Genomic DNA, 57,310 nt, shown 5'->3' on the forward strand with positions numbered 1-57,310 from the left:
TACCGATATCACCACGAGTCATGGTTAATCTGAATTCTCTTGGTGAAAAACCACGTTCAGCAAAACGATGAGAGAGATTAAGAATAAATGCAGCTAAACGCTCTTCCGCATTTTTCTTGGATAATAAAAGGATCATTTCTTGATCGCCTTTAATCTCACCACTCATTAAGCGCATTATTTGTTGACGTAGATTCGGCATTTTGCCTGATAAATCGTCTAACGTTTCAAATGGAATTTCACAAACCATAGATGTTTCAAGTGCTTGTGCAAAACTTGGGTGCTGTGTATGAATAATAGCATCAAAACCGACGAGGTCGCCTGCTAAATGGAAACCTGTGATTTGCTCATCACCTTCTTCAGTTATGGTGTAGCTTTTTATCGTGCCTGAGCGGATGGCATATAAAGAACGTAATTCATCCCCAGCCTTAAATAATGCTTGGCCTTTTTGAATCGGTTTTTTACGCTCAATGATATTATCAAGTTGATCCAGTTCATGTTCATTCAGAGTAAAAGGAATGCAAAGTTGACTAATACTGCAGTCCTGACAATGAATTGCACAACCACCAGACTGGATGCGACGAACAACTCTTTTTTCTGGGATCATATTAAATGCTCAATCAAGTTAAAATTATTGATATGAGTCAATTTTAACATAAGATAAGGCGGCTGGTAAGTAGTAATATAGGACAGAATTGACTAATTAGACAAAATAGCCAGACAAGTAGGGGCCATCAAATTAGTTAATTTAGACGTTAATGCTAAATTAACGCAGATTATTAAATATTATGTTTGATATAGATTAAATATTAGCACCTAAACAATAAAAAGCTGACTTACGTCATTATTAGAATTAATACTTAAAAATGCAATTTTAAAGCACGATTCATTAAACTAATTAGCATTAATTTAACACAAAAATAAATTTAAAAATATCAATTTTTCAAATTAACCTCTAAAAGGAGACCATGATGACACATGTTCAACAGCCTTTACCCACTACAATGACGGTTGTGAATATTATTGAACCAGGTGGCCCTGAAAAGTTGCAATTAATTGAAAAACCGCTGCCCAGAATTTCTGCAGGATATTTACTTGTTAAGGTTGAAGCCGCAGGGGTTAATCGCCCCGATATTTTTCAGCGAAAGGGTTCTTACCCACCTCCTGCCGATGCATCTCCAATTATGGGGTTAGAAATAGCAGGTACAGTTGTTGCAAAAGCAGACGATGTTGATAATTGGCAATTAGGTGACACACTTTGTGCATTAGTAGCAGGTGGAGGTTATGCAGAATATTGCTTAGTACATAAGGATATTGCATTACCGCTAGGCAATTTGTCATTTATTGAAGGTGCCGCTATTCCTGAAAACTTTTTTACTGTTTGGGCAAATATGTGCCAGATTGGCCAACTTAAAAAAAATGAAACGGTGCTCATCCACGGGGGAACATCGGGTATTGGTAGTGTGGCCATTATGATAGCAAAAGCAATGGGGGCAACAGTGATCACCACCGTCGGTTCGGAAGAAAAAGCGAATGCTGCAAAAATATTAGGGGCAGATTGCATTATTAACTATCGAACTGATGATTTTGTCGAAGCCACGCAGAATTTCACGTTATCACGTGGTGTTAATATGGTAGTTGATATTATTGGTGGCGATTATGTGGAAAAAAACTATTTAGTTGCTGCAAAAGGTGGGCGAATAATTCAAATTGGCATGATGAAGGGAAATCCAGAACGACTTAATATGATGCCTCTTATGGTTAAACGGTTAACTCACACAGGTTCAACCATGCGTTCACGCTCTATTGATGAAAAAATACAGATAGCGACAGAACTAAAAGAACATATTTTGCCAATGTTGCAAAATGGTAAAATAAAACCAATTATTAACAAATTGTATCTGTTATCACAAATAAAAGAGGCTCATCAATATATGGAGTCGGGTGACCTGATTGGAAAAATAGTTTTAAAAAATAGCTAGTTGTGCATTTTCATTATAAGGCTGACGGCTTTCTATCTGCGAATAGAAAGTCGTTGGAGTTCACTTTCTCTATAACAAATAATTTACATTATCAAGCTTTTTTAGCGTAAATATCTCTTTACAGCTAAATAAATTTTGATTTTTTGTGCCTGCCCACAATTCCAAACAAAATCCTGATTAGTTTGTTAATAATTAAATAAAAATGAATTATATCTATAAATAAGTTGGCCATTAACGGTTTGTTTATCAATAATTAATGCTTAAATGATATTTTTAAATGCATATCATTAATATATTGATATCTTTTATATGCATACAGCCCGTTATGCACTTTCCAATGATATTAAGTGAATTAACTTAAGTGCAATTAAGCGTTACCTAATTGTAATTTGAAGGTGTAGTTAAATGAATAATTTTAATAATTCGAAAATGAATGTGGATGCACTTTTCTTAGGCCCAAAATCTGAAAATGCAGTCTTTTTTAAAGAGATGATGGAGTATTCTGTTACGGAACACATGCATTGGCGTTCAAGTTACCATCCTGAAGATCCTGACCATATTACGACTGTTGACCGCTATGCCCCTGAGTATAGAGATACATTGTATCGAACGGAGGGGATCCTTAATCAATTATCCTCAAAGTTAAAAAGTACATCTGTTCCTTGGTTTTCACCACGTTATATGGGGCATATGAATGCGGATACACTCATGGTTTCAAATCTCGCTTATGTGATGGCGATGATGTACAACCCCAATAATTGTGCTCAAGAGTCCTCTCCTACGACCACCGCACTGGAAATCGAAGCAGGATTAGACTTGTGCAACATGTTTGGTTATAACGTGAATCAATCCTGGGGGCATATTACATCAGGCGGAACTGTTGCGAATTATGAAGGTCTGTGGGTTGCACGAAATCTTAAAAGTTTACCTATAGCCATTGCCCAACATGAAAAATCTCAGCATTTGTTAATTGGAAAATCAGAAAAAGAACTGCTCAATTTACCAGTCGCTGCCGTTTTAGAACTCATTGATGAATTAAAAAAGTTAAATACTTTTGAAGAGGTGAGAGAGCTAACAGCACGCGGTACAGGTGTATCATTACATAACTTGGGGAAATTGTTAGTCCCTCAATCTAAGCACTATTCATGGATGAAAGCGATGGATATTTTGGGGCTTGGTCAACAAAATATCGTGCAATTGCCCGTTGATACATGCTATCGAACCGATGTGCAGAAAATGCGTGAAACCGTGTTCTCATTAATAGAGCAAGGAGAGCCAATTCTTGCCGTTGTTGCTGTTGTCGGTACAACAGAAACAGGTGCTATAGATGATGTAAAAGCCGTTATTGATTTGCGTCGTGAATGTGAAGAGCAATACGGAGTGTCTTTTTATGTGCATGTTGATGCAGCGTATGCAGGTTATGCGTGTGCGATGTTCCGTGATGAAGATAACCAGTTTATAGAATATGACGCACTTATTCATCGTTATCATCAGGAAGGTATTTTCCCCCAAGATGTTATTTGGCCAAAATTGGATGTGTATGAAAGCTTTAAAGCACTAAATCAAGCGGATTCAATTACAGTAGACCCTCATAAAGTAGGCTTTATTCCATATGGTGCAGGGGCTATTTGTATGAAGGATAAGCGTATTGTTGATTTGATTTCTTATCATGCAGCTTATGTATTTGAAGACGTTCAGGAAAAACATCATAAATTAGACAAGCAGCACAATGTTATTTTAGGCTCATCGATAATGGAAGGTTCAAAAGCAGGGGCGACAGCAGCCGCTGTTTGGGCTGCACACAGGTTAGTTCCGTTAAATCTTTTGGGGTATGGCAAAGTGCTTGCTGCGGGTATTACAACGGCCAACTGGATGATTGAAAAAATCAATCAGTGCAAGGCATTTAATATTGATGGGCGTAAGTTTACAATTTTTGCAATGCCAGATCCTGATTTTCACATGATTAACTTTATGTTCCGTGAATTAGGAAATCCCTCTTTAGAAAAGCAAAACCGCTTAAACAAACGGCTTTATGAACTGTGTTCTTATGCAGCAGGTCGCACCTATTCAAACGACTTTTTAACCTCGTCAACATCATTAACCTACGAAGAATATGGTGATAATCCATTGAATTTATGTCGAGATGCTAACTTTACTGACAGTGAATGGCATAACGTTCAGTCTGTGTATGTATTACGAGCAGCAGTAATGACTCATTGCTTACGTGATAAGCAGCATTTTGAAAATTACTGGGGTGCATTAATCGCAACGTTTGAAGAAAAATTACAACAACTCGTTGATGAAGAAAATAAAATAAATCACTCCAATTATAAATTAGCCTCTAATTAATTTGTTAGGATCTCAATATGAAAAATCGCACATTGGGTAGTATTTTTATTGTTGCAGGTACGACGATTGGTGCAGGGATGTTGGCAATGCCAATAGCGGCAGCGGGTAACGGATTTTTAGTTAGTTTAGGCATGTTATTAGCCTTATGGGCCTTGATGTGCTACACCGCACTTCTTTTGGTTGAAGTTTACCAGCATGAATCCTATGAAACAGGCATTGGTAGTGTCGCTCAGCGCTATTTAGGATCTGGGGGCAAATTTATTACTGGTTTTAGCATGATGTTTCTTATGTACGCCTTAACCGCGGCTTATGTGAGTGGGGCGGGTGAAATCATCACGTCAAATCTTAAAAGCAGTTTTGCGGTTGACATGGCGGATTGGATGGGAATACTCCTGTTTACGGTGATTGGTGGTGGGGTCGTCTGTTTTGGGACTTCGTCAGTAGACTTTATTAATCGTATATTATTCACTGCAAAAATTATTTTCTTAGTCATTATTTTGGCGTTAATGATGCCGCATGTAGAGCAACAAAATTTATTGGCTGCACCAACGGAGAAAGTCCTGATTTTATCTGCGATCCCTGTCTTCTTTACATCGTTTGGTTTTCACGGCAGTGTCCCAAGTATTGTGAAATATATGGGGGGAGACGTTAAAAAACTGCGAGTTATCTTTATTATTGGTAGCGCCATTCCCCTTATTGCTTATATTTTATGGCAAATTGCGACGCTGGGGAGTATCGGAACAACGACGTTTGTGGGTATTTTGGCAGAAAATGTAGGGCTTAATGGCTTATTAGATGCGATTAAAGATGTGGCACAATCAGGTCGCACAGAGTTAGTGGCACAGATGTTTATGAGTTTGGCGCTAGCAACATCATTTTTAGGCGTCGCGTTAGGGCTATTTGATTTCTTAGCGGACTTATTTAAGCGACAAGATAACGCGGTAGGGCGTATACAAACAGGTTTGTTGACGTTTGGACCACCTTTAGTGTTTGCGTTGTTTTATCCGAAGGGGTTTGTGATGGCACTGGGTTATGCCGCAATCGCCTTATCAATTCTTGCGTTATTATTACCAAGCGCAATGGCATTTAAGTCTCGCACATTAAATCAGCGTCGATACCAAGTATTAGGTGGCCCGATTGGATTGCTGGTCGTATTTTTATGTGGAATAGTCGTGATTGGTGTTCAGCTGGGTATTGTATTTAACGTATTACCCAATATTGGTTAATAAATTGGATAATACCGATCTAACCTGCAGTCAAACCTAATCGGTTTGTCAGCAGTCTTAAGCCAGTCTACGGACTGGCTTTTTTATGCTCAAAAGCGAGCAATTCAGATAATTTACAGCACAATAATGACTGCTTTAGGTTATATCAATGCGTATAATCTAACTAAGAATGATTATCATTAGCACGTTATGCAAAAAAACAGATATATCTAAAGCTAGCATTTTTTATAGAAGTGACTATTATATCCGATATATCGGTTTTGGCATCAAAACAAACACTGAGAATTTGAATGGCAAACGAACAACAACTTGATCCTTGCTTATGTAATGGTAAGAGTGTGAGTCGAATGTTTAACCCTAAACAGTTAAGAATATATATTCTACACTTACTGACTGAGGGAATAAATTACGGCTATGACCTGATCAAAAAAATTTCAGAGGAAACGGCAGGGTTTTATTGCCCAAGCCCTGGGGTTATTTATCCAACACTAACATTATTAGAAGAATTAGGTTTTATTACTGCGGGAACGGGTAAAGAGAATGACAAAGGTCGTAAGTGTTTTGTCATCACTCCAGAAGGGCGGTGCTTTTTATTATTAAAAGCTGAACTTTTGGCAGAAGTTCAACTAAAGTTAAATTATGCACAAGAGCTTAAAGCGGGAAACCAATTTGCTAATGAGATTGAATGTGCAGTGGATAAATTTAAATCACTTTTGAGGCACAAAATCGTTTTACAGCAATTAAGTAAAGACGAGTCAGCAAAAGTTGTTGAAATCATTAACCAAGCAGTTGAACGAATAGAAGAGGTCAACGCGGTATTAGTGACGGAAGGAAAATCAAATGGCTAAAACTAATGATATAATTCAAGCAAAAGAGCACTCATATATGACAGATAATCGTAAAGCGGCACAGGATAATACTTCTACATCTAACGAAGCCGAAAAAAGCACAAAGAAAGATGATAAATTTAAAGAAGTTGTCTGCCCAAATGTGCCTACATCTTATTTTAAGCGCGCAAAAAAACAAAAAATTAAATACTAAGATGAATGGTTTACAAAATCTTTATTCAACAGTGGACTGAACTGGTGGTTAACTACCACTAGATGAATGCATGCCATATTTTAAATAAATCTATTTTGATGTTTAAGAAAAGCCAAATGGCTTTAACTAAAAATATAATTATTTTGTAAACTCTGCATATCCTTTGATTGATATCTGCTCTATATTTTATTTGGATTAAAAAACCCCTGACTACATCAGTAATCAGGGGGTAAGCTTACAACCCTAATTGGGCATGTATTTGTGCTATTTCATTAACCCATTGTTGTTGTAACAATGGTTTTTGGTGGCTTAATTTACGCTGCTTATCAGCTTCTAATTTTTCCTCTAACACCAATAGTTTTTCTAACAACTCATCTTCATGGGAGATGACCTTTGGGGGAGTATTTACAGTATGGCTGTGTTTAACAGGATCTGTATTACTGTGAGATAATAATTGCGCTTGTTGTTCAATTTTGTGATAAATATCATCGATATTAAGGTATTCCTCTAATCGATTCTCATCAATAAACCAAAAACGTTGGCAGCTATTTTCAATTAGCCACCTGTCGTGACTAACGACTAGTAATGCCCCTGAAAACTGGCTAATTTCTTCACTCAATGACTCTTTTCCTTCTAAATCAAGGTGGTTAGTTGGTTCATCCAATAAAATAAGCTCATATTGTGCCAAGCTTAGACCAATAAAAAGCAGTCGTGCACGTTCGCCACCACTGAGCGTTCCCACGGTTTGTTGGTGACGTGCATAAGCAAATCCAGCGCCAATAAGTGCCATTTTACGCTGTTCATCGGTAATGGAGGCAAAAGGGCGTAGCGCATCCACGAGGCTATCATTATCATTTAGCTGCTCTAGCTGTTGGTCATAATATCCCGCACGAATTGTGGGATGAAACTTTAAGTGTTTGCTATAGCGTAAGTCCTGCTGATAATGTTGCCAAAGAAGACGCAATAAGGTTGATTTACCGCAACCATTTGCTCCCATAATGGCGATACGATCCCCACTTTTCACCTGATGAAACGCAGTTTTAAACAAATTTTCTCCCGCAGGCGTTGAAACTTCAGTTCCTTCGAGCTCGAGAACTCGGTCTGCAGGGATTGGTTTACCATTTAATGCCAATTTCCATTGATAACCTTCAGTGAGCTCTGTTTGAGTTTCTTTAAGTCTATCAATGTGTTTTTCCATTTGTTTTGCTTTGCGAGAAAGACCCTCGTTATCATAAACATGCCCCCAAATAGCCAAGCGTTTTGCGCTAGAGGCGATTCGGTCAATCTCTTTTTGCTCCGCCTGATTTCGTCTTTCATCGGTAATGTCTTTTTCAGCCATGGCACGGCGTGCCTCGCTACAAGGTAACCGATAAAAATGTAACGATTTATCACGTAAAACCCACGTACAGTTAGTGACTTTATCAAGTAAAGCTTGGTCGTGGGAAACCAGTACAAAACTGCCCCTCCAAGACTGTAGAAAATTACCTAACCAAATTAAGGTGGGCAAGTCCAAATGGTTACTGGGTTCATCTAGCAATAATAAGTCAGGCTGTTCAATTAAGGCTCGGCCTAACAAGAGACGAGTATGTTGGCCGCCACTCATTTCATTGGCTTTTTGTTCCCATTGCTGGGTAGTAAAACCTAATTCTGACAGTAATACTTCAGCCCGCCAGCGTTCAGTGACCTTGTCTTGTTCTGACATTTTTTGAACCAGTGCTTCAATTAGTGTCAGATGGGCAACATCTTCGGGTAAATGTTGTTCGATATACGCCGTGACACAGTGACTTGCGTAGGTAATGCTACCGCTGTTGGGGGATAGCTGGTGGGTAAGTAACTTTAATAGCGTACTTTTTCCACTGCCATTATGGCCAATTAAGCCGATGCGGTCGCCTTGTTGCAAGGTGAATGAAACATCATTTAATAGCGTGTGGGTAGAAATGTCGTAATTTAATGATTTTACAGATAATAAAGTGCTCATAGCTTACTCAAATTTTAGGCATGACAATGCCTTGGATAGTCATAACGACAACCCAGTAAGCTGAGGGAAGATCTCTTTGTGGCTTCGCTCAGGCAGGGTTATCGCAGTATAAAACTGTGAAAGCCTGAGCTCTGGCGATTACCAAAGAAGTGTGAGTATTCAATGAGATCACACAACAGCATAAATTAGCCTCCTTATTTTTCGTTAGGTTGAACAATGTACGAATCATAACAAACAGAGGGGAAGGATCAAAATCCAGAAATGCGTTTTTTCATAACGGTTGTAGTAATAGGTAGGATTACAGGTATAAATATCGCTTATATCGTGTGAGTTCATATGAATTAAATTGCTAAGTGTTGGGCGTTCAAGATGTAAGGCATAAAATTGCCGTTCAAATAACAAGAGAGCCGCAAATGAACGTAGAAATAAAGCCAGCAACAATGCAAGATGCTACATTGATTTTAACGATGATAATTGAATTAGCAGAGTATGAAAAAGCTCGTCATGAAGTTAAGGCCAGTGTTGCTGATATCGAGAATTCACTATTTGGCGCAGATTCTAAAACAGAAGCCCTTATTTGTTATGTGGATGATAAACCTGCAGGGTATGCGGTTTTCTTTACTAGCTATTCAACTTGGTTAGGTAATAACGGTATTTACTTGGAAGATCTCTATGTATCTCCCGATTTTCGTGGCGCAGGTGCAGGAAAAAAACTGCTAAAACATATCGCTGTATTAGCCGTAGAAAGGAAGTGCCAACGTCTTGAATGGAGTGTTTTAGACTGGAATCAACCAGCAATTGATTTTTATAAAAGCATCGGCGCACAACCACAAGATGAATGGGTTCGTTACCGTATGGATGAAAAAACAATTGCAGAGTTTGCACGTTAATCGCTAATAATTAAACGAATATAAAGTTTGTCTGAAAAAGCCAGTAAAATAAATTTACTGGCTTTGTTTTTATATTCTTTCATCTAAAGTTGTACAATTAATGCCTTCTGATGAATTTTGTTAATTTATTCTGATTTTTTGTGATGCAAGGCAACTATACTTAATCCAAATTTTGATAAACTTCCGTTAAATTAGATAGATAGCTGATGGTTGAATAGCAATGACACTGATTTAACCTATTTTAAAAATATAATTTTGTTTTTTCGTATTTGGCCGTATTTATTTCGCATATTAACAATTATATGGCTTTATTAATTTCACCAGGTTAATAAAAATAATTGTTGTTCATTGTTTTCTCATTTAATGGAAAAGGGATGGTATGAAAATAAATAAGCAAAAAATATCTTTTTACATCATTTTAATACTCATTATTGCAGCTGGTGGTTTTTACTACTGGAGCATAAATTCAGGTGGGTTACCCTCTGGTTTTGCGCAAAGTAATGGGCGCATAGAAGCGACAGAGATTGATATTGCGACTAAAACTGCAGGTCGAATTGAAACCATCAATGTAAGAGAAGGGGATTTTGTCAAAGAAGGGCAAGAATTAGCCCGTATGGATACTCGTGCGCTTCAAGAACAACTCCATGAAGTCCAAGCACAATTACGCCAAGCGATTAGTGCTGTCACCACCGCAGAGTCTGCGCTTGCTCAACGCAAAAGTGAAAAAGTAGCCGCTCAGGCAGTGGTACGCCAACGCGAAGCTGAACTTGATGCCGCACAAAAGCGTCTTAATCGTTCAAGAGCATTGGTGAGAACTAAAGCGGTTTCTCAGCAACAGGTTGATGATGATACCGCGCAAATGCAGGGCTCACGTGCAGCTTTAGAAGCATCAAAAGCCCAAGTTGCTGCAGCAACATCTGCGATTGACTCTGCAAGTGCTGGCATTGTTCAAGCTAAAAACCGAGTCGATGCAGCAACCGCTACAGAGCGCCGCATTATGGCTGATTTAGACGACAGTATTTTAAAAGCCCCTCGTAATGGGCGTATTCAATACCGTGTTGCAGAGCCTGGAGAAGTCCTTGGCGCTGGGGGGCGAGTATTGAATATGGTGGATTTAAGTGATGTATACATGACGTTCTTCTTGCCAACAGAAGATGCAGGAAAAGTGGCTCTGGGAAGCGATGTGCACATTATTCTTGATGCTGCACCTAATATTGTTATTCCTGCTAAAACGACCTTTGTTGCCAGTGTTGCCCAGTTCACACCCAAAACCGTTGAAACACAAAATGAACGCTTAAAACTGATGTTCCGCGTTCGTGCGCGTATCTCCCCTGAATTACTCGAACAACACCTTGAATATGTGAAAACAGGTCTACCAGGTAAAGCTTATGTCCGTTTGGACTCAAATGAATCTTGGCCTACTGAACTTGAGGTGAGATTACCACAATGACCAATAAACTGATGGATGATGTGATCATTGATATACAGCATGTCAGCCAGCATTATGGTGAAAATTGTGCATTGGATGACATTGTGCTGTCGATTCCAGCTCGCAAGATGGTTGGGTTGATAGGGCCTGATGGTGTGGGGAAATCCAGCTTGATTTCGTTGATAGCAGGGGCGCGGGCTATTCAACAAGGTAATGTGTTTGTACTTGATGGCGATATGAATGATGCTGAACACCGTCGCGCAGTATGCCCTCGAATTGCCTACATGCCGCAAGGGCTTGGTAAAAACCTCTACCATACCTTATCAGTGTATGAAAACGTCGACTTTTTCGGGCGTTTATTTGGCCAATCAAAGGAGGAAAGGGAATATCGCATTCAGGATCTACTTGAAAGTACGGGGTTAGCGCCGTTTAAAGACAGACCTGCGGGTAAATTATCAGGGGGCATGAAACAAAAACTTGGTTTATGTTGTGCGTTAATCCATGATCCAGACTTGTTAATTCTTGATGAGCCTACCACAGGGGTTGACCCCTTATCACGTGCTCAGTTTTGGGATCTCATTGATCGTATCCGTTTGCGTCAAACTAATATGAGTGTATTAGTGGCAACAGCCTATATGGAGGAAGCGGAGAGATTCGATTGGCTGGTGGCAATGGATGATGGAAAAGTATTAGCGACAGGGCATGCATCGGAATTAAAAGCCCAAACACGATGTGATGATCTAGAAGCGGCTTTCATTGAACTATTGCCAGAAGAAAAACGCAGTGGCCACAAGAAAGTGGTGATCCCTCCGAGAGACACCTCAAAAGATGATGTTATCGCAATTGAAGCGCAAGATTTAACGATGCGTTTTGGCAATTTCGTTGCTGTTGACCACGTGAATTTTAAGATCCCAAAAGGGGAAATATTCGGTTTTTTAGGTTCAAACGGTTGCGGTAAATCAACAACGATGAAAATGCTGACTGGGCTTTTGCAGGCGAGTGAAGGGCAGGCTTGGTTATTTGGGCAAGAAATTGACCCGAAGGATATCGAAACGCGTAAACGAGTTGGGTATATGTCACAGGCTTTTTCTCTGTATAGCGAACTGAGTGTGGAACAAAACTTAGTTTTACATGCAAAACTGTTTCATATTCCAGAAGACAAAATTGCTCGTCGTGTTGATGACATGTGCCAACGGTTTGAACTTGATGAAGTCAGGGATACGATGCCTGATGATTTACCATTAGGTATACGCCAGCGCTTATCTTTAGCGGTTGCGGTGATCCACGAACCCGAGATGCTAATACTGGATGAACCCACATCGGGTGTTGACCCTGTAGCCAGAGACATGTTCTGGAATTTAATGGTTGATCTATCAAGACGTGACGGTGTCACAATATTTATCTCTACGCACTTTATGAACGAAGCGGAGCGCTGTGACCGTATATCCTTAATGCACGCAGGTAAGGTACTTGACTGCGATACCCCAGTTAATCTCACCAAAAAGCGCGGTTTGGCGACACTCGAGGAAACCTTTATTGCTTACTTACAAGATGCCGTGGGTGATGCAGGACAAGGAACCGAAACCGCACCTGAGTTCCATGTTGATCCAGAGCTAAAAGAGCAAGCCACAGAAGCTTTAAAAAAACGCTTTAGTTTACGTCGCTTATTCAGCTATTCCATCCGTGAAGGTATGGAGTTGCGACGAGATCCAGTGCGCTCCACACTTGCTTTGCTTGGTACGGTGATCTTGATGTTTATTATGGGCTACGGGATCAGTATGGACGTTGAAAACTTACGTTTTTCTGTGCTAGACCGTGACCAGACAGGCTTAAGCCAAGGTTATACGTTAAACCTTGCAGGTTCCCGTTATTTTATTGAACAGCCACCTCTTCAAGATTATGACGCACTTGAAGAAGGCATGCGCAGTGGTCAAATCACTGTCGCTATTGAAATACCCCCAAATTTTGCTCGTGATATTGCCCGTGGAAGTAATGTGAAAATCGGTGTTTGGATTGATGGTGCAATGCCAAATCGTGCAGAAACGGTTCGCGGTTATGTTCAAGCAATGCACCTTGCATGGTTAAGTACCATGGCGGCTAGGCAGCCTGTAGGGGTAGCAGGTATGCCTGCTATTGATATAGAAACGCGGTATCGTTATAACCCTGACGTACGCAGTTTACCTGCGATTGTTCCTGCCGTTATCCCATTGTTATTAATGATGATTCCAGCAATGTTAAGTGCATTAAGTGTGGTGCGTGAAAAAGAGTTGGGTTCAATTATTAACCTTTATGTCACCCCGATCACCAAATTAGAGTTTTTACTGGGCAAACAGCTCCCCTACATTTTATTGGGGATGTTTAACTTTGTACTGCTTTGTATTTTGTCGGTGTATATTTTTGGTGTGGAATTTAAAGGCAGTTTTTTAACGTTGACCTTGGCTGCATTTTTGTACGTTAGTATTGCAACAGGGATTGGATTACTCATCTCTTGCTTCATGAAAAGCCAAATCGCGGCCATTTTTGGTACGTCGATCATCACATTAATACCCGCAACACAGTTTTCGGGAATGATTGACCCAGTTTCATCATTAGAGGGAATAGGGCGTTGGGTGGGCATGGTTTATCCAACCTCACACTTTCTCACTATCACGCGAGGGACTTTCTCCAAAGGCCTTAACTTGTTTGATTTACAGGCATCATTTATCCCGTTGTTGATTACAGTTCCTCTTGTCATCGGGCTGAGTGTATTGTTCCTGAAAAAACAGGAGTCCTAATGATGATACATAAAATTCAAAATATCTTTAATTTAGGTGTTAAGGAGTTACGAAGCTTAGGGCGTGACAAAGCAATGCTGGCTTTGATTGTTTTTGCTTTTACGGTTTCGATTTATTCATCCGCAACGGTGACACCAGGGTCTTTACATAACGCTCCGATAGCCATTGCAGACCAAGATAAGTCGCAGTTATCAAACCGGATTATTAATAGCTTCTATGCCCCTTATTTTTTACCGCCTGCGGATATTACGCCTGATCAAATAGATGGCTTGCTTAACCGAGGTTCATATACTTTTGCCTTGGATATTCCGCCTAATTTTCAACGGGATGTCTTAGCGGGTAGGAGCCCTGAAATTCAAGTGAATATTGACGCAACACGTATGAGCCAAGCATTTTTAGGGAATAGTTATATTCAAAATATTACCCTTGGTGAGGTCAATGAGTTCTTAGCGAAATACCGCAGTAATGCGAGCTTGCCTGTTGATTTGGAAGTACGGATGCGCTTTAATCCTAACCTAACCCAATCGTGGTTTGGTTCCGTGATGGCAATTATTAACAATATCACTATGTTATCGATTGTTTTAACGGGGGCAGCGTTGATCCGTGAACGAGAGCATGGCACGGTTGAGCACCTAATGGTGATGCCATTGACGCCTTTTGAGATCATGATGTCTAAAATATGGTCAATGGGATTGGTGGTGCTGATTGCATCAGGAGTTTCATTGATGCTAGTAGTGAAGACACTGTTGCAAGTCCCAATCGAAGGCTCGATTTTGCTCTTTATGTGTGGCGTTGCTTTAAGTCTTTTTGCGACAACATCCATAGGTATTTTTATGGGGACAATCGCCCGTTCAATGCCACAGTTTGGGTTATTAATGATTTTAGTCTTATTGCCATTGAATATGCTTTCTGGTGGGATGACGGCGCGGGAAAGTATGCCACAATTAGTGCAAGATATTATGTTAACGATGCCGACCACCCACTTTGTGAGCCTTGCACAGGCTATCTTGTATCGCGGAGCAGGCTTCCAGATTGTTTGGTCACAGTTTGCTATTTTACTGGTTATTGGCAGTGTTTTCTTTGCACTCGCCTTAATTCGTTTTCGCAAAACCATTGCCACAATGGCGTAATAACGTCCTAAATTGCCTACCTAAAAAGAAAACGCTTGCTGAATGCCTCAGTAAGCGTTTTAATGATTTGCCTATCAATTATTAATAAATGATTAGATTATGCCTATCAAATCGATAGCGCGTACTGATTGGATTAAGTCGCTGTAAAACAGTAACTTAATAGGCAACCAAACAGGAGAACATCATATGTCATTAATTAATACTCAAATCAAACCTTTTACTAACCAAGCATTTAAAGATGGCAAATTCATCGAAGTTTCTGAAAAAGACGTTGCGGGTAAATGGAGTGTTTTCTTCTTTTATCCAGCTGACTTTACGTTTGTTTGCCCAACTGAACTGGGTGACGTTGCAGACCACTACGAAGAATTCCAAAAATTAGGTGTTGAAATTTTCTCTGTTTCTACCGACACACACTTTACACATAAAGCATGGCACGCAAGCTCAGACACTATTGGTAAAATCAAATATGCGATGATCGGCGATCCAACAGGCGCATTAACGCGTAACTTTGAAAACATGCGTGAAGCTGAAGGCTTAGCAGACCGTGGTACATTTGTCGTTGACCCTCAAGGTATTATCCAAGCGATTGAAATCACTGCTGAAGGTATTGGTCGTGATGCAGCAGACTTACTGCGTAAAGTGAAAGCGGCTCAGTACGTTGCAAGCCACCCAGGTGAAGTTTGCCCAGCTAAATGGAAAGAAGGTGATGCAACATTGTCTCCATCTTTAGATTTAGTCGGCAAAATCTAATTAATCTTTTGATTGAATATTAGATGACTCGAGTTACAGGTATTTAGTGCAATGATGCCTTGCCTGTAACTTGCAGTATGGCGGGTATATGTACCCGATTTTAGGATTAAAATTAAAGGGGATTACATGCTCGACAACAATTTACAGGCCCAATTAAAAGCCTATTTAGAACGTTTAACTAAACCCGTTGAATTAGTTGCCAATTTAGACGACAGCCAAAAATCAAACGAAATTAAGCAATTGCTCGATCAAATTGCCTCGTTGTCTGATAAAGTGAGTGTACGTGAAGAACGTAATAGTGCGATAAGAACGCCATCATTTTTAATTACTAACCCAGGTATTGATAGTGGTTTGCGTTTTGCAGGATCGCCACTGGGACACGAATTTACCTCTCTTGTGCTAGCACTATTGCAAATTGGTGGGCATCCATCGAAAGAAGCGCAAGAGTTATTGGAACAAGTAAAAGGCCTTGAAGGCGAGTTCCAATTCGAAACATATTATTCATTATCTTGCCATAACTGCCCTGACGTTGTTCAGGCATTGAATTTAATGGCAGTTTTAAACCCAAATATCAGCCATACCGCCATTGATGGTGCGCTTTTCCAACATGAAATTGATGAGCGTAACGTGATGGGCGTTCCAGCCGTTTACCTAAATGGCAAAGAATTTGGCCAAGGCCGTATGACATTGAGTGAAATTGTCAGCAAAGTTGATACTAACGCAGATGCACGTGCCGCTAAGTCATTGACTGAACGTGAACCTTTTGAAGTGCTAGTGATTGGTAGTGGTCCCGCGGGCGCATCAGCTGCAATTTACACCGCACGTAAAGGTATCCGCACAGGTGTTATCGGTGAGCGCTTTGGTGGCCAAGTGATGGATACCGTTGATATTGAAAACTATATTTCCGTTATCAAAACGGAAGGAGCCATTTTTGCTGGCGCATTGAAAAACCACGTTGATAGCTATGATGTTGATGTTATTGATGGTCAATCAGTGGCTAAACTGATCCCAGCCGCTGAAGAAGGTGGTTTACACCAAATCGAAACAGCATCTGGTGGTATTTTAAAATCACGCAGTATTATTATTTCGACAGGTGCGCGTTGGAGAAACATGGGCGTTCCTGGTGAACAAGAGTATCGCACCAAAGGGGTGACATTCTGCCCACACTGTGACGGTCCGTTGTTTAAAGGCAAACGCGTTGCAGTTATTGGTGGTGGTAACTCAGGTATTGAAGCTGCCATTGATTTAGCGGGTGTGGTTGAGCATGTCACTGTGCTTGAGTTTGCGCCAGAACTTAAAGCAGATTCTGTATTACAACAAAAAGCACGTAGCTTGAAGAATGTCGATATTATTGTAAATGCCCAAACCCTTGAAGTAAAAGGTGACGGTAGCAAAATGACTAGCCTTGAGTATAAAGACCGTACAGACGAAAGTGTGCGTTCTTTAGAGGTTGCAGGTGCATTCGTACAAATCGGTTTATTGCCAAATACCAATTGGTTAGGTGATACAGTTGCAAGAAACCGTATGGGCGAGATTGAAATCGACGCACGTAATGAAACCAGTGTAAAAGGCATTTTCGCAGCAGGGGATTGTACAACAGTGCCTTACAAGCAAATTATCATCTCTGCTGGAGAAGGGGCAAAGGCCGCACTTAGCGCATTTGACTACCTTATCCGCACAAGTACCAGAACCGCTGAATAGGTGTAATTTATTTTATATTCAGTGAGTTGTAGTCAAAAGGCACTCGGGGGCGAGTGCCTTTTTTTTGTACATAATCTGTACAAAAAAGGCTCAAAAGTGCCTAAAAGTGTTCAAGTGTGGACAACTTGTGGACGATCTAAACGCTGATTTGGTGGTACTTACAGCGGAGAAATACATCCCAGTGTGGACAATTTGTGGACATGCAAAAGTTAAATTTGTATAGCTTTTCGTCGTCAAAATCATCCTAAAACGAACAATCTATTAAGCTAACTAATAAGCCGTTGAGCGCTGATATTAGCTTAACGGCTGGTGATGTGAGCGCATACACGAAAACCGAAACCGATACCAAAGTCGCCGATGCGAAAAAGGCGGGTACAGATGCACAAGCCACGGCAAATGCAGCTAATACTGCGGCAACCAATGCCAATAATAACGCGAATGGCCGCGTGCCAAGTGGACGCAAAGTTAACAATAAAGCTTTAAGTGCAGATATATCCCTTACGGCAGGAGATGTGGGCGCTTATTCTAAATCAGAGACTGACGACAGGATTTCTAATGGTGGGTTAGGCCAAAAGCAAACTTGGCAAAATTTATTATCATCAAGAGCCGCTGGTGTGACATATACAAACACATCAGGTAAGGCAATATTTGTTGCCGTTTGTAAAAGAGGTAATGGGTTAATTGAAATTAAGGTTGACGGGGTGATTGCAGGTCAGGGAGAGGATTGGTCATTTGTATGTGCTGTTGTACCAAATAACTCAAAATATATCTGTACCGTAGTCGGAACAATGACAGCATGGGCGGAGCTGAGATAATGAAATACTACAAAAATAGAAACAATGAAATATATGCTTACGAGTCAGATGGGTCACAGGATGAATTTATTGCTGATGATTTAGCCCTTATTTCTGAGCAAGAGGCATTAACAATCACCAATCCGCCGCCATCAAAAGAACAATTAATCGCTGAGGCAAAGTATCAAAAACAAGTGTTATTAAATGAGGCTACCGCCGCGATTGCACCTTTGCAAGATGCTGTTGACCTTGGTATTGCTACAGATGAAGAACGAGCGCAGTTAAGGGCGTGGAAAGAGTATCGAGTACAGGTGAATAGGGTGGATGTTGGGTTGGGGATGAATGTTAATTGGCCTGAAATGTAGATTGTTATGGATAGTGTGATTTTGTTTGTAGCTTTTAATGAGGAAAAAAATTATATTTCTACATTATTAAATATAAAAGGATTTTTGCATGATAAGTATCTATGGGGAAGATGAATTTGTATATTTAGATTACAAGGTTGAGAATGCTAGTTATGATTGGGTTCTCCATGAATTTGAAAATGGAAGAACTATTTGTTTACTAAGAACATTTTTTTTCCGTAAAAAAAAACTGATTGGAAAAGAAAGTGAAGGAAGGTATTTATTTGTAATAGGTGAGTTGATAGGTGAATATTATAAAATAGATAGTGAAGTTTTGGATATTACTTCTAATTTCTATATTCATAGAAATGTTAAGTTTTCAGTTAAAAGCTTTGTGGCACATAGAAATATATCCATCCCTAGAAAACTAAGTAATATTATAGATGGTGATATATACATTGGTGGGGAGCATGATGGTAATATACCTGAAAGTGCTTATTTTGAACTTATCAAAGAATTTCCTAACAGTTATGAATTAGATAGGTACACAGAATCAAGAATATCATTGATTCTTTCTGAGTATATAAATCAAAAACGTGATTTCTTTAGTCAGTATAACAAATATATGAATAAAAAAGTCACAATAAGTTCTGAGAATATTTTAGGGCAATATGCACTTCAAGAGATTATTAAATATGAAAATAGCCTTTTGAAGCTAAATGAAATGCTTGTTGATTACAAATCATACAATGAAAATTCTTGGCAGAAAGAGGTACTGCAAATAGTATTGTTATTATTCCCTAAGTATATTCACGTGGCTGAAAATGTAAAAATAAAAGATGAATATAGGGGAAAAGATCGATTCATAGATATAGTTCTAGTCGATTATGATGGGAATTTAGATATTATAGAAATAAAACAACCATTTGAAAAATGTATAGTTACAAATAATGGTTATAGAGAGAATTACATACCATTGAAGGAGCTTTCAGGCTCTATAATGCAAGTTGAAAAATACATATTTCATTTGAATAAAAGTGGAGTTGAAGGTGAGAGATTAGTTAGCCAGCGTTTATTTCCAAATGGTGAAATGAGTATAAAAATAACTAATCCTAATGGCATTGTGCTTCTTGGGAGAAGTCATAACCTTACAGATGAACAACGTCATGATTTTGAAATAATAAAAAGAAAATATAAACATATAATAGATATTATTACCTATGATGACCTGCTTAACAGATTAGAAAATTTAATTAAATTTTGGAAATTGAAGGCTGAGATTAATCCTGGTGAGGCACCGAAAGATTAAGAAGATATAATTATTAAGGAAAAGTATGGCTATTTTATTTTGTAACATTGGATGGATGGAAAATTACCGTGGAGAAACTACGGATAAAATAATTAATGGTGGTTCTTACGTAAGTGAAATGAAAACAGGTCATGAAAACCGAAACTTTTTGGAGTTTGGCGGTAAATATTATGGTTATGTAAGGAATAGGGGCTCTTCTTTTGATTTAGAGCGAATTTCAGGCAATGATAATATAAAAGAGCCATACATTGATGGTGTTGATGTTATCTGGTGCGCAACTAGTCCTAGTGATGGGAATGTTGTCATTGGGTGGTATAGAAATGCACGTGTTTTTAGGAATATTCAAAAACTAGATGAGAATACTGCTAAACCAAGAGCTCATTATGATGAAGAGGAAAGTTATTGGTTTGAAGCTGATGCAAAAGATAGCTTACTGCTTCCTGTAGAAGAACGAACTTTGAGAGTACCTAGAAATGGAAAAGGTTTAATGGGAACATCACCTTTTTGGTATGGGGATAGCCGTGAAGGCGCTGACTTTGTTGAACGAGTGAAGAGAATTATAAATTTAAGAACCTCTTTAATAAATGAACAACAAGACAGTATGACGCAAGAAGATATTATCTCTGCTATTTATAATAGTAATCCTGAGCTAAGAAGGAAAACAGAAAAATCAGCAGTTGCAAGAACGACGGAGTACTATGAGAAACAGGGTTATAGTATAAAAAGTGTTGAGCGTGACAATGTTGGTTGGGATTTAGAAGCATATAAATCTGATGAACTATTAAGAATCGAAGTTAAAGGTTTATTTGGCCTTGGCAAACAAATTCAGCTAACCCCCAATGAATATAGACACTTCTTAAAAAATGAATCTGATTATAGGCTTTGTATTGTCAATAATGCACTTTCTGATGAAGATTTTAATTTATATGTATGTTTTTACAGTTCTAGAAATCAATGTTGGTCAATTGAAAACTGTTCAGGTGGTAAAGTGAATTGGAATGAGTATGTTTCGGCAATAGTTCAAATTACTGCATAGTTATATTAAAAAAATATCATTCCAGTTGATAGAGCTGGAATGATAATTTGGTTATTGTATTGTAATCAACTCCCCAACATCCACACCTGCCAGCCTTTCCCTCACATCTTCATTCACCCGACTCAAAGACAGGGTAAAATCTATTTTCTTCGCCTTACCATCGGTAAAAAATTCCGTTCTATCAGTCACTAAATTGGTGATCACATACATCCCATAAATGGTTCCTGTACCTTCAATCAAAGGCAGTGGCTTAGCCACATAGGCCGAGATTTTCAATAATTCCAGCGATACATCACCGCCGGTCACTTCGGGATAAAGCGTACCGGCTAGTGTGATCTTATCTTCACCGGCGCCGATGTACTGCCATTTTGCACTGCGGCCAACACGGTCATTTTTCACATGGCGCCAGTCAAGTGAATGGTTAAAGGTTTGATAAGGGGCGGTGCGTAGCTCAAACACAAACATGTCATAAATCATCATCATAATTTAGTCCTGATCTTTTAAGCTGGAACGGCGGCGGCTATCACGTTCACGTAACAAGGTGGATAATTGCTGTTTCACAATGTCGGAAATTTCTTTTTTATTGCTCATATCAACACCGTAAAAATTCAACTCAAAAGTATTGTATTCCGGCTGCATGATTTGGCGTTCTGGCCGTGTCGGCGATACTGCCACCGGTACCGCATTTAATTTGGGTTGAATAGGGGCTAACGTATTGATCAAAGCATCATTGAATTGTGGAAATAATGACGCTTTTTTGGCGGTAATGCGGGGCTCTTGATATAGCCCATTAACGGCCGTTACTGCCGGAAAGTTTTTAAACACAATATCGCCGAGTTTATTTCTATCGACACTTTCCGCGGCGTCACTTAATGCAGATTTACTGCCTTTGGCTTTACTCTTTTTCTCTGCGCCGTCATACACCAAGGTGCCGTATTTTTCTGCATTTTCTAATGGGTTAACGTCATTGGCTTTTTTCTGCAACTCGCTGCTTTTTTCAAGCTGTTTACCAGCTACGGTTACACTACTGGTGATTTTACTGGTTGCCTCGGCTTGCTGTTTTTGTACCTGTTCGTTGGCCTTGGCGGTTTTCCCTGCATAAGCTGAAACGGAGTTCAGCACTTTGAAAGGGTCTTTTTCGTTCGGGTCAACTCCCATGGCACGCGCCGCATCTGCGGCAGCTTCGGCCGCGGAGGGGATAACACCCAGTTTTTCTAATATCCAGCCAAGGCCTTTGGCGACTTGCTGAATGGGAAAAAATAGGGCGCTGATAGCTTTACCCACCACTTCGCCAAACACTTGGCCTGCTTCAGTACACGATTTCAATTCTTCCGTAGATAATTGAACCGGTGACAGTAATTCTTTAAACCAATTCCACACCTTGCTGACGGCATTTGAAATGCCATCAAATATCGGGGCAAATGGTGCGAAGGTGGCGCTGAAAGCCAAACCAATTGGCGCAAGGGCAGACGTGAAACCATCCCAAAACCCGCTAAAAAAGGCTTTAATGGGTTCCCAATATTGATAAATTAATACCCCAGCGGCGACGATGGCCGCAACGAATAAGCCGACAGGGCTTAATAACAAAGAAAAGCCGCCACCAATAAGGCTAATGGCACTACTACCCGCGGCCATTAAGCCGCCAAAACCTTGAGCACTGGTAAGCATAAATAGACTAAGTCGCATCGCGGCAAACGGCACAATCACCGTGGCAGCGGCAAGGGCTAACGCGCCAAGGGCAGTGACTAGGGTGGCAATAGCAATCCCACCGACGGCAAGGATTAGCTTTTTAACGCGCATGGCTGAAATGCTCGGCGCGATAGCCACCATTAAAAATGGCAGTTTATTATTTATCGTGCCTAATCAGGGAGTCACGCAAAGCGGCAAGCCGTTACCAGTAATCACAATCATGCGGGAAAGTGGGGATAGGCATTATTTCCGATTGGCCGACCGGCAAGCGTACACAGGCGTACAAGCTTACTGGTTAGATTTGAACTACGGCAAACAAAAGAAAACCAATCTTAAACGCAAGCAAAAGCCCAAAAAAGAGAAGTCGAGCAAAAAAGAGGGCGATTACATCGAGGGTGCTGAGGGTAATGTTTTTGTGATGCGACAAACCTTTAAAAACGAACAATCCGCTAAGCGTGCCGCCGCGGCCAAGTGGTCAAAATTACAAAGGGGCGTAGCAGAATTTAATATTACGTTGGCCGAGGGGCGAGCCGATTTATACCCTGAAATGCCTGTCACGGTAACTGGCTTTAAGCCGACCATTGATAGTCACCAGTGGGTGATTAGCCGAGTGACACACACCATTGATGGGAACGGATTTATTACCCATTTAGAACTGGAAATAAAAATCAAAGATGTTGATATGACGGATGACGAGCAAAACGATGGATAATTGATTATAATAACGTCAGGCATACCCATAACCCAAGGTTATAAAATGGCGTTCAATTGTCCAAAGTGTGGCGCTGTGACTTATACCAAAACCAGTAAATCCATGAGTAGTGAAACCCGTAGAAGCTATCACCAATGCCAAAATTTGCTGTGTGGCTGCTCTTTTACGACAATAACCTCAGTGGAAATTTATCTCACAAAAACAATCCCCCAAGAGTTGCCAGAAGGCTTTGAAATCCCGATGGATGAGCTACCTAGATCACATCGGGGAGAGAAACAGATGGAGATGTTTTGATATGTGGATTCGACTTAAATATCTACCTTACATGATAAAAGGTCGTATATAGTATTACAATTTCAAGTAATATTATAAATAAGCTGAGGTTACCAGCTGTTTAGTTTGGAGATTAATTTGGTCATTTAAATTTTTTAAGAATAAGTATTTCATAGAAAAAAGTCGCTTTGATAAGATGGTTCAAGTTATGAACCTCTCTAAATAATAATAAAGTTTTACGAAGAAATTCCATAAAAGAAATTTCTTCGTACTTATTTCTTTCCATGCCTTCCTTTGATGGGTAATAGGTGATTTTTTGTGTCGACTCTTTATACTCATATTTATAATGAGCAATTCCATTTCTAAGGCGGCTATCGATAGCCTCTTTATTTATGGAATAAAAACAATCATCAATAAATTTTATTTTTTGTCCTAAATCTATATCGGCAAATGTATTTAAAGAAATAAGTTCTTTTCTAATTCCTTGTTTTTTTGTCATTTTCAAAGATGCTTCAAATTCATTATGGTCAGCACGTTTTAGCAGATTGTTTAATCCAGCAACTAAAGTTAATTGACGAGCAAAAACCTCAGCTAAATCTTTGTAATAGTTATTACAAAGGTCAAAGTCAGCAGTAGACACGCGAACTGGCACAGGGCGATATTTATCTTCATTTATATAATCATAAAAAAAAGCTGTTCGTAAGGGTAAATCAAATTTAATAAGTTTTGGATATAAACTTAAACAATCGTAATGAAGATTCATTAGAAATTTATTTGAAATTATTTCATTAATAAAATCGATGGTTTTTTCAGTATGGTTTTCATGTAAGTACATATATATTTTAGGGAAATTAATTGCTAAATTTTCATTTTCCTCATGAAGTGTAAATGGAGATGACATAATTGATGTTGCAGAGTATAGCGCTGCCAAAATGTCCTCTTTTTTATGAGATTTAAGTTTTATATTAGGTATTTGGGCACAGGATTTTTCAAAGTTACTAATATTTCCTTGTTTATACTGTGTAATAATACGCTCTAAGTTTCTTTCCATTGGATGAAGGTTATTCAAAAGTTCAAGACGAGCAGCTAAATGAAAATATGAATCTTGACCTATTTCACTGATCACTCTGAAAAATGTGGTGATTCCTTTTTGATATTTTCCGAAATAAACAGGAAAATCGAGATGAAGATCAACGAAATGGTTTTTACCTGTAAAAGGAGAATCAAACTCAGGAATATCAATAGCACCTGTAAGGTGATCATTTTTAGTTCCAAATACGAATGTAATACGCTCTTCACAAACAGGACAAGCAAATTGGAATGGCTGAGTATCTCTGTTTGACATACCAATTCTACAATCAATTAAAGTCTCACATGTTTCACACTGAAAGCATTTGCATATATTCATATTTTTACCCAATTTATATTTTAAGTGGATTTATAGGATTTATTTAATTATCTCACATCGAAATAATATTAAAATGATCATTTTTACAGATTATGGTAAATATAAGTGCTTTAAATGTTGTAAATCACAATGGATAAATAATGTCAAAAATCACAAAGAAATTTACTGAAAACTATTCTAAAGGTTTGGTAGTTAAAGAGATTTGCGTTCAGTGTAATAGAGAGACAAACCATGAAATCGTCACTTCTTACGAGTTACACGGTCAAGAGGATTGTGGTGGAGGTCATACTATCGAGTGGGGTAATTCTTGTCAGGTAATCCAATGCAAAGGCTGTGAGGTCTTATCATTTCGTGAGGAAAATTCTTGTTCAGAAGATGTTTATCTAATTAGTGATGATGAGTGGGACGATGGAACAAGAATAACTTTATATCCTAAACGTTCAGAGCATATGATAGTAGCAAAAGAATTCGATAATGTTCCTAGCTCTCTCGTAAGAATTTACAAAGAATCAATTGAAGCATTTAATAATGATTCATTTGTTTTGGCAGCCGCTGGTTTAAGAGCACTTGTAGAAGGAATCTGTTCCTATTTAGAGATTTCAGATGGCCCAGTAATTTTAGAGAGTGGTAAAACTATAAGAAAAAATAACCTAGAAGGCAAAATATTCGGTTTAAATGAGCGCGGTCACTTAACTGTTAGCAGTGCTAAATCTTTGCATGAGCATCGATTTATGGGAAACAATGCAGTTCATGCATTAAAAAGATCGACGCGAGGAGATTTACTAATTGCAATTGACTTGTTGGAACACTCTCTTAATGAGATATTTGAAGTACAAGCTAAAGCTGAAGGACTTGAAGTATCTCGAAAGCTTCGAGAAGAACACCTTTAGCTAAAAAAGTAAGTTATAGTGGCTGCATTTAACATTAATACTAAAACCAATTTTAGTTAGAAAAACTACTCCTACCCATTGAAAAATAAGCAAAAATAAAGCCTCTCGTCAAAAGAGGCTTTATAAGTGTGGTCAATATGTGGACATTAACCATTGACTAAATCCATTTAAATCAATTATTTAACTCACTTTTAGAACGCCGCACTTAGCGCATTTGATTACCTCATCCGCACAAGTACCAGAACCGCTGAATAGATGTAATTTGCTTTATATTCAGTGAGTTGTAGTCAAAAGGCACTCGGGGGCGAGTGCCTTTTTTTTGTGTGTAAACTCTGAACATTGAAATATCAAACTAGGCTCCTCGTAAGTTCAACACCTATCAATAACCAGGCTTATCTCATCTTTTTTACTTATACCTTTTTAATCTAAATTATGTGATACAGATCTAAATACTGCACAAAGCCAGTCATATCCATGATCATGAATTTCATTCATGTTGTAGTGAAATTAAGTCGCTTTCACTCATTCAGCGGCTCTGGCATAAATGAATTAACGCTAAAAAGTTAACTTATTTACAACATAAAGATTGATGAATGAGAAACAAAAACTTCTAAAAAATCAAGAAGTCAATTTAGTTTCCATCTTGGAATTTAGGGGCGACAAGACGATGAACAAAAATTTTACATTTACGATTAAAAGTAGTCTTTTTGATGAAAATTATAATCCTTCTGAAAATACACGGATCACAACTAACTTTGCTAATTTAGCTAGAGGGAAAAATCGTCAAGAAAATTTGCGTAACACGCTTGCCATGATGAACAACCGTTTTAATACGTTAGCCTATTGGGATAACCCGAAAAGTGACCGATATGCAATTGAGCTTGAAATTATTTCTGTGGAAATGCGTGTTGAAAATAATGCCAATACCTTCCCTGTGATTGAGGTATTAAAAACAAACATCGTTGATAACAAGACGGGGCAACGTACAGAGGGAATTGTCGGAAATAATTTTTCTTCTTATGTCCGTGATTATGATTTCAGTGTTTTATTGTTAGATCACAATAAAGACCAAACAAACTTTAGTATTCCTGAAAAATTTGGCGATTTACATGGAAATATTTTTAAATGTTTTGTTAACTCGAACGAATACAAAGCACATTTTAATAAGCCGCCAGTTATTTGTTTAAGCGTCTCAAATAAAGATGTTTACCATCGCACGGGTAATCAGCACCCAGTATTAGGTATCGAATATCAGCAAAATGTAGCTTCATTAACGGATCAATATTTTAAAAAGATGGGATTACAAGTTCGTTATTTTATGCCACAAAACAGCGTTGCTCCATTAGCCTTTTATTTTACGGGAGATTTGCTGAGCGATTACAGCAATATTGAACTGATTAGTACGATCAGTACGATGGAAACATTCCAGAAAATTTATCGCCCAGAAATTTATAATGCAAATTCAGTTGCAGGGCAATGTTATCAACCGAGTTTAACTAACCAAGATTATTCGTTAACAAAAATTGTTTATGACCGCGAAGAACGTAGCCGATTGGCTATTGAACAGGGGAAATATACAGAAGAGCATTTTATTGAACCCTATAAGCATATTCTAGAACAATGGTCTGCTAGCTACGCACTTTGATTAATGATAAAAATTTAAGGTCAATTATTATGAAAACATTATTACCAACATCTACCGCTGGCAGTTTACCAAAACCTTCTTGGCTTGCTCAGCCTGAGACTCTTTGGTCGCCTTGGAAGTTAAAAAATGAAGAATTAATTGAAGGGAAACAAGATGCGCTGCGTTTATCCCTCGAAGATCAATTGCGTGCTGGGATTGATATTGTGAGTGATGGTGAGCAAACTCGCCAGCATTTTGTGACTACATTCATTGAACATCTCAGTGGCGTTGATTTTGAAAAGCGTGAAGTGGTTAAAATCCGTGATCGTTATGATGCGAGTGTTCCGACGGTAGTTGGGGCTGTTGAGCGTCAAAAACCAGTCTTTGTTGAAGATGCTAAATTTTTGCGCCAGTTAACGAAACAGCCGATTAAATGGGCATTACCAGGCCCAATGACTATGATTGATACGTTGTATGATAACCATTATAAAAGCCGTGAAAAATTGGCATGGGAATTTGCTAAGATCCTGAATCAGGAAGCAAAAGAGCTCGAAGCCGCAGGCGTTGATATTATTCAGTTTGATGAGCCTGCGTTTAATGTATTTTTTGATGAGGTGAACGATTGGGGGGTGGCGGCGCTGGAAAGGGCGATTGAAGGCCTGAAGTGTGAAACAGCAGTGCATATCTGTTATGGATACGGCATTAAAGCCAATACAGACTGGAAGAAAACGTTGGGTTCTGAATGGCGCCAATATGAAGAAGCATTCCCTAAGCTGCAGACTTCGAGTATCGATATTATTTCACTGGAGTGCCATAACTCCCATGTTCCAATGGATTTAATTGAGCTCATTCGTGGCAAAAAAGTGATGGTCGGGGCGATTGATGTGGCAAGTAATGTCATCGAAACGCCAGAAGAGGTCGCTAATACGTTGCGTAAAGCACTTCAATTTGTGGATGCAGATAAGCTTTATCCATCAACTAACTGCGGAATGGCACCACTGTCGCGCCAAGTTGCGACGGGTAAACTCAATGCCTTAAGTGCAGGGGCAGAGATTATCCGTAGAGAGCTGTTAAATAAGTAATCTATTCGAATAATAGCGAATCAAGAGAAACCCAGAATCAATATCTGGGTTTTTTGTTGCCTTAGATTTCTTATTTCAGTCTAACTTGAGGTATATTAGATGAATTATCATTAAATAATTTTTTGAAATAGGAATGTCGGCAATGGCTCTAATCCCTAAAAACTACGCACGTTTAGAAAGCGGCTACCGTGAAAAAGCCCTAAAAATTTACCCTTGGGTGTGTGGACGTTGTACTCGCGAGTTTGTATATTCGAATTTACGCGAGTTAACGGTTCACCATATCGACCATGATCATACCAATAACCCTGAAGATGGCAGCAATTGGGAGCTATTATGTTTATTTTGCCATGATCATGAGCATTCAAAATACACAGAAGCAGACATGTATGGCACCAATGTTGTGGCGGGGGAAGATGCACAAAATGATATCGAAGCGGCAACTTATAACCCATTTGCTGATTTGAAATCGATGTTAAACAAGAAAAAATAATAACAAGTCACCTATCGAAAAATAAGCTAGAGTCTTTAGCTTTATCTTATTTGCCTTTAACTAAGCCTCTGATAAAGAGGCATTTGTGTTTTAGGCGAGCTGTTTCCAATGGATTAGAATCTTTCACTGTTTGATTGCATATCAAAATAGAATTTAGTCATTAGCACAAAATGGTCAAGCAAGGGTTTGACTTTATTTCTCAATGCGGACTATATTTAATTCATTCAAATGAATTAAATATAAATAAGAGAGGAAACAGATGAATAACCTAACGATACCAAGTCCATTTTCGTTTGAAGAACGCGATAGACGATGGGGGATTGCGCGGAAAATCATGAACCTGCATGATCTTGAAGTCCTTATGGTTTATGGGGACAGGGAATCAGCGGCACCCGCACCGTTTTGTATTGATCACTATTTCACCAATGATCGTTTAGGGTCGGTTGTGATCTTCCATCAAGATAAAGCCCCACTGGTAGTCACATTCGCCCCCATGATGGTAGCTGATCATATGCAAGCACAAATGCGAGGTGATAGGCAGTGGATATCACCAGAGCAAATAGTTGTAGGGAAAACAGGGCGTAATATTGCGCAGGTATTTGTTGATTTAGGTGTGTCTGCAAATGCGAATGTTGGTGTAGTGGGGCTAGAGCCTTACCCGCCATTTTATTTCGATGGTGCAATGCCGTATAACACATTGACGGGAATAAAAGCGCGTTTACCTCAGTTAAATTTTGTCCCTGTTTACCGCTCGTTTTTTCAACTCGCCTCGGTGAAAAGTGCAGAAGAACTTGAACATGTAAAATATGCTGCAATGATAGGTGAGGCAATGAGTGAAGCGATGCGTTCTACAGCTATTGTCGGTAATTCAGAGGCGGATATTGCGGCTGCAGTCACCGCGAAATGTTTATCTATGGGGGGATTCACTGCCGAAATTTTGATGGGTTCAGGACCTGAATATATTGGGTGGGGTCAGCCTGCGTGGCAATACCGTTCACAAACGCCACGAAAGATACAGCAAGGTGATATTGTGTTAACAGAAATATTTGCTCTGTATGGCATGTATGAAACACAGCACCAAGCTGCGGTTGCGGTGGGGAAAATTCATCCCAATATCGAAAAAGCGGCAGCTGTTGCAAGGGAATGCTATGAAATTGGTGTTGAGTACCTTAAAGAGGGGGTCACATTCGGTGAAGTGGTGGATGAAATGGAAAAACCGCTGTTAAAATCGAAGGGGTGGCATGTACATCCATTGATCCACAGTATTAATCCTTATGGGCCTATTGGCTTTGGCACAGCCCCTGGTATAGAGTCATTACCTATTGCCCAAAAATACCGTCAATTGGAACGGTTGCCAAATCCAGGGCGTGAATTAGTTTTGCAGGAAGGGATGACGTTTGCCTTTGAACCTAACTGCGCATTTGGCTATCATTTATGTAATCTCGGTGGCACAGTGGTTGTCGGTAAAGATAGGGGGATTGAACTGAATAATAATTCTACTTATCTTATGCGCGCGGACATATAATTTTAGGAATAACAGCAAGATATGAATGACACAAATAAAAACATACTTTCATCAGAGTTAACGAAAGAAAAGTTAATTAATGAAGGGATTAAACAATTTGCGATTCATGGCATCAATGGCGTTCGTACGCGACAATTGGCTGAAAGTGCGGGTGTTAACCAGTCTGCAATTCCCTATCATTTAGGGGGAAAGCTAGGTGTTTATTGCGCTGTTATTCAAAAAATTGCGAGCGATTTATCTCGGGAAAGTAATGTTCAGGCGTTTGATGCACAGCTTAAACTAGCTATGCAACAAACACCTATTGAGCAGGCGCAAGCAAATCAGTTAATTAGTTTATTGATAACAGGGTTAGGGAATGCGTTGTTATTACCAAAGCATGAATATTATTCCGTGCTTATTCTTCGTGAGCAACTTGAGCCTACAGAAAATTATGATGTTATTTATCGGGACTTTATCGAACCTTTCCATATACGTTTGTCAGGGCTGATCCAAACGATTAATCGCATTGATAAACAAACCGCGATTATCCGAGCTCATGTATTGATAGGACAAGTATTAGGTTTTGTTGTCGCGCGAAAACCTTTTCTTAAGCGACTCAATGCTCAGCAAATTGATGAACGTTTATTGAGTGATATATTGCAGCAAATCAGCTTGATGGCAATTCAAGCTTTAATGATAGGGAAATAGTGGCTTAGTATACTAAGCCACTTTTAGGCGACGTTCGGTGACTTCGCTAATATTCTATTCTTCAATTAGTGGATATCTTCGTGGCTGCGGTAAACTAACGATAGCTCAGGATGATTCCACAGACTGGCGGGCGTTACAGTAGTGCGTTCCCAAGGTATTTGACCAATAAACCAAAGTTTCCAAAAATTTAATTTTGCATTCGGATTCTTTGTTAATAATTCTTCAAACGTTTCAATTTCACCAATTTGTACAGATAAGGCAGATTGGTAAATATCAAAGACAAATTTAGAACAAAATTGCCTTGGCGACTCATAATTAAACCCCGTATGGTAAAACTTATTTAAACGGGCAGGGACTTGTGCAACCAAGGCATTTTTTTGCTCTTGTGTTAACGAGTTGGCGAAACGGCGCACACTATAACGCTTATCTGAAGAACGAGCGATAAAACGTGAAAGTGTCGTGGTTGTGGATAAAGGCACACGGCTTTCGGCAATTAAATAATCTTCACCATCGTGCCCGATGATCATACCGACATGGTTGCTCCAACATAAAGAGGCTGAAGCAATTTGACGAAATAACTCGGTACCAATACTGGTAAAAACAATATCACCCACTTCATATTCATAGGGGTAGTTTGTTTGCATCATTACAATACCTCAATATAAATGAAAGAATATCATTAAGGTATAGTTATAAAGCTTAGCAAAAATCTGACTATCAGATAAAAGCGTAAAATCTTCTTTGTTTAGCTTGGGTATATCTTATTCATCTGCTCACTTAGTAACTTCACATTGTGCACAATATCAGTTTCAGTATGTGCTGCATAACCAAATAAAATGGCGTTTTGCTTGGTACTTTTAATGCAATATCGTGATAAAGGCTGTGCACCAAAACCTAATAAGCGGCACTGTTCAAGTATAAGATTAATATCGTACCCAGCCTTTATCCAACATACAGTGTGTATTCCTGAATCTGTCATTTGTACTTCAAATAAATGAGGGAGGTACAGGTTAATCGCATTGAAAAACGCGTTCTGCCTATCATGGCATATTTTGCGTATTTTACGCACATGGCGAGCATAGTGGCCCTCTTGAATAAACTGGGCTAGAGAGGCTTGCTCTAGGTATCCACAATGGCTATCACTGTAGTATTTCATCATGGTAAATGCTTCACTCAGAACTTCTGGCACAATTAAAAAACCTAAGCGAAACCCTGGGTACATCATTTTTGAAAATGTGCCCGCATAAATGACTCTTTGCTGGTTGTCTAAGCCTTGTAATGCTTGAATTGGCTTAGATAAAAAACGGAACTCGCTGTTATAGTCATCTTCAAAAATCCATGCATTATTATGTTGTGCCCAGTCAAGCAATGCTAAACGGCGGGATAGACTTAATGTAGTGCCTAAAGGAAATTGATGGGAAGGAGCGGTATAAACTAATTTGGCATCTCCATGGTGTTTCGCACCATAAGCGATATCCATGCCTTCGGAATCGGATGGTATCGGTGAAACTTCAGCCCCTGCTGCAGTTAAAATAGCGCGAGCGCTGTCATAGCCTGGGTCATCAAGCCAAACTTTATCACCTTGTTGTAACAGTACTTTCGCAGCTAAGTTAATTGCCTGTTGGGTTCCATTGACAATGATAATTTGTTTCTCTTTGCAGTGAACGCCGCGAGTGGAGTGAACATAATCCACCAGCAATTTCTTAAGGGGCGTAAACCCATCTGGATGATTGAAAAAAGGGATAGTTTGTTTCGATTTACGCCAAACACGGCCTAATAATCTTCCCCATAGTTCATGAGGAAACTGATCAACACAACCAATACCAATATTAAACATTTGGCGCGATTTTGTATTTGGTCGTGATTGATTCCACAAACTTGTCAATATTGCGACTTTAGGATTAAGATTAAGTGCATTATATTCAGGCTGCTTAATTGTTTGTGAAGTCGATGCTGTACGAACTAATTCGTCAGGAATATTTGCTGACACATAAGTGCCAGAGCCTTTTTTGGAATACAAATAGCCTTCATCAATTAACCTCTCAAAGCCTGCAATGACTGAGTTACGCGAAATAAACATCATCTCAGCTAAAGCCCTTGAGGACGGTAGTTTCACACCTGAAGCTATACGACCATCTAAGATTGCATTGCGGATCGTGTGATACACATTTTCTTTTATATATCCCTTATCAAGTAGGAGCAATGGAAACTGAGCTTGTTGTTTACGTCGCATAAGTGGATCCTAAATAAATAACAAAAGTGTATCTTATACAGCACCAGATGGGATTGTACTATAACCACATTATGTAATATATCTACAAATGGAAGGGTTATTATGAATAAAGCTACATTACCAGTTACGATTGAGTTTGTTGCCCCAGAACATTATCCAGAATGGTTAGTGTATTGGTTGGAATACCAAAAGTTCTATCAAGTTGAATTAAGTGAAGAGGTAACATTAAAAGCTTGGGAGCGTTTTTTTGACGATAATGAGCCTATGCACTGCGCAGTCGCTCTTGAAGATGGCAAAGTGGTTGGTTTCGTCAACTATTTATTTCATCGTTCAACATGGGCAAAAAATGACTTTTGCTATTTAGAAGATTTGTATGTCACGCCAGAAATGAGAGGGCGTCACGTTGGTAAGCAGCTTATTGAATTTGTTCAAGTGCAAGCACAAGATAAACAATGTGGTCGCTTATATTGGCATACACAAGAAACTAATTTACGCGGGCAAAAACTGTATAACTGGGTGGCAGAGAAACCAGGGGTGATTGAATATAGAATGCCATTGTAATCAATGTAGTAGCATATCCTACATTTCAGTGACTGACTGACCCGTTGTTTGATAACAACGGGCTTTTTAGTGGAGTGGGATTAAGTGCAAAAAATATGTTTAACTTGCGAGTTGGGAGCGAACTTCCATTAAAGCAAAACCTAAAAGATTTAATCCTTTCCACGTGAGTGGATTTTCGATATTTTCTGCATCTTCGGCAAGGCCTATTCCCCATATCTTATCAACAGGGCTGGCTTCAACTAATACGCGCTCGTTGGTTGAAAGTAAAAATGTTTTAAGTTGTTCGTTTTGGCTAAACTTGGCCATATTCGCGGCAACAACAATTTCGAAACGTTTATCATTCCAAACATCTTGTTTAAATCCACGAACCTCGCGACCAAACGCTTTTGCTGCTCCTGGGTTAGGCGCATGAATGATTTTTCCTAACGTTTCAATATCACCAAATAAACGTGCTTTTTCTGCCATCATAAAATGCTCTGCACTTGCGAATCGGTGCCCATCGACAATAAACGGTGAAGGGTACCACTGACTAAAGCAGCTTTTCGTGACTTGATTTTGTTTGGTTTGGTGCCCCCAGAAAAAAACATATTTGAATTTTTTCCCTGAGCGGTAATGCTTACAAAGGCTTTTAATATCCATAGGTTAAGTTTAATTATATAAGAATAATATTCTTAGCATACGGAGAAAAAAGGAATTGAGCTATCAGAAAAGCCTGCTTATGTTGATAAGCAGGCGGGGTAATTAGAGAACTTTGCTTAAAAACTCTGCAGTACGAGGGTTTTTAGGTGCTGAGAATAGTTGTTCAGGAGGACCTTCTTCTTGAATGATGCCTTGGTCAATAAACATAACGCGATCCGCAACCTCACGGGCAAAACCCATTTCATGTGTGACAATAACCATCGTCATACCTTCAGTTGCTAACGTTTTCATAACAGACAATACTTCACCAACTAACTCAGGATCCAGTGCTGAAGTCGGTTCATCAAATAATAAAATAGACGGCTGCATTGCTAATGCTCGTGCAATGGCAACACGCTGTTGCTGCCCACCAGAAAGGCTTGCAGGCCACGCATCAATTTTATCTAATAGGCCAACTTTGACTAAAAGCTGCTCAGCTTGTTTTAACGCTTGCTCTTTTTTTAAACCTTTAACGAGTGTCGGAGCCATCATCAAATTTTCAAGCACTGTCATATGTGGAAATAAATTAAAGCGTTGAAAAACCATACCAACATTTTCACGCATTTTATTGAGATCTGTTTTTGGGTCATGAACATCAAATCCATTGACTTTGATTTCACCGCCGTCAGGGCGTTCCAGTGCGTTTAAACAACGTAAAAAAGTACTTTTCCCTGAGCCAGAAGGACCAATAACACAGATAACTTCTTGCGGATGGATCTCACAAGAGATTCCGCGTAAAACATGGGTATCCCCAAATTTTTTTTGTAAATCATTAACGTAAATCACTTCTGCCCAACCTTCTTTCCATATATTGCACTAACTGAGCGAGTATAAATGTCAGCATCCAATAAATTATTGATATTGTTAAGTAGGGTTCCCAGTATGTGGCATATGCCCCAGAAACAGTTCGCGCAGCATAGGCGAGATCGGCCAAACCAATTGCGGAAGCAAGTGATGAATCTTTGACAATAGCAATCGCGTTATTACCTAAAGGAGGTAGAATTCGGCGGAAAGCTTGCGGAAGAATGACCTTACGCATTGTTTTTGCCCAACTCATTCCTAACGCCCGCGAGGCTTCCATTTGCCCTTTATCAATTGATTGAATGCCTGCACGAAAAATCTCAGAAACATAAGCCCCTGAATTTAAAGTAATAGCAATGACACAAGATAAAAATGCACCATAGTCAGAACGTAGCATTTTGGCGGTATCAACGGACATTAACCCTGATGTAACGAACAACCCATCACGCGGATTAATAAATAATGGAACCAATGCAAAATGAACAACCATTATTTGTACAAATAATGGTGTACCACGAAAGGCGCTAACATAAAAACGCACGGGCCATTGTACGAAATAGCGTAAAATGGGTTTCCAAATCCCTTGTTCCGCTTTGGCCGTTCTCCCCAGCCCAAGCGTGAGCCCCCACAAAGAGCCTAAAATAACGCAAATAATGGTGGCCTTTATGGTCATTAATGCGCCTTCAGCAAATAGTGGGGCGTACTCTTCAATTATTTCCCAACGAAACGCAGACATCTTAATTTCACCCTGATTTATAACGAGAAAAAGCCACCTAAAGATGGCTTTAAATTAAATAAAGCTATTGTTTTGGTAATTGCGGAACATTTGCATCAAACCATTTTTGGTAGATTTGGTTATAAGTGCCATTTTCAAGGATGGTATTTAAACCATTATTAATCTTTTGTTGTAATTCACTATTTCCCTTAGCAACCGCAATACCGAAATATTGTTTTTCAAAATGGTTATCGTAGATTAATTTAAATTTTTTCTCTGGGTGAGTTTTGATGTAATACTTAATGACACCAACGTCACCAACTGCTGCGTCAATGCCGTCTTCATACAGTTCTTGCAACAATAAAGGTGTATTATCGAAACGTTTAATTGATGTGCTGTTTTTACCAATTACATCGGAGACCACAATATCCCCTGTACTGGAATTAACAACACCAACGTTTAAATCTTTTAAGCTATTTAAATCGGTAACATTGGAAGACTCACCGATCACGATAGCTTGTTCAGCAGGAAAATAAGGATTGGAAAAATCAACCATATTTTTGCGTTTGTCTGTGATAGTTATCCCTGAAATTAAAATATCTCTATCCCCTGAGGATAAAGTGGCAAAAATACCTTCCCATGGTGTGTTAACCAGTTTGACGTCAAAACCTTCTGCATCAGCAATGGCTTTAATAATATCAATATCAAAACCTTCCAATTGTTTTTGGCTATTTTCAAACTCAAATGGTCGATATGTTCCACCAGCACCTACGGTATAACTGTCTTTTGCGTAAACATTCCCTGCGAATGCAGCCAGTGTCATACAACCAGCAAAAACGAGCTTTTTAAACATTTTAGACCTCTTTAATTATGCATTTATAGTGAATAAAAATACATAAAATTAATCAGGCAAGCAAATAGTATTTCAAAATTAAGGTTGGATAATGTCATTTGCTGATTTACTGATGCACGGTCGACCTTGAATCTGGCTAAAATACGAACAAAAGAGTAAAGGGGAGATACGCTGTATGATATTTTTGTTAAACCAATCATAAAATCGGAAGGATATGGTTAATGAGGGCTTTTTTTACCTATCCGTTACAAAAAATTAACGTTAAACTCTGGAGTAACTTCTTATAATGGACTGATATAAAAAGATAAATCATAATGAGTAAAATATTGTTAGTGCTCTGGCCACTATTTGCATTGATTGCGATAGGCTTTATATTAAGACGTACTCGGTTATTTTCGCCTGATTTTTGGCCTGGAGCCGAAAAACTCAACTATTTTATTTTATTTCCCGCCTTATTAATTAATAGCTTAGCAAGTGCCCCTTTAAATAATCCTAAGTTAGCTTATTTAGGTAGTGCGATCCTCTGCATTTTAGCGATAAGTTCATTATTAGTGCTGATAAGTAAATATTTATGCAAAATAACTGTCCCTCGATTTGGTGCGCATATTCAAGGGATCACGCGTTTTAATACTTATTTAGGCTTAGCTATTGTGGCCGATTTATTTGGTAAAGAGGGGGTTGCCGTTGCCGCAGTTATTATGGCAATTTTAGTGCCAAGCTGTAATGTTATCGCGGTGCTGGCGTTATCTTCAGGGAAAAAAGTGTCAGTAAAACAACTCTTATTACCCATCATTAAAAACCCGTTAATACTCTCTTGTGTTATCGGAATTTTGTTAAATTTATCGCCTGTGGGGCTACCTTTTGGTTCTGAACAATTATTAAAATTACTCGCAGCAGCAAGTTTACCATTGGGATTGATTTGTATTGGTGGTGCACTGCAAACAACAACACTGCGTAAAGAATTCAAACCAATCATACTATCAACATTATTACGCTTGCTTGCTATGCCTGTATTAACGTTAATAATGGCTAAATTGTTTTCTTTGCCAAACTTAGAAACGATTTTATTGGTGATATTTTTTGCCATCCCTACTGCACCAACGGCCTATATTTTGACTCGTCAGTTGAATGGTGATAGCCAATTAATGGCTGGGATCATTACATTGCAAACTATTATCGCCGTGTTCACCTTGCCTATAGTTTTATCATTCGTCATGCATTAATGGTGATATGTTTTGCAACTGTCACATTGATACTCTATGTTATCGGGAGATTACTTCATCTGATTAGGAGTTGTGTGTGTCTTTGGAAAAATGCCAGAAAAATGAAAACTTATCTATTGAAGATGTTTTGGATAAACTTTCGTTGTTATATTCAAATGCCATTCAATCATTAAGAGATGCCATTGCTGTTTATGTTACAAAAGGGCAGATACCAAATACAGACGAGAGAAAAAATGGGTTATTTGCTTACCCTGAGCTTTGTATGACGTGGGAAGGAAAAATTGATCACTGTGAAAAAACCCGTGCCTATGCACGCTTTGTAAAAAAAGGAAATTATTCCATCACTGTGACTCAACCAGAGTTATTTCGCCATTATTTAACGGAACAACTTTCTATTTTACAGCAAGATTATGATGTATCTTTTGCAGTTCGTCCGTCTAAGACGGAAATTCCATATCCGTTTGTAATTGATGGCTCGGATTTAGTCCTTGATAGAAGTATGAGTGGTAGCCTTGCCGCTCATTTTCCGATAACAGATTTAGCCCATATCAGTGATGATATTACCGATGGCTTATATACCGTTTCGGAAGAAATGCCTTTATCGCATTTCGATGCTTTACGTGTAGACTTTTCACTTGCACGCCTTAAACATTATACTGGTACGCCACCAGAGCATGTGCAACCGTATATCTTATTTACCAATTATAACCGTTATGTGGATGAGTTTGTCAGTTGGGCTTGTGAGCAAATCCGTGATCCTGAGAGCCGTTATATTGCGTTGTCTTGTGTTGGTAATAACTACCTGACGGTTGAAAATGCGGATCCACAAATTGCTATTTCAGACATGACGTGGAAAAAATTCCAAATGCCTGCATATCATCTGATTGCACGAGATGGCTCAGGAATAACATTAGTGAATATTGGTGTTGGCCCATCAAATGCAAAAAACATTTGTGATCACTTAGCGGTATTAAGACCACATGCATGGTTAATGATTGGTCATTGTGGAGGGTTAAGGGAAAGCCAAAATATTGGTGATTACGTTCTTGCGCATGCTTATTTACGTGATGACCATATTTTGGATGATGTATTACCGCCAGATATTCCTATTCCGAGCATCGCAGAAGTTCAACGAGCACTTTATGATGCGACTAAACAAGTCAGTAATATGCCTGGCGAATTGGTTAAGCAACGTTTACGTACTGGAACTGTGGTGACGACAGACGATAGAAACTGGGAGCTGCGTTTCTTTGCTACAGCAAGGCGCTTTAGTCTGAGCCGTGCAGTTGCTGTTGATATGGAAAGCGCAACCATAGCTGCACAAGGTTATCGTTTTAGAGTACCTTATGGTACGCTTTTGTGTGTGTCAGATAAGCCATTACATGGGGAAATTAAATTACCAGGCCAAGCGAATAGCTTTTATGAAGGGGCTATCTCAGAACACTTACAAATAGGTATTCGTGCTATTGATTTATTACATCAAGAAGGGGATAAATTACATTCTCGGAAGTTAAGAACCTTTGATGAACCCCCATTTAGATAGCAAGGAGATGCAATCTATGGCTTTAATACCTGAAATAGAAACAGAAAGACTGATTTTATCGAAACACCAAGTCAGTGATTTCCCCGCGTTGACAAAACTGTGGGCGACAGAATCCATGGTACGCTATATCGGCGGTATGCCGTCAACTGAACGAGAATCATGGATGAGAATGCTAGCCTATGGTGGGTTATGGCCATTGTTGGGTTTTGGTTACTGGGCGGTAAGGGAAAAAGCAACAGGGCAGTATGTTGGTGACCTTGGGTTTGCGGACTTTCATCGAATGGTTGAGCCGCAAATAAAAGGAATTCCCGAAGCAGGTTGGGTCATTGCACCAGAATTTCAAGGCAAAGGCTATGCAACCGAGGCGATGCAAGCGGCGCTGAGTTGGTTAAAAGCGCAAAATAAGTATCAGCAAACGATTTGTTTTATTGAGCCGAGAAACTTACCGTCATTACGCGTTGCCGAGAAATTAGGCTATGTTATTGATCGTGAAATATTTATGAATGGCAATATTACTGTGCTATTACGGCAGAAGCTAACGCCTACAATGTTATAATATTAACGGGTTATCGTTCTATGCATGATGAATTAGATATTTCACAAGTGAGTCAACTGTCAGGTTTAGCGGCCTCAACGCTTCGTTACTACGAAGAGAAGGGGTTAATTAAACCGATTGGCAGAAAAGGCTTAAAGCGTATTTATCATGGCAAAGATGTGATAACCCGTTTATCTCTGATAAGTTTAGGGCAGCAGGCTAAGTTTACACTCGATGAAATTGCGGCAATGCTTAATCACCAAGATGGCCCCAATATAGAGAGAGCCAGCCTGATGGCTAAAGCTGAAGAAATTGAACAGACGATCCAAAATTTATTGGCGTTAAAAGATGGCATTATTCATATAGCTAATTGCCCAGAAGAGAACCATTTTTTATGTACAAACTTTCAAAAAATCCTGAATAACAGCCTAAAATTAAACCGTATCAAGCATAAATAACCCATCAATTATCCCATATTTGATATTAATTAATCCCAAATTCAATCATAGAATGGGATAGAATAACCCTTTACACTCTTAAAATTGTGTTAATGATTTTAAGGTCTGTATGTCTACTCATTTTTTGGCTTTTGAAAAACCGATAGTTGAACTTAATGACAAAATAGAAGCACTAGTTGCCTTCAAGCAACAGGGGCATCCTAGCGAAATTAAGCTTGAAGAAGAAATCAAACTGTTAGAAAAAAAGTCTCACTCATTGACGAAAACCATTTTTTCTTCTCTTGGTGCATGGGAAATCGTACAGTTAGCAAGGCACCCATTAAGACCATATCCCCTTGATTATATTTCTTTAATTTTTACTGAGTTTCAGGAGTTGGCGGGAGATCGCGCATTTGCTGATGATAAAGCGCTGGTGGGAGGCTTGGCGCGTATTGCAGGGCGTCCTGTCATGGTTTTAGGCCAACAAAAAGGACGAACAACCAAAGAGAAAGTGATGCGTAATTTTGGCATGCCATCACCTGAAGGTTACCGTAAAGCGTTACGCTTAATGCAAATGGCGGAACGTTTTAAATTACCTGTTATTACACTGATAGACTCAGCGGGTGCGTACCCTGGCGTAGGCGCTGAAGAGCGTGGACAGGCCGAGGCTATCGCAAAGAATATATTAGAAATGTCCCGCTTAAAAACGCCAATTATTTGTGTTGTCACGGGGGAAGGTTGTTCGGGTGGCGCGCTAGGAATTGGTGTTGGTGACAGAATTAATATGCTTGAATACAGTACGTATGCTGCAATTTCCCCCGAAGGTTGTGCATCAATTTTGTGGAAAGACGCTCAAAAAGCGCAAGTTGCGGCTGAAGTTATGGGAATGACTGCCTCTCGATTAAAAGAATTAGGCATTATCGATACGATTATTCCTGAGCCATTAGGGGGGGCGCACCGAAACTATCAGTTAGCAGCTGAACATTTAAAACAGCAATTGATAGCAGATTTAGCTGCACTAACTCGACTCGATACGGATGCTTTATTATCAGAGCGTTACCAAAAAATCATGGCATTTGGTTACTGCTAGTGTTATTAGTTTAGGCCAATCATGTTGAATGAAAAGGAAGTATGCACAGTGGTTGACCTAAATTTATTAAAGGTTTTTATTGCGGTTGTAACGCAAGGTAACTTTATTAATGCTGCAAAGCAGCTTTCGATGCCATCATCCAATGTGAGTCGACAAATTAAGCAATTAGAAGAACAGCTAAATTGCCGTTTGATTGAGCGAACAACAAGGCAGATGCGATTAACGGAAGCGGGTAACATTCTGTTTGAGCAAAGCCAAAAATTAGTGGGTGAACTGGATGATATTGTCCAACAAATTAGTCACCCTCAAGGGATTACAGGTACCTTACGCCTTACTATTCCGAGTGAAGCAGGCAGTGTATTATTAGCAGATTTATTAGCAAAGTTTGCATTACTGCATCCGCAACTCAATATCTATTGTGACACACAATTAATGCCCCGAGACGTCATTAGTGATGACATTGATTTATTACTGACTTTTCACCGTGGAGAGCTTGAGGATAGCAGCTATCACTCAAGATTAGTGAAATCTTGGCAAAGTGTGGTCGTCGCATCCCCTGAGCTGATTCATAAATTTGGTAAACCGAAAACCATCGCTGATTTAGTGAAGTTACCTTGTATTTCAAGCCTTAGTGCCTTACAAGGTCAGCCTTGGATTTTTATTGATTCTCAAGGCAAGCAACGCACAGCGATGATAAATAGCCCATATCGGGTGAATAGTGGGATACTCGCTCATGCAGCCGCGGTGAGTGGTGTTGGTTTTGCTATTTTATCGTTAGAAGCTTGTCATCAACAAATTCAATCGGATCAATTAGACATTGTTCAATTGGAGGGGCTAAACCCTGCACCTATCGAGTTAAGAGCAGTCTACGCAAGCCGAAGTGTGCTATCCCCAAAAATAGACCTATTTTTAAACTATTTGCTACAAAATATTTAATCTGAACGCTATAGATGATGGTGTTAATAGGGCAAGGCTATTTGGTATTTACCTCATGTGCTTTAGGCAAATACCAGAGCAGAGTAAAATATGTGTTATTTATCGCCACGTAAGCGTGTGGTTAGGCCTTTAAGGAAATAACGCAGAAGTTGATCCCCACATTCACGGTAGTTTTTATGTCCAGGTTTACGGAAAACAGCATTAAGCTCAGGTTTTGATACTCGAAAGTCTGCCAATTGGTAAATTTCAATCATATCAGTATCTTTTAGTTCGAAAGCGACCCGTAGTTTTTTGAGAATAATATTGTTATTTAGACGGCTTTCTATTTCTGGTGCAGGGCGGTCTTCATCTTTACCACGACGATGATAAATTAAGCCATTTAAAAAGTGCGCGGTTATGTTATCGTTACATTCAACATATTCAGGCTCACTATCTTTTTTGAGCCAGCATACCATTTCTTCTTTCGTCACGTCTAAATCTGCAAGTTTTACGATTTTGACCATTTGAGCATCGCTCAAGTCCAACATATAGCGAACACTGCGTAAAACATAATTATTAAGCATGGTTGTTTATTATCCATTATTGATAGAATTAATTGGCGCAATTGAAAAGCCAATGGATCACAGACTTTCATAAAGAAAGGGAGTAATTGAATAGGGTCGTATTGCGACGAAGTCGGCTATTATGCGGGATTAGTGGAATAAAGCAAAGTGTTGTCACCTGACTTTACTCCTATTGAACGGTATTAACCCATGAAATAAATCAGAGAATAAAAAAATACAAGGGTCAATCCTACAGTTAACAGCATATTTTTCAGCAATGATGCGATGACAACACAGAATACAGCACCCCACAAATACGGGTTATCGGGAAAGTCCCTGAGCTCATGGTTTTCTAATAAAATAACAGGTGCGCAAATCGCCGTTAACAAGCAAGGTGCTGAGTAACCTAATGCTTGGCGAACAATCAAAGGTAACCGAAGTGGTAGCTGCGGGATTAAAAATACATAACGCAATGTAAAAATAACGGCGGTTAGCGTGATAATCAAAAGCCAGATCATTTTTCCTCCTTCAATACGCGCGAAACGATGACCGAGACAAACATTCCACCGACACCTGCAATGACAATCGCGCTACTGATGGAGTACATGGATAAGGTTATGGCTACGACGAGTGAGAAAATGACGCCACATAGCGTGCTGATTTTTTTCGTCAAAGGTACAACAATCGCAAGGAGTGTCGCTACAACAGAGAAATCAAGGTGTAAGCGACTTAGGTCTCCAACAATATTCGCCATTGCAATGCCACAAAGGCTGGTGATTAACCAAACAAGATAAAAGCTAAACCCTGCGCCAAATAGGTAAGGGAAACTCAAACTTTGACGTTTCGCCGCGCTGATTGCAAACAGCTCATCGGTGAGAAGAAAGCCAATGCTGAGCCTTTGAGGGGTTGTAAAATCTTTCACTTGAGGACGTAACGTCAGCCCATACAGTAAATGTTGAGATGTAATAAAGAACACCGAAATCACAATCGTGATAAAACCGGTGCCTGAATTGAGTAATCCGAGGGTGACTAGTTGGGCTGCACCTGCAAAAACCATCGCTGACATTGCAACACTTTGCCAAAAATCTAACCCTGTTTCTACGGCCATTGAGCCCGCGAGTACTCCCCAAGGGATCACAGCAAGGTTAAGAGGTGCGGAATGAGCCGCGCCATCCATCATGGCTTTTTGCCAGCTGCGACTTTGCTTTGAATCCATGTTAACTAATACCTGTTGAAATAATGCCTATGTAACGTACCATTCATATTAAGGATATGAATTGGCGGCAGATAGAATAAAATTGCTCTTTTTAAGTAATTAGATGACGCACAAAATTACCTGGTGTGACGCCTAATGACTGTTTAAAGTGGCGTGTAAAATGGCTTTGATCAGAAAAACCACATAAATTCGAAACATCAGCAGGGGTGTTTCCCGCTAATAACAGTTTTTTGGCTTTATGTAGACGCGCTTGAACCAAAAAAACATGGGGCGTTGTGCCTGTTTGCAGCTTAAATTGTCTTAGAAAATGCCATTGACTGAATCCCGCTATTTGGGCTAATTCAGCTAAAGAATGTTCTTGCTCACAGGTATTTATCATCAATTCGCAAATTTGTTCTATACGCTGTTTTGCAGGGGTAATTTTAGCTAACTCGGTTTTAGTCTGGTTATAGCGTAACGTTAACCAACTTAATGTAGAGAGCAGTAAGGTTTCTTTAAACAGTAAGTTTCCAGGTTGCAATAACAAGCTGAAAAGTAACCGTAACTGAGCAGCCAGTCCTGTATCTTGCACGACCGCACAAGGAAACCAAGGCACTAGTCCTTGATTTTCAATTTTTAAGTCGGTGGTGAGCTGCGAAAACATGTCAGGGGTAGGGTAGATTGCCTGATATGACCAACCATTTTCCATTGCAGACGAACCCGTGTGTATTTCATCTGCATTGACCAAAATGATATCGCCTTTTGGTGCGTAATGGTTTTCACCTGTACGAAAGAATTGCTGAGCACCATCTTCAATAACGCCAATACAGAAACCTTCGTGGCTATGGCGAGAAAATTTTTGTTGATGATATCGAGCATTTATCATTTCAAGGCCATTGAGCTCTTGCAAATGAAAGTAGTTAGCGCTTTCCATGTGATCCCTAAAGCTGATTAAATATAAAGTACTTCTTGTTTTAATTATCCGAGATTCGTTAATTAAATGTGAGCGTAATATATTTATTACAATAGCCAAAAAAACATCTAGGCTAAATTAATATTGTTATCTATAGCCATTTTCAGGGTATTAATACGTTTCTATGTTATAACGCGAAATGAGAATCAAATCACTATCAACATTCCCAAGTTAAAACCTCCATGTAATTCCAATTTAACATTAATATATGGTATATAATCCTGATTGGTGAGGTGTTTTTAGTTTGCTTCTGGTTTAATGGTTGCAATTGAACTATAACTCTAAAATTAAGGCGTAAAACTTGTTAATTAAACTGGATTCATTGTTTATATTGAAATATAAACCTGTATTTTGATGTGTTAAGTAGTGATATCTTTTATAAAAAAATAAAACCTGTATCATAATCTCTATCAGAAATTAATGTGAATTTTTTGTTATAACTTTTATTGAGTTAGCGGGTTTCCTATGCTTGAAAATCTCGGTATTACAAACTTATGGACTTATCTTATCGGTGTTATTTTTATTACACTGGTACCAGGCCCTAATTCTTTATTTGTTTTAACTAGCAGTGCAAAATATGGCGTAAAAAATGGTTACAAAGCAGCGCTAGGGGTATTTACAGGGGATGCAATACTGATATTCCTATCTTTCCTAGGGGTTGCTTCATTGGTCAAAACATCGCCAATCTTTTTTAGTGTAATTAAATACGCAGGTGCGGCTTATTTATTTTATTTAGGAATAAAAACACTTTACAGCGTATTACACAAAAAAGAAGGTGTGCATGATGTTGATAGTATTATTTTAGAGACGAAAGGAACTTATAAAAAAGCGGTCTTTTTAAGTCTTCTAAACCCTAAAATGATCATTTTCTATGTGTCATTTTTTATACAATTTATTGACCCTGCATACCCAAATGCAGGTGTGCCATTCTTCGTCCTTGGTGTGATTTTAGAAATGTGCAGTATGATTTATTTATCATTGTTGATTTTCGGCGCAGTAGCCGTGACGAATATGGTAAAACACAATAAGAAACTGTCAAAATTCTCCAATAGCTGTATTGGGGCAGTGTTCTTAATGTTTGGGGCTAAATTAGCGTTAACAGCCTAAAAGAGAACGTACTGAAATATCACCCTGTGATTCAATAGCCAGCTAAATGTGCTGGCTATTTTGTGTCTAATACCTTAGCGTTTCATAATGGTGACAAGCTCATCATTGACTTTACGCTGTTCCACATCTTGCCACCCCATTTTTCGATAAAGACCCTGCATATCAGGTGTATATAGGTAAAGACTTTCACTTGTGGATTTTCGATAGTGCTGATAAAGCGTTTCAATCAGCTGGGTGCCAATCCTTTTTCCTCTGGCTGATGGCACAGTTAAGACTTCCCCTAGCCACCAAGTCGCCTGCTGAATATCTGGGAGCTCGCGAAGGATCGTGCTAGCGGTTGCAAGTAGCTGGCCATTACTGTCTACGAAACAAGACAAAATTTGCGGATTAGCCGCTTGGCTGCGCTCGTGCAGCCTGTGTTTTATCTGTGCTGTGTCGGCCCATGGTGATAAACTCGCCCACTCTTGGTGTAATGCATCACTAATTTGTTCAATTAATTGAATATTTTGCTTAGTAACAATCACAAAATGCATATTTTCTAGTTCTCATGTAAAAGTAAATCAGGTAACAGCATGTCTAATTGTTCGAAAAGTCGACTATAAATATCCCTGACAACCGCATTTTTATTGTCGTTATACTCTTTGACATAGTTGGCATCGACTACAGCGGCTAATTTAGCGTTTGCATATTTTTCGCTATCGTCGGGGTGCTCAATTAACCAATTACGAAACAGTAAGTGGCGTAAATGTTCAGGACAATCTGGTGCAAAAACGTGTAAGTTCACTTGTGGATCTTGTAATTTAAGCATTCGATGCTGGTACCAAGAAGGCTCTCGCACAGTAAGTTCAAATCCAAGTTCTTCAAGGGTTGGAACATAACTTTTTTCGTCTTCGGGGGTTGCTACAATCAAGTCAATGTCGATAACAGGCTTAGCCGCTAAGCCAGGAACGGCTGTTGAACCTACATGAGCAATCTTAAGCGCTTTATCACGTAGAGCATCACAAATATATTTTTGCTGTTGCCGATAGATTTCTGGCCACTTCAGGTCATAAGGGACAACTTGAATTAGACGAGGAACCGGCTTTCCTTTCACCCAAGGGTTTTCAGTTAGGTCACCTTCACTAAAGTGCATAATCTGCCGTTTATAATCTGCTAAAGAAAGGGCCACTGTTCGCTCCTATTTAATTCATATGTAGCTGCAAATAATAAAGTAAATTTTTATTGCGATCGCGCTTTGTGTGCCTACAGATACAGCCAATTTTAACTCGCGAATTTTTTCGAGGCGGCAACGCAAAAAATAATGCCACAAGTTGATGCAATCATTAAAGAATTGACGGCCTCATCAAGCAGCCAAGCTGAAAGTAGTAAGCCAATAAAAGGTTGTAATAGTTGTAATTGCCCCACACCTGCAATACCTCCTTCTGCAAGTCCTCGATACCAAAAAAAGAACCCTAATAACATGCTAAAGAAAGAGACGTATACTAAACCTAGCCAAGCCTTTGTTGATACGTTTGCGAGGTTAGTAGGCCATAAAATCACACACAGCACTAGTATAATGGGTAATGAAATCACTAACGCCCAGCAAATGACCTGCCAGCTTCCCAGCTTCTTAGATAAAACGGCCCCTTCAGCATAACCAAGCCCACACAGTAATATTGCCGCAATCATATACAAATCGCCAATAAGAGTGCCTTTCCCTCCTTGGAATAATGCGAAGCCAATTACAAATAAACTTCCTATTACAGAAAACAACCAAAACAGTTTACGAGGCCGCTCACGGGCACGTAAAACGGCAAAAAATGCAGTTGCAAGAGGAAGCAAACCTATGAATACAATGGAATGCGCGGAACTCACATATTGCAAAGCAAGAGCGGTAAGGAAAGGAAAACCAATTACGCCACCAATAGCAACAATAATTAAAGGAAGAAAATGAGTTTTAGTGGGTATGCTTTGTCGTAAAAAAGCAAAAATGATCAGGGAAAGAATACCTGCAATTGCAGCACGAGCGGCCGTTAGAAAATCAGGTGAAAACCCTTCAATGGCAATTTTTGTTGCGGGTAATGAACCACTGAAGATGACAACACCAATAAAGCCGTTTATCCACCCTCGTGTTGTATTGGGTTGTGTAATGAGTGTTTGTTCCATGAGATCCCTTAAAATAGGTGAATACGTGTCTTGAGAAATAGAAAACTAATGTAGATAATCATGACAATCAAAAAATTGTCATAGGTACAATTTCATGTCAAAACCTCGTTACCAAAAGTATGTAGATAACATTGCTGAAAAAATAATCAGTGGTGAGCTAAAACCAGGTAGTCGCTTAGAGCCACATAGAACCTTTGCTAAGCAAGAAGGGATTTCATTGGTAACTGCATCGCGGGTCTATCGCGAATTGATCGATAAAGGTTTAGTGAGTGGAGAAACGGGGCGAGGGACTTTTGTTAGGGATATCCAACTGTTGCCCACATTGAGTATTCAACATGATGTTGTGCCTGAAATGCTAGATTTGAACTTTAGCTATCCCATTGCTAAGGAACAAACAAAATTATTACGAGAATCGTTAAGGGAATTAGCGGTTGGGGGGGATTTGGAGGGGATACTTTATTACCAGCAACATACAGGAAGGCACCATGAGCGAGTGATAGCGGCTAAATATTTAATGCAGCAAGGGTTTAGCAATGTCTCAGCTGAGTTTATCACTTTTGTGAGTGGTGCACAGCATGGCTTAGCCACGATTGTTTTAGGTATGTTTAGCCCAGGTGATATTGTGGCGGTAGATGCATTGACCTACCCAGGGTTTAAAGCCTTAGCAAAAATGTATCACATTGAATTAGTAGCTATCCCAGTATTAAACAATGGGCCAGATTTAAAGGCGCTAGACATACTTTGCCAGAACCGGAAGGTTCGTGCCTATTACAGCATGCCGACACTCCACAATCCATTAGGCTGGGTTATGCCATTATCAATGCGAAAGACGTTGGTGGCTATGGCGAAAAAACAGGATTTTTTACTAATAGAAGATGGTTCATATGCATTTTTACATCGTCCAGTCATTACTCCGTTAGCCATGTTAGCTCCGGAAAGAACCTTTTACATTGCGGGGTTTTCCAAAAATGTCGCAACAGGTTTACGAGTGGGAATTGTATTGGCACCCAAACAGTACATTGAAAATATAGAAAAAATAATCCGAATAACGACATGGAACACACCAGCGCTTACAACAGCGATTATTTGTGATTGGTTAATGAAAGGTGAAGTTGCAAAAATTGAACGTAATAAACGGCAAGATGCAAGAAATAGGCAAAAAATTGTCCAACAAGTATTTGGCGATTTTCCCTATATTGCTCATCCTAATAGCTATTTTATTTGGGTACCATTACCTGAAGGTTTGCGTTCCGAATCGGTTATTCGTCAACTCAATAAACGTAATATTGCGGTGAGTAGTGCTGAGTCTTATTCGACATCAACCGCTGTGCCACAGGCCATACGTGTGGCTGTGAGTACGGTTTCTTATGATGAGCTAGCCGCTGCATTAGATACTATCAAGTCAGTAATATTGTATATGGTAGATCTGGAATAGAGCACAAAAAAATTAATACTTTTTATTATGTTAGCGTTTAATTAAGGCATTCAATTAGCATTAAAAGAGGGCAATTATGTTAAAACACCTCGTCGAGATTGCGAAACAATATGCGAAGCCAGCGACGTTTAATGGGTACATTGAAAGTGGGCATGTTGCTGCTGCATTAGAAACCGATGATGGCAATATTTATAGTGGCGTGAGCATCGATTCCGCATGTTCACTGGGGTTCTGCGCAGAGCATGCTGCCGTTGCAGACATGCTAAAAGAAGGGCGTTCAGTGATTAAGGCGATTGTTGCTGTTGATGCATCAGGTTGCATCGTGCCACCTTGTGGCCGCTGTCGTGAGTTACTTAGTCAGCTATCAGATAAAAACAAAGAGACAATCGTTGGTGTTGATGATAATACCCAAGTGACCCTTGCTGAACTCATGCCATATGACTGGAAAACATCACGTTGTTGAACACCGAGAAGAGTCATCATCAAATGAATAATGAGATTAAACACTTTACTGCAACGGCAATGATCCGTAATGAAAAAGGGGCATTTTTACTTCATGAACACCCTAAACTAGGTTTTTGGTTACCGCCTGGGGGGCATATTGAAGAAAATGAAGAACCGCAAGATGCGTTATATCGCGAAGTATTAGAAGAAACGGGGCTTCATTGCAATATTATTAGTTGTGGATATCCCTTTAAGACCTCAGTTGTTGCTTCATCTCATACGCAATCATTATCATTACCGATGGCCATTCTCAAGGAATTTATCGCGGATAAGAAAAAAGGTGACCATTGGCATATCGATATGGTGTATTTATGTGAATTAATTTCACCTGAGCAGCCACCTTTTTCACCGTTTAGTTGGGTGCCTTTTCAACAACTCGCGCAATTAAATATGCCTAAAGATGTTATTGAACTGGCACAAATGGCAAATGAATATTATCAGGGGCTCAATAAGGCTTAATTGATATTGAAAAAGAGCAAAGAAAAACCAAGTAAGACTAGCAAGGTGCCAATGGTTTTATCCATGACTGATTGATAACTCAATACTTTATTACGTACTGAAGGGGTGGCAAAAAATAGTGCGATTAAGCTAAACCAAACTAAGTGCACCAATGAAATAAACACCCCATAACCTAAGTTGAGCCAAACAGAGTTCCCGACTTGGATAACTTGACTATAAACGGAAACAACAAAAAACATGGTTTTGGGGTTTAGGGCATTGGTTAAAAAGCCTGTTTTAAATGCATTAAATTTAGATATTGGCTGTGTGTTGGCGCTATCAGTGGTTATTTTTGTTTTGTTGGTGAATGACTTAAAGCCGATATAAACCAAATAACAAACACCGATTAACTTAACGGCTAAAAATAATGCACTTGAGCTCATAATAATTAGCGTAATACCGAAAATTGTATAAAATACATGCACTTGAACGCCAATTGCAATGCCAAAAGCACATAATAATCCTGTCTTTATGCCGTAGGTATAACTTTGCCGAGTTACCATCGCAAAATCAGGCCCTGGACTGATCACTGCAAGGATTGTTATTGTTGCTACTGCAAGGATTTCATTCATTTAAGTTTCCTAAAGAGTTATAAAAACTAACAGTTATAACCATGAATATGGTTGTAATGATCTATTTAATGTTTTTATTATCAATATATTGAATAAAGTTAAAAAGCGATTTATCCTGACTGAAATCTGTCACTTTTCGTTACCAATATGAAATTGCCGCCGTTATCGACCTTACGCTTCTTTGATGCCGCTGCTAAAGCGGGTAGCTTTGTTAAAGCTGCACAAGAATTAAATGTCACTCACAGTGCTATCAGTCGCCAAATCCGCCTATTGGAAGAACACCTTGGTGTGGCGTTATTTGAGCGGCGAAATCGTGCTGTTTTCTTAACAGCTGCAGGCCAACTTCTTTTACAGACGACCAGTAGCTTATTTGAGCAGTTAAGCGCGACAGTTGAGCAAATCAAGACAAATGCCACGCCTGACGTGGTGAGTGTGTCTTGTGAACCAACGATTGCCATGAAGTGGCTAATTCCTCGTTTAACTGATTTTTATCAACGGTATCCCCATATCACTGTTCACCTTGTTGCTGCTGGTGGCTCTATTGATTTTGCGAAGACCCATGTTGACCTTGCTTTAAGGCGCAATGATTTTGTATGGGGAGGACAAATATACGCTACCAAGGTATGTTCAGAGCAAATGGGGATAGTACGACTACCTGAAAAAGAGGCTGTTAGTTTGTTACCAAACCGCCCGCTATTAACAAGTTCATCACGCCCTGAAGCGTGGGTAACATGGCAAAAAAATAGCGGCGTAGATTTAACAGGCTATAAATATGTGACCTATGAACATTTTTACCTGTGTATTCAAGCCGCTTTATCAGGACAGGGGGCTGCGTTAGTGTCTTTTCTTATGGTTACAGATGAAATTCAATCAGGGCAACTTCAAGCTCCTGAGGGCTTTATTCCTGACGGATCTGCTTATTACTTGCTCTCGCCAAAACCTATTGCAGCAGATGGCGCAGTGGCAGTCTTTGTGAATTGGTTAATTGAGCAAATCAATATCAGCATCGGTTGTATTAATAATTTATAGATATTCCATCAAAAAACTAATGATTGCTCATTATTACAGCGAACCTCACTGTAATATAAAGATTTTATGACATAACTTTTGCCGTGCATGCTATATTTCTCTGTTAGGTATGGTGTATTACGTTGGAGCAGATAATGAGCAAAGTACGGGTAGGTGTAATTTTTGGTGGAAAATCGACAGAGCATGAAGTTTCTCTGCAATCAGCTAAAAATATTATTAACGGCCTTGATCGTCAGAAGTTTGACGTGTGCCTTTTGGGTATAAACAAAGAAGGTCAATGGCATGAATATAATGAAGCGGATTTTCTTATTCATGGGGATGATCCATCCCGTATTGCACTCAATACACAGAAACGTAGTATTGCACTTGTTCCAGGTAGGACGCATGAACAATTTATCTCCCTAGAAGACGCAAAACCATTGCCACAAATTGATGTTATTTTCCCTATTGTTCACGGTAATTTAGGCGAAGATGGGTCATTGCAAGGTTTATTGCGCATGGCAAATTTGCCGTTTGTAGGGCCAGGTGTTTTAGGTTCGTCGGCCTGTATGGATAAAGACGTAACTAAAAGATTACTCAGAGATGCAGGCTTAAATATTGCCCCGTTTATTACTGTACTGCAAAATAAACGCACAACAATAAAGTATGAAGTAACAGTAGCACAGCTAGGTTTACCGCTATTCATTAAACCCGCAAACCAAGGTTCATCGGTTGGCATCAGCAAAGTCAGTAACGAGGCAGAGTTTGAAGCAGCATTAGATTTTGCATTCCTGTTTGATACTAAAGTGCTTATTGAAAGCGCAGTAAAAGGGCGTGAAATTGAGTGTGCGGTATTGGGTAATGACGACCCACTCGCTAGCCCTTGTGGTGAAATAGTGTTACACGATAGTTTTTACGCATACCATACCAAGTATATTGATGAGAATGGCGCATCTGTCGTAGCCCCAGCTCAGTTAGAAAATGCGGTGAGTGAGAAAATTCGCGAGATTGCTTTATCCGCATACCAAGCATTAAATTGTAGTGGTATGTCCCGTGTTGATGTCTTTTTAACGGAAAATAATGACGTTGTTATCAACGAGATCAATACATTGCCTGGTTTTACAAATATCAGTATGTATCCGAAACTTTGGCAGCAAGGTGGTATGACGTATCAGCAATTAATTAGCCGTTTAATTGAATTAGGGATTGAAAAATTCCAACAAACGGCGATGCTAAAAACTGCGTGTGATGAAATTTAATCGCTGAGGTAAGCTATTCTCGGTAGCTTTTATGGCTACCGAGATGTGTTAACCGAACCTGAGTTATTTCAGCTGTTTGTCCTCAATTTGCGCTTTCATTTGTTGTAAAAACAAACGCGTTTCCTTTGGTGATGTGAGCCGAACAAATTGAATATGGCACAAGTTGATATTCGCCATATGTTTTAGGTTTCTTTCCTTATTTGGATAGTAAGTCTTTAGTAGCCATAGAATAATTGAGTCTCGGCTGAAAAAGGCTTTTCCCCAACGTTCTTTATTGCCAGTATTTTCCCATAGCTCTTGTCCTGAATGAATGCGCGATAATGTACGAGTAATTGACTGATAAAGGGTTCGCGGCAATGAATAATCAAGCCAAATCACCATATCGACATCTTTCCATTTGATAGGTTGAGTCCGTGTATAGTTTCCGTCAAGTACCCACCCAGAAGGCGCGTTATTCAAAGAAATGCTGAGCCTTTCTGCCAATGCTTCATCTGAGGAACCTTGCCAATTTGCGAGCCAATATAAACTATCTAATTCAATGGCAGGGACATTTAACAATAATGCTAGCTGTTGGCAAAGGGTGCTTTTACCGCTGCCGCTGGTACCGATAATATTAATTTTCATAGGATGTTGATGTCAGATATATTTGTGATAAATACGCAAAGAGAGCTGACTTAATGCTACAGACAACTGCCACCCACAGCGGATGAGTAAGTTATCCGCAACGGCTGTTGCACAAAAAATTTGGGGGTATTGTTGTTTATCAATGATCAACTCAAGTTGTTCAAATAAATACTGTCCGAGTCCCTGATTTCGTTTTTCTGGGATAACAAAAGCGGCACCGACCCATGGAAATGGCGTGTTATCAGGTAAAAATTTGTCATTTTTCAAGGCAATAAAACCACAAGGTTTATTTGCCTCAAAGGCGATAATCCCCATACCCGTTCCTTCACGATGGCGATAAGTGGCGATATCTTGCCAAACATCACCTTTTCCTAGTGGGCCATAGTGGGAAGGCCACTCCTGAAGGAACCATTGTGCAATTAATGGCTCCAATTCAGGCATATCGTGTAAATAACACCAGTGACGTAGGTTATTTACACCAGACATAATTGATATAGCGGAATAAGGGCTCAAAACCAAACTTTTTATACAAATCAAACCCCGCTTCAGAGGCGTCAAGGAAGCAGTGTTCAACACCTTGTTGACGGCAAAATGCTAACGCGTAATCAATGAGTTGTGATGCGTAGCCATTACCTTGGTGGCTTGGTTCTGTACCAATGTCATCGAAACGAGCAAGCGTTCCTTCAATTGTTACGGTCATAGATGTAGCGGGCTCGCCATCGACAAGTAACACTAGGTGAAATTGTGGAGCGCCTTGTTGTAGAGCATCTTCGTGATAACGCACATACTCTTTAATGACTTGGTCGTGCTCTTCCGACAGGTAAAATGCAGAAACTAGCGGCTTTGCCCACAATGACAAATCGTGATTAGCTAAGACAATATCCACTTGGTTATCAGGTAGTTCAACCTTATTTTGTTTCGCTAGAGTTAATGCCATGGCAGTCGTTACGCTGTCACGTTTGTAGCCTAATGATTCAGCTTCGTTAACCACCTGAGGGAGCATTTCTTCAGGGATCACTAAAGTGTGATTTTTCTTTTGCGACACAAACAGATTGTGTGCTTGCATAAATGCGTGACTGGTGGAGTCAGGTTGCAAATAGATAAAGTTAAACGCTGGCGAATTAAGCGGCGTTAAATAGCAAATGGTGTGTTGCGCAATCTGGATACTATGTTCACAAATAGATGTCCAAAACGTTTTTTCAATCGATTGATAATGTCTTAAATAGTACAACGGAATATTCATTTGTCAGTTACCTGATGCAAAACGAGTTAATCGATATGGGCCAAGTGCAGTGTGTTCTATTCCATGCAAAATTTCATCTTGAGCCAATTGGCATATCAACGGCGCTAGTGTAATTGCAGCGTGCATACTGATAATATATAAACCTTCGAAATCAGCAACTTTTCCGGCAATTGGCATCTCATCTTTTGGCATGGGTCTCATTCCGATGAAAGTTTTTTCAAGATTTAACGTATCACTACCTATAAATGAATTTTTGATAACGGTTAGGGCGTTTTGTGCGATACAGTCTGCGCTATGTTCTGGGCGATCACTCAGGTAATCCTCAGCACACAGTATTTTACCTGTAGAAGCAGGACGTAACTCCATTTCAGGAGTTGAAATAATATGCTGCACTAACGGTTTTTCATCTGGCGCATTAATGTGCACAATAATTGACGGTGAAGCACTTACAGGTAACTTAACCCCAATTGAGCCAATGAGCGCAGTGGTATCAATACCCGCTGTTATCACCGTTTGGTCGGCTAAAAATGTACCATGATCTGTGATCACACCTAAAATACGCTGACCTTCTTGAACAAGTGAGAGTACTTCATGTTGGGGTAAATAGATTATACCTTGATCAATGGCTAACTTTAGCAAGGTTTGAGTCGCATAAACAGGGTCGACGCTCCCTTCATCAGGGCAAAAAGCAGCAAGCGTCGGGAGTGTACATAAATTCGGCTCCATCTTTTGTAATGCATTTTTATTTAGTGCTTTGACGTTAAAATGATTTTTCTGATGCTCATCAATAAAAGATGCTGTCGCTGTTTCGTTATCTTGCCAACTAATTGCACCGGACCACTGGATGTTTAGCTGGCCCTGTGTGTGCTCGTCAAGAGAGCGCCATTGCGCAAGTGCTTGCTTGCGAAGTTGACTGTAAGCGTCAGGGCGGCCATAAGACACATTAAGCCAAGCAAAGGCGTGTTGGGTAACACCTTGGCTTGCGTGTTTTTTGTCTAATAAGATAATGCGTTGATTTGTATGTTTTGATAAATACCATGCTAAGGTGGTGCCGACAAAGCCCGCACCCACGATAATAATTGTATTTTTAGTTGTCGAATCCATGGGTTACCTGTGTCAAAGTATTAATTACAATAGCTATCTTAATGTGTTATTGCATTTATATACACAAAACATTGTTAGCTAGCGCATTATTATTCCCATAGTAAATATGGTAGTAACGACGTCAGAGGAAAAAATGAAGTATATTTTTGAGCAAGTGAATGTTTTTTCAGCCAGTAAACTGGATGGTAACCCATTAGCCGTTGTTGTTGGGGCGGATAACCTAACAGATGTACAAATGAATAAATTCGCAAAATGGACCAATTTAAGCGAAACCGTTTTTCTATTGCAGCCAACAAAGCCCGAAGCAGATTATCGTGTGAGAATTTTTACGGTAGAAGGTGAGTTACCGTTTGCAGGGCATCCGACTTTAGGGAGTTGTTTTGTGT

Annotated in this window: 59 protein-coding genes and 1 pseudogene (2 of these 60 only partly in view); 37 read left to right on the forward strand and 23 right to left on the reverse strand. The window is 39.4% G+C overall.

Going from position 1 to position 57,310, the window contains the following annotated elements; all coding sequences use genetic code 11:
* Positions 1-604, reverse strand: partial view of an FNR family transcription factor gene (locus PSF27_RS04170; RefSeq protein WP_068443675.1) — the 5' portion only. Its footprint begins 152 nt before the window's first position; the window shows 604 of its 756 coding nt (coding positions 1-604); the start codon lies at positions 602-604; the stop codon falls past the left edge of the window.
* Positions 605-968: 364 nt separating this feature from the next.
* On the opposite strand from PSF27_RS04170, the gene PSF27_RS04175 reads away from it, so the two are divergent.
* The 5 genes from PSF27_RS04175 (at position 969) to PSF27_RS04195 (ending at position 6,595) form a co-directional block, all read left to right on the forward strand.
* On the forward strand, positions 969-1,979 hold the full coding sequence (locus PSF27_RS04175) for an NAD(P)H-quinone oxidoreductase (protein ID WP_371007147.1): 1,011 nt from the start codon (positions 969-971) through the stop codon (positions 1,977-1,979).
* 405 nt (positions 1,980-2,384) lie between these two features.
* Entirely contained in the window at positions 2,385-4,328 is a 1,944-nt protein-coding gene (locus PSF27_RS04180; RefSeq protein WP_272680912.1) for a pyridoxal phosphate-dependent decarboxylase family protein, read from the forward strand.
* Positions 4,329-4,405: 77 nt separating this feature from the next.
* Positions 4,406-5,554: a tyrosine transporter TyrP gene (tyrP, locus tag PSF27_RS04185; protein ID WP_318826048.1), complete on the forward strand. Its 1,149-nt coding sequence runs from the start codon at positions 4,406-4,408 to the stop codon at positions 5,552-5,554.
* Between the two features lie 290 nt (positions 5,555-5,844).
* A complete protein-coding gene (locus PSF27_RS04190; protein WP_206084235.1) occupies positions 5,845-6,402 on the forward strand; it encodes a PadR family transcriptional regulator in 558 nt (185 codons plus the stop codon).
* Positions 6,395-6,595: a DEAD/DEAH box helicase gene (locus PSF27_RS04195; RefSeq protein WP_272680913.1), complete on the forward strand. Its 201-nt coding sequence runs from the start codon at positions 6,395-6,397 to the stop codon at positions 6,593-6,595. The genes PSF27_RS04190 and PSF27_RS04195 overlap by 8 nt, the downstream gene beginning before the upstream one ends.
* 235 nt (positions 6,596-6,830) lie before the next feature.
* Here the strand turns inward: PSF27_RS04195 and PSF27_RS04200 are convergent, their stop codons facing one another.
* A complete protein-coding gene (locus PSF27_RS04200) occupies positions 6,831-8,573 on the reverse strand; it encodes an ABC-F family ATP-binding cassette domain-containing protein (protein WP_272680914.1) in 1,743 nt (580 codons plus the stop codon).
* Positions 8,574-8,986: 413 nt separating this feature from the next.
* Between PSF27_RS04200 and PSF27_RS04205 the strand changes: the two genes are divergently transcribed.
* From PSF27_RS04205 to PSF27_RS04250, 10 genes are all read left to right on the forward strand, one after another.
* A complete protein-coding gene (locus tag PSF27_RS04205; protein ID WP_206084239.1) occupies positions 8,987-9,463 on the forward strand; it encodes a GNAT family N-acetyltransferase in 477 nt (158 codons plus the stop codon).
* A 379-nt stretch (positions 9,464-9,842) separates the two neighbouring features.
* On the forward strand, positions 9,843-10,913 hold the full coding sequence (locus tag PSF27_RS04210) for an HlyD family secretion protein (protein ID WP_206084241.1): 1,071 nt from the start codon (positions 9,843-9,845) through the stop codon (positions 10,911-10,913).
* Positions 10,910-13,666 (forward strand): ribosome-associated ATPase/putative transporter RbbA, encoded by a 2,757-nt coding sequence (rbbA, locus tag PSF27_RS04215; protein WP_272680915.1) that lies wholly within the window; start codon positions 10,910-10,912, stop codon positions 13,664-13,666. The genes PSF27_RS04210 and rbbA overlap by 4 nt, the downstream gene beginning before the upstream one ends.
* Positions 13,667-13,668: 2 nt before the next feature.
* A complete protein-coding gene (locus PSF27_RS04220) occupies positions 13,669-14,796 on the forward strand; it encodes an ABC transporter permease (protein ID WP_306803685.1) in 1,128 nt (375 codons plus the stop codon).
* Between the two features lie 186 nt (positions 14,797-14,982).
* Positions 14,983-15,546, forward strand: coding sequence for an alkyl hydroperoxide reductase subunit C (ahpC, locus tag PSF27_RS04225; protein ID WP_206084249.1), 564 nt, complete (start codon positions 14,983-14,985; stop codon positions 15,544-15,546).
* A 126-nt stretch (positions 15,547-15,672) separates the two neighbouring features.
* Complete coding sequence (ahpF, locus tag PSF27_RS04230; protein WP_272680916.1) at positions 15,673-17,247, forward strand: alkyl hydroperoxide reductase subunit F; 1,575 nt, start codon at positions 15,673-15,675, stop codon at positions 17,245-17,247.
* Positions 17,248-17,561: 314 nt separating this feature from the next.
* On the forward strand, positions 17,562-18,062 hold the full coding sequence (locus tag PSF27_RS04235) for a hypothetical protein (RefSeq protein ID WP_272681006.1): 501 nt from the start codon (positions 17,562-17,564) through the stop codon (positions 18,060-18,062).
* Positions 18,062-18,406 (forward strand): tail fiber assembly protein, encoded by a 345-nt coding sequence (locus PSF27_RS04240; RefSeq protein WP_272680917.1) that lies wholly within the window; start codon positions 18,062-18,064, stop codon positions 18,404-18,406. The genes PSF27_RS04235 and PSF27_RS04240 overlap by 1 nt, the downstream gene beginning before the upstream one ends.
* 88 nt (positions 18,407-18,494) lie before the next feature.
* Positions 18,495-19,694, forward strand: coding sequence for a Shedu immune nuclease family protein (locus PSF27_RS04245; protein ID WP_272680918.1), 1,200 nt, complete (start codon positions 18,495-18,497; stop codon positions 19,692-19,694).
* Positions 19,695-19,719: 25 nt separating this feature from the next.
* Positions 19,720-20,730, forward strand: coding sequence for a protein NO VEIN domain-containing protein (locus PSF27_RS04250; protein WP_272680919.1), 1,011 nt, complete (start codon positions 19,720-19,722; stop codon positions 20,728-20,730).
* Positions 20,731-20,781: 51 nt separating this feature from the next.
* Here the strand turns inward: PSF27_RS04250 and PSF27_RS04255 are convergent, their stop codons facing one another.
* Together PSF27_RS04255 and PSF27_RS04260 are read right to left on the reverse strand one after the other, a co-directional pair.
* Positions 20,782-21,213, reverse strand: a complete 432-nt coding sequence (locus tag PSF27_RS04255) for a phage tail protein (RefSeq protein WP_272680920.1) — start codon at positions 21,211-21,213, stop codon at positions 20,782-20,784.
* 3 nt (positions 21,214-21,216) lie between these two features.
* Complete coding sequence (locus PSF27_RS04260; RefSeq protein WP_272680921.1) at positions 21,217-22,530, reverse strand: hypothetical protein; 1,314 nt, start codon at positions 22,528-22,530, stop codon at positions 21,217-21,219.
* On the opposite strand from PSF27_RS04260, the pseudogene PSF27_RS04265 reads away from it, so the two are divergent.
* Positions 22,511-23,131 (forward strand): annotated as a pseudogene (locus PSF27_RS04265) (contractile injection system protein, VgrG/Pvc8 family); the annotation flags it as partial. The gene PSF27_RS04260 and the pseudogene PSF27_RS04265 sit on opposite strands and share 20 nt — an antisense overlap.
* Before the next feature lie 45 nt (positions 23,132-23,176).
* Positions 23,177-23,425 carry an ogr/Delta-like zinc finger family protein gene (locus PSF27_RS04270; RefSeq protein WP_004254581.1) on the forward strand — a complete coding sequence of 83 codons (249 nt, stop codon included), beginning with the start codon at positions 23,177-23,179 and terminating at the stop codon, positions 23,423-23,425.
* A 121-nt stretch (positions 23,426-23,546) separates the two neighbouring features.
* Here the strand turns inward: PSF27_RS04270 and PSF27_RS04275 are convergent, their stop codons facing one another.
* On the reverse strand, positions 23,547-24,749 hold the full coding sequence (locus PSF27_RS04275) for a hypothetical protein (RefSeq protein WP_249890304.1): 1,203 nt from the start codon (positions 24,747-24,749) through the stop codon (positions 23,547-23,549).
* 203 nt (positions 24,750-24,952) lie between these two features.
* On the opposite strand from PSF27_RS04275, the gene PSF27_RS04280 reads away from it, so the two are divergent.
* From PSF27_RS04280 to PSF27_RS04305, 6 genes are all read left to right on the forward strand, one after another.
* The gene (locus PSF27_RS04280) at positions 24,953-25,702 is read left to right on the forward strand and encodes a DUF4145 domain-containing protein (protein ID WP_272680922.1); all 750 of its coding nucleotides are present in this window, start codon (positions 24,953-24,955) and stop codon (positions 25,700-25,702) included.
* Between the two features lie 667 nt (positions 25,703-26,369).
* On the forward strand, positions 26,370-27,347 hold the full coding sequence (locus PSF27_RS04285; protein WP_272680923.1) for a DUF1852 domain-containing protein: 978 nt from the start codon (positions 26,370-26,372) through the stop codon (positions 27,345-27,347).
* 29 nt (positions 27,348-27,376) lie between these two features.
* Complete coding sequence (locus tag PSF27_RS04290) at positions 27,377-28,408, forward strand: methionine synthase (RefSeq protein ID WP_206084255.1); 1,032 nt, start codon at positions 27,377-27,379, stop codon at positions 28,406-28,408.
* A 142-nt stretch (positions 28,409-28,550) separates the two neighbouring features.
* Complete coding sequence (yajD, locus tag PSF27_RS04295; protein ID WP_206084257.1) at positions 28,551-28,898, forward strand: YajD family HNH nuclease; 348 nt, start codon at positions 28,551-28,553, stop codon at positions 28,896-28,898.
* Between the two features lie 259 nt (positions 28,899-29,157).
* Positions 29,158-30,423 (forward strand): M24 family metallopeptidase, encoded by a 1,266-nt coding sequence (locus PSF27_RS04300; RefSeq protein ID WP_272680924.1) that lies wholly within the window; start codon positions 29,158-29,160, stop codon positions 30,421-30,423.
* A 21-nt stretch (positions 30,424-30,444) separates the two neighbouring features.
* On the forward strand, positions 30,445-31,110 hold the full coding sequence (locus tag PSF27_RS04305; protein WP_272680925.1) for a CerR family C-terminal domain-containing protein: 666 nt from the start codon (positions 30,445-30,447) through the stop codon (positions 31,108-31,110).
* A 65-nt stretch (positions 31,111-31,175) separates the two neighbouring features.
* Here the strand turns inward: PSF27_RS04305 and PSF27_RS04310 are convergent, their stop codons facing one another.
* A complete protein-coding gene (locus PSF27_RS04310) occupies positions 31,176-31,754 on the reverse strand; it encodes a YebB family permuted papain-like enzyme (protein ID WP_206084444.1) in 579 nt (192 codons plus the stop codon).
* 101 nt (positions 31,755-31,855) lie between these two features.
* Entirely contained in the window at positions 31,856-33,343 is a 1,488-nt protein-coding gene (pdxR, locus tag PSF27_RS04315; protein ID WP_206084263.1) for a MocR-like pyridoxine biosynthesis transcription factor PdxR, read from the reverse strand.
* Between the two features lie 102 nt (positions 33,344-33,445).
* On the opposite strand from pdxR, the gene PSF27_RS04320 reads away from it, so the two are divergent.
* Positions 33,446-33,904, forward strand: coding sequence for a GNAT family N-acetyltransferase (locus PSF27_RS04320; RefSeq protein ID WP_206084264.1), 459 nt, complete (start codon positions 33,446-33,448; stop codon positions 33,902-33,904).
* Between the two features lie 99 nt (positions 33,905-34,003).
* Here PSF27_RS04320 and PSF27_RS04325 read toward each other — a convergent pair whose 3' ends face one another.
* The 4 genes from PSF27_RS04325 to PSF27_RS04340 all read right to left on the reverse strand — a co-directional run bounded on the left by PSF27_RS04325 (position 34,004) and on the right by PSF27_RS04340 (position 36,951).
* Entirely contained in the window at positions 34,004-34,543 is a 540-nt protein-coding gene (locus tag PSF27_RS04325) for an NADAR family protein (protein WP_206084272.1), read from the reverse strand.
* 102 nt (positions 34,544-34,645) lie between these two features.
* The gene (locus PSF27_RS04330; protein ID WP_206084273.1) at positions 34,646-35,368 is read right to left on the reverse strand and encodes an amino acid ABC transporter ATP-binding protein; all 723 of its coding nucleotides are present in this window, start codon (positions 35,366-35,368) and stop codon (positions 34,646-34,648) included.
* Entirely contained in the window at positions 35,355-36,119 is a 765-nt protein-coding gene (locus PSF27_RS04335; RefSeq protein ID WP_206084275.1) for an amino acid ABC transporter permease, read from the reverse strand. The genes PSF27_RS04330 and PSF27_RS04335 overlap by 14 nt, the downstream gene beginning before the upstream one ends.
* Positions 36,120-36,183: 64 nt before the next feature.
* Positions 36,184-36,951, reverse strand: a complete 768-nt coding sequence (locus PSF27_RS04340; protein ID WP_206084277.1) for a basic amino acid ABC transporter substrate-binding protein — start codon at positions 36,949-36,951, stop codon at positions 36,184-36,186.
* 314 nt (positions 36,952-37,265) lie between these two features.
* On the opposite strand from PSF27_RS04340, the gene PSF27_RS04345 reads away from it, so the two are divergent.
* The 6 genes from PSF27_RS04345 (at position 37,266) to PSF27_RS04370 (ending at position 42,715) form a co-directional block, all read left to right on the forward strand.
* Complete coding sequence (locus tag PSF27_RS04345; RefSeq protein WP_272680926.1) at positions 37,266-38,174, forward strand: AEC family transporter; 909 nt, start codon at positions 37,266-37,268, stop codon at positions 38,172-38,174.
* Between the two features lie 82 nt (positions 38,175-38,256).
* Positions 38,257-39,717 carry an AMP nucleosidase gene (locus PSF27_RS04350; RefSeq protein ID WP_306803686.1) on the forward strand — a complete coding sequence of 487 codons (1,461 nt, stop codon included), beginning with the start codon at positions 38,257-38,259 and terminating at the stop codon, positions 39,715-39,717.
* A complete protein-coding gene (locus tag PSF27_RS04355) occupies positions 39,698-40,273 on the forward strand; it encodes a GNAT family N-acetyltransferase (RefSeq protein ID WP_206084283.1) in 576 nt (191 codons plus the stop codon). Before PSF27_RS04350 ends, PSF27_RS04355 begins: the two co-directional genes overlap by 20 nt.
* Positions 40,274-40,293: 20 nt before the next feature.
* Entirely contained in the window at positions 40,294-40,710 is a 417-nt protein-coding gene (locus tag PSF27_RS04360; RefSeq protein ID WP_272680928.1) for a helix-turn-helix domain-containing protein, read from the forward strand.
* Positions 40,711-40,819: 109 nt separating this feature from the next.
* Positions 40,820-41,779: an acetyl-CoA carboxylase carboxyl transferase subunit alpha gene (accA, locus tag PSF27_RS04365; protein WP_206084287.1), complete on the forward strand. Its 960-nt coding sequence runs from the start codon at positions 40,820-40,822 to the stop codon at positions 41,777-41,779.
* 21 nt (positions 41,780-41,800) lie between these two features.
* Complete coding sequence (locus tag PSF27_RS04370; RefSeq protein WP_272680929.1) at positions 41,801-42,715, forward strand: LysR family transcriptional regulator; 915 nt, start codon at positions 41,801-41,803, stop codon at positions 42,713-42,715.
* Positions 42,716-42,810: 95 nt separating this feature from the next.
* Here PSF27_RS04370 and PSF27_RS04375 read toward each other — a convergent pair whose 3' ends face one another.
* The 4 genes from PSF27_RS04375 to PSF27_RS04390 all read right to left on the reverse strand — a co-directional run bounded on the left by PSF27_RS04375 (position 42,811) and on the right by PSF27_RS04390 (position 45,386).
* Positions 42,811-43,278, reverse strand: coding sequence for a DUF1456 family protein (locus PSF27_RS04375; protein ID WP_272680930.1), 468 nt, complete (start codon positions 43,276-43,278; stop codon positions 42,811-42,813).
* A gap of 182 nt (positions 43,279-43,460) precedes the next feature.
* Positions 43,461-43,775 carry an AzlD domain-containing protein gene (locus PSF27_RS04380; protein ID WP_206084293.1) on the reverse strand — a complete coding sequence of 105 codons (315 nt, stop codon included), beginning with the start codon at positions 43,773-43,775 and terminating at the stop codon, positions 43,461-43,463.
* Entirely contained in the window at positions 43,772-44,473 is a 702-nt protein-coding gene (locus PSF27_RS04385; RefSeq protein ID WP_206084295.1) for an AzlC family ABC transporter permease, read from the reverse strand. The genes PSF27_RS04380 and PSF27_RS04385 overlap by 4 nt, the downstream gene beginning before the upstream one ends.
* Before the next feature lie 91 nt (positions 44,474-44,564).
* Entirely contained in the window at positions 44,565-45,386 is an 822-nt protein-coding gene (locus PSF27_RS04390) for an AraC family transcriptional regulator (RefSeq protein ID WP_206084296.1), read from the reverse strand.
* A gap of 504 nt (positions 45,387-45,890) precedes the next feature.
* On the opposite strand from PSF27_RS04390, the gene leuE reads away from it, so the two are divergent.
* Positions 45,891-46,532 carry a leucine efflux protein LeuE gene (gene leuE, locus PSF27_RS04395; RefSeq protein WP_272516286.1) on the forward strand — a complete coding sequence of 214 codons (642 nt, stop codon included), beginning with the start codon at positions 45,891-45,893 and terminating at the stop codon, positions 46,530-46,532.
* A 74-nt stretch (positions 46,533-46,606) separates the two neighbouring features.
* Here leuE and PSF27_RS04400 read toward each other — a convergent pair whose 3' ends face one another.
* The 3 genes from PSF27_RS04400 to PSF27_RS04410 all read right to left on the reverse strand — a co-directional run bounded on the left by PSF27_RS04400 (position 46,607) and on the right by PSF27_RS04410 (position 48,677).
* Positions 46,607-47,065, reverse strand: a complete 459-nt coding sequence (locus tag PSF27_RS04400; RefSeq protein WP_272538447.1) for a GNAT family N-acetyltransferase — start codon at positions 47,063-47,065, stop codon at positions 46,607-46,609.
* A 5-nt stretch (positions 47,066-47,070) separates the two neighbouring features.
* The gene (locus tag PSF27_RS04405; protein WP_272573628.1) at positions 47,071-47,700 is read right to left on the reverse strand and encodes a GrpB family protein; all 630 of its coding nucleotides are present in this window, start codon (positions 47,698-47,700) and stop codon (positions 47,071-47,073) included.
* A 92-nt stretch (positions 47,701-47,792) separates the two neighbouring features.
* On the reverse strand, positions 47,793-48,677 hold the full coding sequence (locus PSF27_RS04410; RefSeq protein WP_272680931.1) for a DMT family transporter: 885 nt from the start codon (positions 48,675-48,677) through the stop codon (positions 47,793-47,795).
* A gap of 94 nt (positions 48,678-48,771) precedes the next feature.
* Between PSF27_RS04410 and PSF27_RS04415 the strand changes: the two genes are divergently transcribed.
* The 3 genes from PSF27_RS04415 (at position 48,772) to PSF27_RS04425 (ending at position 51,075) form a co-directional block, all read left to right on the forward strand.
* Positions 48,772-50,112 (forward strand): aminotransferase-like domain-containing protein, encoded by a 1,341-nt coding sequence (locus tag PSF27_RS04415; RefSeq protein ID WP_272680932.1) that lies wholly within the window; start codon positions 48,772-48,774, stop codon positions 50,110-50,112.
* A 76-nt stretch (positions 50,113-50,188) separates the two neighbouring features.
* Complete coding sequence (locus PSF27_RS04420) at positions 50,189-50,575, forward strand: cytidine deaminase family protein (RefSeq protein ID WP_272680933.1); 387 nt, start codon at positions 50,189-50,191, stop codon at positions 50,573-50,575.
* A gap of 23 nt (positions 50,576-50,598) precedes the next feature.
* Entirely contained in the window at positions 50,599-51,075 is a 477-nt protein-coding gene (locus PSF27_RS04425) for an NUDIX hydrolase (protein WP_272680934.1), read from the forward strand.
* On the opposite strand, the gene PSF27_RS04430 is transcribed toward PSF27_RS04425, so the two are convergent.
* The gene (locus PSF27_RS04430; protein ID WP_206084308.1) at positions 51,072-51,686 is read right to left on the reverse strand and encodes a LysE family translocator; all 615 of its coding nucleotides are present in this window, start codon (positions 51,684-51,686) and stop codon (positions 51,072-51,074) included. The two genes, PSF27_RS04425 and PSF27_RS04430, sit on opposite strands and share 4 nt — an antisense overlap.
* Positions 51,687-51,833: 147 nt before the next feature.
* On the opposite strand from PSF27_RS04430, the gene PSF27_RS04435 reads away from it, so the two are divergent.
* Positions 51,834-52,715, forward strand: coding sequence for a LysR family transcriptional regulator (locus PSF27_RS04435; protein ID WP_272680935.1), 882 nt, complete (start codon positions 51,834-51,836; stop codon positions 52,713-52,715).
* Between the two features lie 134 nt (positions 52,716-52,849).
* Positions 52,850-53,953 carry a D-alanine--D-alanine ligase gene (gene ddlA / locus PSF27_RS04440; RefSeq protein ID WP_272680936.1) on the forward strand — a complete coding sequence of 368 codons (1,104 nt, stop codon included), beginning with the start codon at positions 52,850-52,852 and terminating at the stop codon, positions 53,951-53,953.
* Positions 53,954-54,016: 63 nt separating this feature from the next.
* Here ddlA and PSF27_RS20985 read toward each other — a convergent pair whose 3' ends face one another.
* From PSF27_RS20985 to PSF27_RS04460, 4 genes are read right to left on the reverse strand one after another with little or no spacing between them, the layout of a single operon-like run.
* Positions 54,017-54,577, reverse strand: coding sequence for an adenylate kinase (locus PSF27_RS20985; RefSeq protein WP_272680937.1), 561 nt, complete (start codon positions 54,575-54,577; stop codon positions 54,017-54,019).
* A 12-nt stretch (positions 54,578-54,589) separates the two neighbouring features.
* Positions 54,590-55,063 (reverse strand): GNAT family N-acetyltransferase, encoded by a 474-nt coding sequence (locus PSF27_RS20990; RefSeq protein ID WP_272680938.1) that lies wholly within the window; start codon positions 55,061-55,063, stop codon positions 54,590-54,592.
* The gene (locus PSF27_RS04455; RefSeq protein WP_206084318.1) at positions 55,047-55,820 is read right to left on the reverse strand and encodes a GNAT family N-acetyltransferase; all 774 of its coding nucleotides are present in this window, start codon (positions 55,818-55,820) and stop codon (positions 55,047-55,049) included. The genes PSF27_RS20990 and PSF27_RS04455 overlap by 17 nt, the downstream gene beginning before the upstream one ends.
* 3 nt (positions 55,821-55,823) lie before the next feature.
* Complete coding sequence (locus PSF27_RS04460; protein WP_272680939.1) at positions 55,824-56,924, reverse strand: NAD(P)/FAD-dependent oxidoreductase; 1,101 nt, start codon at positions 56,922-56,924, stop codon at positions 55,824-55,826.
* A 133-nt stretch (positions 56,925-57,057) separates the two neighbouring features.
* Between PSF27_RS04460 and PSF27_RS04465 the strand changes: the two genes are divergently transcribed.
* On the forward strand, positions 57,058-57,310 hold the 5' end (the start) of the coding sequence (locus PSF27_RS04465) for a PhzF family phenazine biosynthesis protein (protein WP_272680940.1). Its footprint extends 575 nt past the window's final position; 253 of the gene's 828 nt are visible here — the first part of the coding sequence; it begins with the start codon at positions 57,058-57,060; its stop codon lies off the right edge, out of view.

Origin of the sequence: Providencia sp. PROV129 (assembly GCF_028482245.1) — a bacterium.
GTDB lineage: Bacteria > Pseudomonadota > Gammaproteobacteria > Enterobacterales > Enterobacteriaceae > Providencia > Providencia vermicola.

What these genes read in the sequence shown, in the direction of transcription:
- PSF27_RS04175 (WP_371007147.1), top strand. Translation starts at nt 969, where the DNA reads ATGACACATGTTCAACAGCCTTTACCCACTACAATGACGGTTGTGAAT.
- PSF27_RS04180 (WP_272680912.1), top strand. Translation starts at nt 2,385, where the DNA reads ATGAATAATTTTAATAATTCGAAAATGAATGTGGATGCACTTTTCTTA.
- tyrP (WP_318826048.1), top strand. Translation starts at nt 4,406, where the DNA reads ATGTTGGCAATGCCAATAGCGGCAGCGGGTAACGGATTTTTAGTTAGT.
- PSF27_RS04190 (WP_206084235.1), top strand. Translation starts at nt 5,845, where the DNA reads ATGGCAAACGAACAACAACTTGATCCTTGCTTATGTAATGGTAAGAGT.
- PSF27_RS04195 (WP_272680913.1), top strand. Translation starts at nt 6,395, where the DNA reads ATGGCTAAAACTAATGATATAATTCAAGCAAAAGAGCACTCATATATG.
- PSF27_RS04200 (WP_272680914.1), bottom strand. Translation starts at nt 8,573, where the DNA reads ATGAGCACTTTATTATCTGTAAAATCATTAAATTACGACATTTCTACC.
- PSF27_RS04205 (WP_206084239.1), top strand. Translation starts at nt 8,987, where the DNA reads ATGAACGTAGAAATAAAGCCAGCAACAATGCAAGATGCTACATTGATT.
- PSF27_RS04210 (WP_206084241.1), top strand. Translation starts at nt 9,843, where the DNA reads ATGAAAATAAATAAGCAAAAAATATCTTTTTACATCATTTTAATACTC.
- rbbA (WP_272680915.1), top strand. Translation starts at nt 10,910, where the DNA reads ATGACCAATAAACTGATGGATGATGTGATCATTGATATACAGCATGTC.
- PSF27_RS04220 (WP_306803685.1), top strand. Translation starts at nt 13,669, where the DNA reads ATGATACATAAAATTCAAAATATCTTTAATTTAGGTGTTAAGGAGTTA.
- ahpC (WP_206084249.1), top strand. Translation starts at nt 14,983, where the DNA reads ATGTCATTAATTAATACTCAAATCAAACCTTTTACTAACCAAGCATTT.
- ahpF (WP_272680916.1), top strand. Translation starts at nt 15,673, where the DNA reads ATGCTCGACAACAATTTACAGGCCCAATTAAAAGCCTATTTAGAACGT.
- PSF27_RS04240 (WP_272680917.1), top strand. Translation starts at nt 18,062, where the DNA reads ATGAAATACTACAAAAATAGAAACAATGAAATATATGCTTACGAGTCA.
- PSF27_RS04245 (WP_272680918.1), top strand. Translation starts at nt 18,495, where the DNA reads ATGATAAGTATCTATGGGGAAGATGAATTTGTATATTTAGATTACAAG.
- PSF27_RS04250 (WP_272680919.1), top strand. Translation starts at nt 19,720, where the DNA reads ATGGCTATTTTATTTTGTAACATTGGATGGATGGAAAATTACCGTGGA.
- PSF27_RS04255 (WP_272680920.1), bottom strand. Translation starts at nt 21,213, where the DNA reads ATGATGATGATTTATGACATGTTTGTGTTTGAGCTACGCACCGCCCCT.
- PSF27_RS04260 (WP_272680921.1), bottom strand. Translation starts at nt 22,530, where the DNA reads ATGCGCGTTAAAAAGCTAATCCTTGCCGTCGGTGGGATTGCTATTGCC.
- PSF27_RS04270 (WP_004254581.1), top strand. Translation starts at nt 23,177, where the DNA reads ATGGCGTTCAATTGTCCAAAGTGTGGCGCTGTGACTTATACCAAAACC.
- PSF27_RS04275 (WP_249890304.1), bottom strand. Translation starts at nt 24,749, where the DNA reads ATGTCAAACAGAGATACTCAGCCATTCCAATTTGCTTGTCCTGTTTGT.
- PSF27_RS04280 (WP_272680922.1), top strand. Translation starts at nt 24,953, where the DNA reads ATGTCAAAAATCACAAAGAAATTTACTGAAAACTATTCTAAAGGTTTG.
- PSF27_RS04285 (WP_272680923.1), top strand. Translation starts at nt 26,370, where the DNA reads ATGAACAAAAATTTTACATTTACGATTAAAAGTAGTCTTTTTGATGAA.
- PSF27_RS04290 (WP_206084255.1), top strand. Translation starts at nt 27,377, where the DNA reads ATGAAAACATTATTACCAACATCTACCGCTGGCAGTTTACCAAAACCT.
- yajD (WP_206084257.1), top strand. Translation starts at nt 28,551, where the DNA reads ATGGCTCTAATCCCTAAAAACTACGCACGTTTAGAAAGCGGCTACCGT.
- PSF27_RS04300 (WP_272680924.1), top strand. Translation starts at nt 29,158, where the DNA reads ATGAATAACCTAACGATACCAAGTCCATTTTCGTTTGAAGAACGCGAT.
- PSF27_RS04305 (WP_272680925.1), top strand. Translation starts at nt 30,445, where the DNA reads ATGAATGACACAAATAAAAACATACTTTCATCAGAGTTAACGAAAGAA.
- PSF27_RS04310 (WP_206084444.1), bottom strand. Translation starts at nt 31,754, where the DNA reads ATGCAAACAAACTACCCCTATGAATATGAAGTGGGTGATATTGTTTTT.
- pdxR (WP_206084263.1), bottom strand. Translation starts at nt 33,343, where the DNA reads ATGCGACGTAAACAACAAGCTCAGTTTCCATTGCTCCTACTTGATAAG.
- PSF27_RS04320 (WP_206084264.1), top strand. Translation starts at nt 33,446, where the DNA reads ATGAATAAAGCTACATTACCAGTTACGATTGAGTTTGTTGCCCCAGAA.
- PSF27_RS04325 (WP_206084272.1), bottom strand. Translation starts at nt 34,543, where the DNA reads ATGGATATTAAAAGCCTTTGTAAGCATTACCGCTCAGGGAAAAAATTC.
- PSF27_RS04335 (WP_206084275.1), bottom strand. Translation starts at nt 36,119, where the DNA reads ATGTCTGCGTTTCGTTGGGAAATAATTGAAGAGTACGCCCCACTATTT.
- PSF27_RS04340 (WP_206084277.1), bottom strand. Translation starts at nt 36,951, where the DNA reads ATGTTTAAAAAGCTCGTTTTTGCTGGTTGTATGACACTGGCTGCATTC.
- PSF27_RS04345 (WP_272680926.1), top strand. Translation starts at nt 37,266, where the DNA reads ATGAGTAAAATATTGTTAGTGCTCTGGCCACTATTTGCATTGATTGCG.
- PSF27_RS04355 (WP_206084283.1), top strand. Translation starts at nt 39,698, where the DNA reads ATGAACCCCCATTTAGATAGCAAGGAGATGCAATCTATGGCTTTAATA.
- PSF27_RS04360 (WP_272680928.1), top strand. Translation starts at nt 40,294, where the DNA reads ATGCATGATGAATTAGATATTTCACAAGTGAGTCAACTGTCAGGTTTA.
- accA (WP_206084287.1), top strand. Translation starts at nt 40,820, where the DNA reads ATGTCTACTCATTTTTTGGCTTTTGAAAAACCGATAGTTGAACTTAAT.
- PSF27_RS04370 (WP_272680929.1), top strand. Translation starts at nt 41,801, where the DNA reads ATGTTGAATGAAAAGGAAGTATGCACAGTGGTTGACCTAAATTTATTA.
- PSF27_RS04375 (WP_272680930.1), bottom strand. Translation starts at nt 43,278, where the DNA reads ATGCTTAATAATTATGTTTTACGCAGTGTTCGCTATATGTTGGACTTG.
- PSF27_RS04380 (WP_206084293.1), bottom strand. Translation starts at nt 43,775, where the DNA reads ATGATCTGGCTTTTGATTATCACGCTAACCGCCGTTATTTTTACATTG.
- PSF27_RS04385 (WP_206084295.1), bottom strand. Translation starts at nt 44,473, where the DNA reads ATGGATTCAAAGCAAAGTCGCAGCTGGCAAAAAGCCATGATGGATGGC.
- PSF27_RS04390 (WP_206084296.1), bottom strand. Translation starts at nt 45,386, where the DNA reads ATGGAAAGCGCTAACTACTTTCATTTGCAAGAGCTCAATGGCCTTGAA.
- leuE (WP_272516286.1), top strand. Translation starts at nt 45,891, where the DNA reads ATGCTTGAAAATCTCGGTATTACAAACTTATGGACTTATCTTATCGGT.
- PSF27_RS04400 (WP_272538447.1), bottom strand. Translation starts at nt 47,065, where the DNA reads ATGCATTTTGTGATTGTTACTAAGCAAAATATTCAATTAATTGAACAA.
- PSF27_RS04410 (WP_272680931.1), bottom strand. Translation starts at nt 48,677, where the DNA reads ATGGAACAAACACTCATTACACAACCCAATACAACACGAGGGTGGATA.
- PSF27_RS04415 (WP_272680932.1), top strand. Translation starts at nt 48,772, where the DNA reads ATGTCAAAACCTCGTTACCAAAAGTATGTAGATAACATTGCTGAAAAA.
- PSF27_RS04420 (WP_272680933.1), top strand. Translation starts at nt 50,189, where the DNA reads ATGTTAAAACACCTCGTCGAGATTGCGAAACAATATGCGAAGCCAGCG.
- PSF27_RS04425 (WP_272680934.1), top strand. Translation starts at nt 50,599, where the DNA reads ATGAATAATGAGATTAAACACTTTACTGCAACGGCAATGATCCGTAAT.
- PSF27_RS04430 (WP_206084308.1), bottom strand. Translation starts at nt 51,686, where the DNA reads ATGAATGAAATCCTTGCAGTAGCAACAATAACAATCCTTGCAGTGATC.
- PSF27_RS04435 (WP_272680935.1), top strand. Translation starts at nt 51,834, where the DNA reads ATGAAATTGCCGCCGTTATCGACCTTACGCTTCTTTGATGCCGCTGCT.
- ddlA (WP_272680936.1), top strand. Translation starts at nt 52,850, where the DNA reads ATGAGCAAAGTACGGGTAGGTGTAATTTTTGGTGGAAAATCGACAGAG.
- PSF27_RS20985 (WP_272680937.1), bottom strand. Translation starts at nt 54,577, where the DNA reads ATGAAAATTAATATTATCGGTACCAGCGGCAGCGGTAAAAGCACCCTT.
- PSF27_RS20990 (WP_272680938.1), bottom strand. Translation starts at nt 55,063, where the DNA reads ATGTCTGGTGTAAATAACCTACGTCACTGGTGTTATTTACACGATATG.
- PSF27_RS04455 (WP_206084318.1), bottom strand. Translation starts at nt 55,820, where the DNA reads ATGAATATTCCGTTGTACTATTTAAGACATTATCAATCGATTGAAAAA.
- PSF27_RS04460 (WP_272680939.1), bottom strand. Translation starts at nt 56,924, where the DNA reads ATGGATTCGACAACTAAAAATACAATTATTATCGTGGGTGCGGGCTTT.